The 57671-nt window shown below is 62.5% G+C and carries 47 protein-coding genes and 1 tRNA gene (1 of these 48 only partly in view); 19 read left to right on the plus strand and 29 right to left on the minus strand.

Annotated elements, in window-relative coordinates; all coding sequences use genetic code 11:
* Positions 1 to 357 precede the first annotated feature (357 nt).
* A complete protein-coding gene (locus tag Q1V51_RS12575; RefSeq protein ID WP_300556883.1) occupies positions 358 to 744 on the plus strand; it encodes a DUF805 domain-containing protein in 387 nt (128 codons plus the stop codon).
* A 70-nt stretch (positions 745 to 814) separates the two neighbouring features.
* Here the strand turns inward: Q1V51_RS12575 and Q1V51_RS12580 are convergent, their stop codons facing one another.
* The 11 genes from Q1V51_RS12580 to Q1V51_RS12630 all read right to left on the minus strand — a co-directional run bounded on the left by Q1V51_RS12580 (position 815) and on the right by Q1V51_RS12630 (position 12393).
* Positions 815 to 1789, minus strand: coding sequence for an NADPH:quinone oxidoreductase family protein (locus Q1V51_RS12580; protein WP_300556884.1), 975 nt, complete (start codon positions 1787 to 1789; stop codon positions 815 to 817).
* A 14-nt stretch (positions 1790 to 1803) separates the two neighbouring features.
* Positions 1804 to 3006, minus strand: a complete 1203-nt coding sequence (locus Q1V51_RS12585) for an acetyl-CoA C-acyltransferase (RefSeq protein ID WP_300556886.1) — start codon at positions 3004 to 3006, stop codon at positions 1804 to 1806.
* A 26-nt stretch (positions 3007 to 3032) separates the two neighbouring features.
* Complete coding sequence (locus Q1V51_RS12590) at positions 3033 to 3836, minus strand: thioesterase family protein (protein WP_300556888.1); 804 nt, start codon at positions 3834 to 3836, stop codon at positions 3033 to 3035.
* Entirely contained in the window at positions 3836 to 4756 is a 921-nt protein-coding gene (locus Q1V51_RS12595) for an SDR family NAD(P)-dependent oxidoreductase (protein WP_300556890.1), read from the minus strand. Before Q1V51_RS12595 ends, Q1V51_RS12590 begins: the two co-directional genes overlap by 1 nt.
* An 18-nt stretch (positions 4757 to 4774) precedes the next feature.
* Complete coding sequence (locus Q1V51_RS12600) at positions 4775 to 5239, minus strand: MaoC family dehydratase (RefSeq protein ID WP_300556892.1); 465 nt, start codon at positions 5237 to 5239, stop codon at positions 4775 to 4777.
* A complete protein-coding gene (locus Q1V51_RS12605) occupies positions 5239 to 6951 on the minus strand; it encodes a class I adenylate-forming enzyme family protein (protein WP_300556894.1) in 1713 nt (570 codons plus the stop codon). Before Q1V51_RS12605 ends, Q1V51_RS12600 begins: the two co-directional genes overlap by 1 nt.
* Complete coding sequence (locus tag Q1V51_RS12610; RefSeq protein ID WP_300556896.1) at positions 6952 to 8199, minus strand: acyl-CoA dehydrogenase family protein; 1248 nt, start codon at positions 8197 to 8199, stop codon at positions 6952 to 6954.
* 40 nt (positions 8200 to 8239) lie between these two features.
* The gene (locus Q1V51_RS12615) at positions 8240 to 9031 is read right to left on the minus strand and encodes an SDR family NAD(P)-dependent oxidoreductase (protein WP_300556897.1); all 792 of its coding nucleotides are present in this window, start codon (positions 9029 to 9031) and stop codon (positions 8240 to 8242) included.
* A gap of 25 nt (positions 9032 to 9056) precedes the next feature.
* The gene (locus Q1V51_RS12620) at positions 9057 to 10196 is read right to left on the minus strand and encodes an acyl-CoA dehydrogenase family protein (protein WP_300556899.1); all 1140 of its coding nucleotides are present in this window, start codon (positions 10194 to 10196) and stop codon (positions 9057 to 9059) included.
* Between the two features lie 21 nt (positions 10197 to 10217).
* Positions 10218 to 11387: an acyl-CoA dehydrogenase family protein gene (locus Q1V51_RS12625; RefSeq protein WP_300556901.1), complete on the minus strand. Its 1170-nt coding sequence runs from the start codon at positions 11385 to 11387 to the stop codon at positions 10218 to 10220.
* A gap of 97 nt (positions 11388 to 11484) precedes the next feature.
* On the minus strand, positions 11485 to 12393 hold the full coding sequence (locus Q1V51_RS12630) for an acyl-CoA desaturase (protein ID WP_300556903.1): 909 nt from the start codon (positions 12391 to 12393) through the stop codon (positions 11485 to 11487).
* A 295-nt stretch (positions 12394 to 12688) separates the two neighbouring features.
* On the opposite strand from Q1V51_RS12630, the gene Q1V51_RS12635 reads away from it, so the two are divergent.
* A complete protein-coding gene (locus Q1V51_RS12635) occupies positions 12689 to 12934 on the plus strand; it encodes a hypothetical protein (protein ID WP_300556905.1) in 246 nt (81 codons plus the stop codon).
* A 51-nt stretch (positions 12935 to 12985) separates the two neighbouring features.
* Here Q1V51_RS12635 and ccmI read toward each other — a convergent pair whose 3' ends face one another.
* The 5 genes from ccmI to Q1V51_RS12660 are packed head-to-tail and all read right to left on the minus strand — an operon-like array spanning position 12986 to position 18319.
* Positions 12986 to 13798: a c-type cytochrome biogenesis protein CcmI gene (gene ccmI, locus Q1V51_RS12640; RefSeq protein WP_300556907.1), complete on the minus strand. Its 813-nt coding sequence runs from the start codon at positions 13796 to 13798 to the stop codon at positions 12986 to 12988.
* Entirely contained in the window at positions 13795 to 14262 is a 468-nt protein-coding gene (locus Q1V51_RS12645; protein WP_366522749.1) for a cytochrome c-type biogenesis protein, read from the minus strand. Before Q1V51_RS12645 ends, ccmI begins: the two co-directional genes overlap by 4 nt.
* Positions 14259 to 14792, minus strand: coding sequence for a DsbE family thiol:disulfide interchange protein (locus Q1V51_RS12650; protein WP_300556911.1), 534 nt, complete (start codon positions 14790 to 14792; stop codon positions 14259 to 14261). The genes Q1V51_RS12645 and Q1V51_RS12650 overlap by 4 nt, the downstream gene beginning before the upstream one ends.
* Positions 14789 to 16777, minus strand: coding sequence for a heme lyase CcmF/NrfE family subunit (locus Q1V51_RS12655; protein ID WP_300556913.1), 1989 nt, complete (start codon positions 16775 to 16777; stop codon positions 14789 to 14791). Before Q1V51_RS12655 ends, Q1V51_RS12650 begins: the two co-directional genes overlap by 4 nt.
* Before the next feature lie 60 nt (positions 16778 to 16837).
* Complete coding sequence (locus Q1V51_RS12660) at positions 16838 to 18319, minus strand: sodium/proline symporter (protein WP_300556915.1); 1482 nt, start codon at positions 18317 to 18319, stop codon at positions 16838 to 16840.
* Between the two features lie 214 nt (positions 18320 to 18533).
* On the opposite strand from Q1V51_RS12660, the gene Q1V51_RS12665 reads away from it, so the two are divergent.
* The 3 genes from Q1V51_RS12665 (at position 18534) to Q1V51_RS12675 (ending at position 20458) form a co-directional block, all read left to right on the plus strand.
* Positions 18534 to 19754: an acyl-CoA dehydrogenase gene (locus tag Q1V51_RS12665; protein ID WP_300556917.1), complete on the plus strand. Its 1221-nt coding sequence runs from the start codon at positions 18534 to 18536 to the stop codon at positions 19752 to 19754.
* Positions 19755 to 20031: 277 nt separating this feature from the next.
* A complete protein-coding gene (locus Q1V51_RS12670; protein ID WP_300556919.1) occupies positions 20032 to 20226 on the plus strand; it encodes a hypothetical protein in 195 nt (64 codons plus the stop codon).
* A gap of 141 nt (positions 20227 to 20367) precedes the next feature.
* Positions 20368 to 20458 (plus strand) — tRNA-Ser (locus Q1V51_RS12675).
* A 68-nt stretch (positions 20459 to 20526) separates the two neighbouring features.
* On the opposite strand, the gene Q1V51_RS12680 is transcribed toward Q1V51_RS12675, so the two are convergent.
* Complete coding sequence (locus Q1V51_RS12680; RefSeq protein ID WP_300556921.1) at positions 20527 to 21054, minus strand: TetR/AcrR family transcriptional regulator; 528 nt, start codon at positions 21052 to 21054, stop codon at positions 20527 to 20529.
* A gap of 146 nt (positions 21055 to 21200) precedes the next feature.
* Between Q1V51_RS12680 and Q1V51_RS12685 the strand changes: the two genes are divergently transcribed.
* The 4 genes from Q1V51_RS12685 to Q1V51_RS12700 all read left to right on the plus strand — a co-directional run bounded on the left by Q1V51_RS12685 (position 21201) and on the right by Q1V51_RS12700 (position 25884).
* Positions 21201 to 22604, plus strand: a complete 1404-nt coding sequence (locus Q1V51_RS12685) for an aromatic ring-hydroxylating dioxygenase subunit alpha (RefSeq protein WP_300556923.1) — start codon at positions 21201 to 21203, stop codon at positions 22602 to 22604.
* 42 nt (positions 22605 to 22646) lie between these two features.
* Positions 22647 to 23084 (plus strand): DUF3237 domain-containing protein, encoded by a 438-nt coding sequence (locus tag Q1V51_RS12690; protein ID WP_300557014.1) that lies wholly within the window; start codon positions 22647 to 22649, stop codon positions 23082 to 23084.
* A 465-nt stretch (positions 23085 to 23549) separates the two neighbouring features.
* Positions 23550 to 24893 (plus strand): serine hydrolase domain-containing protein, encoded by a 1344-nt coding sequence (locus Q1V51_RS12695; RefSeq protein WP_300556925.1) that lies wholly within the window; start codon positions 23550 to 23552, stop codon positions 24891 to 24893.
* Positions 24894 to 25002: 109 nt separating this feature from the next.
* Positions 25003 to 25884 carry a DUF1295 domain-containing protein gene (locus Q1V51_RS12700; RefSeq protein WP_300556927.1) on the plus strand — a complete coding sequence of 294 codons (882 nt, stop codon included), beginning with the start codon at positions 25003 to 25005 and terminating at the stop codon, positions 25882 to 25884.
* Between the two features lie 60 nt (positions 25885 to 25944).
* Here Q1V51_RS12700 and Q1V51_RS12705 read toward each other — a convergent pair whose 3' ends face one another.
* Positions 25945 to 27873, minus strand: a complete 1929-nt coding sequence (locus tag Q1V51_RS12705; RefSeq protein ID WP_300556929.1) for a prolyl oligopeptidase family serine peptidase — start codon at positions 27871 to 27873, stop codon at positions 25945 to 25947.
* Between the two features lie 213 nt (positions 27874 to 28086).
* On the opposite strand from Q1V51_RS12705, the gene Q1V51_RS12710 reads away from it, so the two are divergent.
* The 5 genes from Q1V51_RS12710 to Q1V51_RS12730 all read left to right on the plus strand — a co-directional run bounded on the left by Q1V51_RS12710 (position 28087) and on the right by Q1V51_RS12730 (position 33164).
* Positions 28087 to 29199 carry a DUF2891 domain-containing protein gene (locus tag Q1V51_RS12710; RefSeq protein WP_300556931.1) on the plus strand — a complete coding sequence of 371 codons (1113 nt, stop codon included), beginning with the start codon at positions 28087 to 28089 and terminating at the stop codon, positions 29197 to 29199.
* A 230-nt stretch (positions 29200 to 29429) separates the two neighbouring features.
* Positions 29430 to 30041: a thymidine kinase gene (locus Q1V51_RS12715; protein WP_300556933.1), complete on the plus strand. Its 612-nt coding sequence runs from the start codon at positions 29430 to 29432 to the stop codon at positions 30039 to 30041.
* 87 nt (positions 30042 to 30128) lie between these two features.
* Complete coding sequence (locus tag Q1V51_RS12720; RefSeq protein ID WP_300556935.1) at positions 30129 to 31355, plus strand: nucleoside transporter C-terminal domain-containing protein; 1227 nt, start codon at positions 30129 to 30131, stop codon at positions 31353 to 31355.
* A 4-nt stretch (positions 31356 to 31359) separates the two neighbouring features.
* Positions 31360 to 32298: a nucleoside hydrolase gene (locus tag Q1V51_RS12725; protein ID WP_300556937.1), complete on the plus strand. Its 939-nt coding sequence runs from the start codon at positions 31360 to 31362 to the stop codon at positions 32296 to 32298.
* Positions 32298 to 33164, plus strand: coding sequence for a PfkB family carbohydrate kinase (locus Q1V51_RS12730; protein WP_300556939.1), 867 nt, complete (start codon positions 32298 to 32300; stop codon positions 33162 to 33164). Before Q1V51_RS12725 ends, Q1V51_RS12730 begins: the two co-directional genes overlap by 1 nt.
* Here Q1V51_RS12730 and Q1V51_RS12735 read toward each other — a convergent pair whose 3' ends face one another.
* The 4 genes from Q1V51_RS12735 to Q1V51_RS12750 all read right to left on the minus strand — a co-directional run bounded on the left by Q1V51_RS12735 (position 33165) and on the right by Q1V51_RS12750 (position 39747).
* Complete coding sequence (locus Q1V51_RS12735; RefSeq protein WP_300556941.1) at positions 33165 to 33608, minus strand: hypothetical protein; 444 nt, start codon at positions 33606 to 33608, stop codon at positions 33165 to 33167.
* 4 nt (positions 33609 to 33612) lie between these two features.
* Complete coding sequence (locus tag Q1V51_RS12740; protein WP_300556943.1) at positions 33613 to 35976, minus strand: hypothetical protein; 2364 nt, start codon at positions 35974 to 35976, stop codon at positions 33613 to 33615.
* Positions 35977 to 36159: 183 nt separating this feature from the next.
* The gene (locus tag Q1V51_RS12745; RefSeq protein WP_300556945.1) at positions 36160 to 38487 is read right to left on the minus strand and encodes a penicillin acylase family protein; all 2328 of its coding nucleotides are present in this window, start codon (positions 38485 to 38487) and stop codon (positions 36160 to 36162) included.
* A gap of 102 nt (positions 38488 to 38589) precedes the next feature.
* Positions 38590 to 39747 carry a hypothetical protein gene (locus Q1V51_RS12750; protein WP_300556947.1) on the minus strand — a complete coding sequence of 386 codons (1158 nt, stop codon included), beginning with the start codon at positions 39745 to 39747 and terminating at the stop codon, positions 38590 to 38592.
* Positions 39748 to 39965: 218 nt separating this feature from the next.
* Here Q1V51_RS12750 and ggt point away from each other — a divergent pair, with 218 nt between their 5' ends.
* Complete coding sequence (gene ggt / locus Q1V51_RS12755) at positions 39966 to 41750, plus strand: gamma-glutamyltransferase (protein WP_300556949.1); 1785 nt, start codon at positions 39966 to 39968, stop codon at positions 41748 to 41750.
* Positions 41751 to 41810: 60 nt separating this feature from the next.
* On the opposite strand, the gene Q1V51_RS12760 is transcribed toward ggt, so the two are convergent.
* On the minus strand, positions 41811 to 43478 hold the full coding sequence (locus tag Q1V51_RS12760; RefSeq protein ID WP_366522750.1) for an aconitase X: 1668 nt from the start codon (positions 43476 to 43478) through the stop codon (positions 41811 to 41813).
* Positions 43479 to 43722: 244 nt separating this feature from the next.
* On the opposite strand from Q1V51_RS12760, the gene Q1V51_RS12765 reads away from it, so the two are divergent.
* Positions 43723 to 46023, plus strand: coding sequence for a DVUA0089 family protein (locus Q1V51_RS12765; protein WP_300556953.1), 2301 nt, complete (start codon positions 43723 to 43725; stop codon positions 46021 to 46023).
* A gap of 103 nt (positions 46024 to 46126) precedes the next feature.
* On the opposite strand, the gene Q1V51_RS12770 is transcribed toward Q1V51_RS12765, so the two are convergent.
* The 5 genes from Q1V51_RS12770 to Q1V51_RS12790 all read right to left on the minus strand — a co-directional run bounded on the left by Q1V51_RS12770 (position 46127) and on the right by Q1V51_RS12790 (position 52432).
* Positions 46127 to 48310, minus strand: a complete 2184-nt coding sequence (locus tag Q1V51_RS12770; RefSeq protein ID WP_300556955.1) for a M3 family metallopeptidase — start codon at positions 48308 to 48310, stop codon at positions 46127 to 46129.
* A 117-nt stretch (positions 48311 to 48427) separates the two neighbouring features.
* Positions 48428 to 49528 (minus strand): serine hydrolase domain-containing protein, encoded by a 1101-nt coding sequence (locus Q1V51_RS12775; RefSeq protein WP_300556957.1) that lies wholly within the window; start codon positions 49526 to 49528, stop codon positions 48428 to 48430.
* A 62-nt stretch (positions 49529 to 49590) separates the two neighbouring features.
* Entirely contained in the window at positions 49591 to 50403 is an 813-nt protein-coding gene (gene murI / locus Q1V51_RS12780) for a glutamate racemase (RefSeq protein ID WP_300556959.1), read from the minus strand.
* Between the two features lie 269 nt (positions 50404 to 50672).
* Positions 50673 to 51752, minus strand: coding sequence for an NAD(P)/FAD-dependent oxidoreductase (locus Q1V51_RS12785; RefSeq protein WP_300556961.1), 1080 nt, complete (start codon positions 51750 to 51752; stop codon positions 50673 to 50675).
* Positions 51752 to 52432, minus strand: coding sequence for a cupin domain-containing protein (locus Q1V51_RS12790; protein WP_300556963.1), 681 nt, complete (start codon positions 52430 to 52432; stop codon positions 51752 to 51754). Before Q1V51_RS12790 ends, Q1V51_RS12785 begins: the two co-directional genes overlap by 1 nt.
* Before the next feature lie 129 nt (positions 52433 to 52561).
* Between Q1V51_RS12790 and Q1V51_RS12795 the strand changes: the two genes are divergently transcribed.
* From Q1V51_RS12795 to Q1V51_RS12805, 3 genes are all read left to right on the plus strand, one after another.
* Entirely contained in the window at positions 52562 to 53518 is a 957-nt protein-coding gene (locus Q1V51_RS12795; protein WP_300556966.1) for a rhodanese-related sulfurtransferase, read from the plus strand.
* Entirely contained in the window at positions 53508 to 54131 is a 624-nt protein-coding gene (locus Q1V51_RS12800; protein WP_300556968.1) for a glutathione S-transferase, read from the plus strand. Before Q1V51_RS12795 ends, Q1V51_RS12800 begins: the two co-directional genes overlap by 11 nt.
* 228 nt (positions 54132 to 54359) lie before the next feature.
* Positions 54360 to 56576, plus strand: a complete 2217-nt coding sequence (locus Q1V51_RS12805) for a TonB-dependent receptor (protein ID WP_300556970.1) — start codon at positions 54360 to 54362, stop codon at positions 56574 to 56576.
* A gap of 66 nt (positions 56577 to 56642) precedes the next feature.
* On the opposite strand, the gene Q1V51_RS12810 is transcribed toward Q1V51_RS12805, so the two are convergent.
* Positions 56643 to 57671 carry the final stretch of an acylase gene (locus tag Q1V51_RS12810; protein ID WP_300556971.1) on the minus strand. 1098 nt of this gene lie beyond the right edge of the window, so only the last 1029 of its 2127 coding nucleotides appear in the window; its start codon lies off the right edge, out of view; the stop codon is at positions 56643 to 56645.

The following is a 57671-nucleotide window of genomic DNA, read 5'->3' on the forward strand; positions in this document are numbered from 1 at the left end:
AACCGGCCTGTTGAAGACAGGCGGTCAAACCCTCACCCATCAACGTTAATCGGTGTTTTCCCCAGACAAAATTCCCCCCACAGTTGAATTCTGCCACAAACGCAGGGATAAGGGTTTCAGGGATTCGTTCCGTTCACGGACTTCTCCCTCACCCTGCACCGCGCTGCACCATCCCACACCCTCGCAACGCGGAAGCCTAAAGGGCTGGAGCACCCCCTCCAGCCCTTTTCTTCTTCCGACAAGTTACAAACCTCTCCGGCTCGGGAGGGTTTTCCACACCCTGTTTGGTTTCTCGCTTGTCGTTTGCTCCCCTCGGGTGCAACCGTCAGCCGACTTAAACCTCGGGGAGGAAATCTGATGGGATTTATCGACGCGATCAAAAGCGGCTTTAGCAATTATGTGAATTTCCAGGGACGCGCTCGGCGTAGCGAGTACTGGTTCTGGGTGTTGTTTACGATAATCGCTTCCATCGCTCTTACCTTCGTAGATGTGGCAATGATGGGCGCCGAAAGCTTCGGGTTACTTAGCCCGCTATTCTCGCTGGCCATTATTCTGCCGAGCATTGCGGTTGCAGTTCGGCGCTTGCATGACAGCGGCAAGAGCGGCTGGTGGATCCTAATTAGCCTTATACCGCTGGTCGGTGCCATCGTGCTGATCATTTTCTACGTCAGCGACAGTGCACCGGGCAGCAATCAATATGGCCCCAATCCGAAGGGCGTGGATCAAGCGCCGCTCGAGGGCTAGCAGCTCCAATCGGGACGAAAAAGGGCGGCCCGGCGGGTCGCCCTTTCTTTTGTGCCACGCCTCGAAAACGCTAGGGCGTCAGAACAACCTTGCCCATGGCCTTGCGGCCTGAGAGCTGACCGAAGGCCTCGAGGAATTCCTCCAGCTTGTAGGCTCCCGCAACGCGCGGCTTGATCTTGCCGGCCTCGTAGAAATCGAACAGCTCTTTCATATTGCCGAAATGCCCCTTGGGGTCGCGCATGGCCCAGGCCCCCCAGAACACACCGACAGCCGATGCGCCTTTGAGCAGCGGCAGGTTGAGCGGCAGTTTCGGGATCGGGCCCGAAGCAAAGCCGATCACCAGGTGGCGGCCTTCCCAGCCAATAGCCCGGAATGCGGCTTCCGCCAACTCACCCCCAACCGGGTCATAGATAACATCCACGCCCTGGCCGCCGGTCAGTTCCTTGGTCCGTGCCTTGAGGTCTTCGCTGGAATAGTTGATGCCTTCGTCCGCACCGTGCTCACGGGCCACGGCGAGCTTCTCATCGCTCGAAGCGGCGGCGATGACCTTGGCGCCCATGGCCTTGGCCAGTTCGACCGTGGCCAGGCCGACACCGCCGGCCGCACCAAGAACGAGAACGCTCTCACCCGGCTGCAGCTTGGCCCGCTGTTTCAGGGCGTAATAGGAGGTCGCATAGACGACCGTCAGACCGGCGGCTTCCTCGAACGACATCGCGTCGGGGATTTTGATCGCCGCCATGGCAGGCGTGGCGACTTTCTCGGCAAAGGCGCCGGTCAAGCCATTGAAGCAGACACGGTCACCAACCTTGAGATTCTCAACCCCGTCCGCCACCTCGGTGACGACACCGGCGCCCTCGCCGCCCGGCACGAAAGGCGTCGGCGGCTTGAACTGGTATTCGCCCCGCACACAGAGCAGATCAGGGAAGTTGAGCCCGGCCGCCTTGACGTCGACCAGGACATGACCGTCCGGCAGGACCGGATCCTCAATGTCCTCGACCTTCATCTGGTCTTCCGGACCGAACTCGCGGCAATAAAGCGCTTTCATGGAACTCCCCCGCCCTATGCGACTTCGAACAGGCCGGCGGCGCCCATACCGCCACCGACACACATGGTGGCAACGACGTATTTGGCGCCGCGACGCTTGCCCTCGATCAGGGCATGGCCAACCATGCGCGCCCCCGACATGCCATAGGGGTGGCCGATGGAAATGGCACCGCCATTGACGTTGAGGCGCTCATTCGGGATGCCCAGCTTGTCGCGGCAGTAGAGCACCTGGACGGCGAAGGCTTCGTTGAGCTCCCACAGGTCGATGTCATCCATGGTCAGACCGTTGGCCTTCAACAGCTTCGGCACAGCATGGATCGGTCCGATACCCATTTCATCCGGGTCGAGACCGGCCACGGCGATGCCGCGGTAAATGCCGAGCGGGTTGAGCCCGCGACGTTCGGCTTCCTTGGCTTCCATCAGCACGGAGGCAGAGGCGCCGTCCGACAACTGGGAGGCATTACCCGCGGTGATGAATTTGCCTTCCTTGATGACCTGGCCATTGGCGAAAACAGGCTTGAGGCCGGACAGGGACTCGACCGAGGTGCCCGGGCGGTTGCCCTCATCTTTCTCCAACGTCACGGCGATGTCGGAGACTTCCTTCGTCTCCTTGTTCATGAACTTCATGGTCGAGGGCAGCGGCACAATCTCATCGTCGAACTTGCCGGCCTGCTGGGCCTCATGCGTGCGCGCCTGGGACTGTGCTGCATACTCGTCCTGGGCTTCGCGGCTGACCCCGTAGCGATCGGCCACGATCTCGGCGGTCTCCAGCATGGTCATGTAAAGCGCCGGCTGGTTCTCAACGATCCACGGGTCCGTGTCGCGATACGTGCGGGTCTTCTCCGTCTGCACCAGGGAGATGCTCTCCAGACCGCCGCCAACCGTCACCGTCATACCGTCGGCGATGATCTGCTTGGCCGCCGTAGCGATGGCCATCATGCCGGACGCGCACTGGCGGTCCATCGACATGCCGGACACGGAGGTCGGCAGGCCGGCGCGGATGGCACAATTGCGACCCGGATTGCGGCCGGTCGTGCCCATCTGCATGGCACAGCCCATGACAACATCATCAATCTCGGCCGGATCAACACCGGAGCGCTCGACCGCATTGCGGATCGCATGGCCGCCCATTTCCGGACCGGACGTGTCGTTGAATGCGCCGCGATAGGCTTTGCCGATCGGCGTGCGCGCCGTGGATACGATGACTGCTTCACGCATGGTCTTCCTCCCTTTGACCGAAGGCCTCAAGCCTTGGTTCGATAACTGACCATCTGCTGGGTCGTGGCCATGAGCCGGCCATCCCGGCTCCAGATTGTTGCATGTTGATCATTGAATCCGCGGCCGCCGCGGGCGCCGGTGGCTTCAACGAGAAGATAATCCGTACCCACCGCCTCATAATCCTCGGGCGTGGCATGGAGATAGACCGTCATGGAAACGGTCGCGATCAGATCCGGCTTGCCGGTCTTGAAGAACAGCCGTGGCGTCGGTGTGTCGGCGAGCGCGACCAGACTGACCGGGTCGAGCGGACGATCCGGATCCAGCCGCACCCAGGCCATTGACCGGGTCGTTCCATCGCCCCCCGCAAACGGGTTGTTTGACGCGCCGCGCATTTCCACCGCCTTGGTCCAGGCCATGGGCAGGAGAAAACGCTCACACGCTTCCGGCTCCGGGGCCAGCGGGCGATTGCCCTCGACCCAGGACAGGGTGTCACGCCGGCGGGAGAGAATACCCAGGGCGCAATTGGCCGGGGTCTCACTGCCGCCGGGAACAAGATCGGCGGTCCAGAACTGGGTATTGCGGCCCTCGCGCTTGCACTCCAGATCGATCGTGACCGGCCCCTCGCTGGCACCGGCCAGGAAATCCGTGGTGATCGTGGTCAACTCCATGTCGGGTCCTGCCGCCTCGATCATGGACTTGGCCAGAATGGCGGCACTCCACCCGCCATAAGGGCCGATCATATTCTTGAAGCCGGCATGGGCTGCCCCGCCGAAACGCAGACCGTCCTCACCTAAGGGCTCAAGCGCCGTGGCTTCGTCAAACAGATGCATCAGCCCAGGCTAACACCGAGATGGGCGGCCGCCTTGGACAGGAATTTGATCGACTGCTCACCACCTTGGGCGAACTCCTTCTGTCCGTCCGTCGCGGTGATCGCATCGATATTCGCCGCCACGCCTTCCGGCGTCTGCTCTTCCGGCGGCAGATAAATGCCGTCGGTCTCGTAGATCTTGGTCGCGGCGAACCCGCCTGCCCCGGCACACAGGACCAGGCGCGACGGCGCGTCCTCGCTGACCAGATAGGCCAGGCCCGCAGACACGGCTTCCGGCTTGAGCAGTTCCAGGGCCGGCGGCGGCAGCAGATCCTCGGTCATGCGCGTTGCCGCAACCGGTGCCAGCGCATTGACGCGGATATTGTACTTGGCACCTTCCAGGTGCAGCACATTCATGAACCCCACCAGGCCCATCTTCGCGGCGCCGTAATTGGACTGGCCGAAATTGCCGTAAATGCCCGAGGACGACGCCGTCATGGCGATACGGCCATAGCCGGCCTCGCGCATCGGTTCCCAGACGGCCTTGGTGCACACAGCCGAGCCCATGACATGGACATCAAGCACGGCCTGGAAGTCCTCGACCGTCATCTTGGCAAAGCTCTTGTCGCGCAGGATGCCGGCATTGTTGACCAGAATGTCGACCTTGCCCCATTTCGCCATGGCCTGATCGACCATGTCCTGGACCTCGTCGGCCTTGGTAACATTGGCGCGATGCGAAATCGCCTCGCCGCCCGCATCGCGGATCTCCTGCGCCACATCTTCCGCCGCCGAACCGCTGCCAGAGCCATCCATAGACCCGCCGAGGTCATTGACCACGAGTTTGGCCCCACGCGCGGCAAGAAGGTGGGCGTGGGCTCGGCCCAGGCCATGTCCCGCGCCGGTGACGATGGCCACGCGGCCGTCAAAACGAATTTCGGTCATCTTGGTCTCTTGTCTGTCTTACTTGCCGAGGATCTGCAGGGTCAGCCAGTGGCCGATCAGGGCCGGCTTGTCCTCGCCCTCGATTTCTACGGTGACGCCATAGCGCAGCATCCACTGGCCAGGCTGACGCTCGGTTGCGTCGTCCAGCACGAAACGGCCCCGGACCTTCTTGCCGGCCCGGACGGGCTGCAGGAAACGGATCTTGTCGAAGCCGTAATTGATGCCCATCGCAATGCCCTGGAGCGAGAAGCCCAGATCCATCGCCATCGGCGACAGCAGCGACAGGGAGAGGAAGCCATGGGCGATGGTACCGCCGAACGGCGTTTCCTTCGCCGCCCGCTCTGGATCGATATGGATGAATTGCGGGTCCTCGGTGACATCGGCAAAAACATCGATGCGCTTCTGATCGACTTCGATCCAGCGCGATACACCGATTTCCTTGCCGACCAGGTCGGGCAGATTTGCAGGATTGACGCTCGGCATCAGGCTTCAGCCTCCTCAGTCAAAAGCATTTTGCGCAGGCCCGGCTTGTCGACCTTGCCGGTACCACCACGCGGGAGCGGTTCATCGAAACGCCAATAGCGCTCCGGACGCTTGAATTTGGCCAGGTGCGGCTCAAGGAATTCCAGGATTTCCTCGTCGCTCATATCGACACCCTCGCGCAGCAGGATAGCGGCACCGACGCGTTCACCGAGGCGCTCGTCCGGAATACCGATCACGCCGGCTTCCAGGATATCGGGGTGCTTGGCCAGGGCATGCTCGACCTCGAGGCAGGAGACATTCTCGCCGCCGCGCAGGATCATGTCCTTGATCCGGTCCACGATGAAGAGGAAGCCGTCCTCGTCGAGATAGCCGATATCGCCGGTCTTGAACCAGCCATCCTCGGTCAGCACCGCTGCCGTCGCCTCCGGCTGGTTGAGATAGCCGCGGAACAGGACGGGGCCCTTGATCCAGACCTCACCCGGCTCGCCCACAGCCGTCGCCGTGCCGTCTTCCTTGACGGTCTTGATATCCGTCACCGCCGGAGTCGCGCGGCCGCAGGAGCCCGGACGCGCCTGGTAGTCATGCATGGAGACATAGGCGCCGATGGCGTTGGTCTCCGTCAGGCCGTAGCCGGACGAGGCCCAGGCCTGCGGGAAGTTCTCGTTGAGCTTGTCGACATGGGCCGGCGGACGCTTGGCACCACCCGCCGAGATATCCTTCATGGTCTCCAGCGAAGTGCCGCGGCGTTCCGCCTCCAGCGTGATTTCGTGCGACATGGTCGGCACGCCCACCACATTGGTGATCTCTTCGGCCTGGATGAGATCAACCGCATCGCCGGCATCCCATTTGCGCATCATCACCATTTTGCGGCCGGTCACGAAGGACATCATCATGACCGCGTGCGAACCGGTGCAGTGGAAGAGCGGCACAGCCACCAGGACGGCCGGGTTTTCCCCGAACAGGTCCTCGTCATTATTGGCCGCTTTTACAGCCGCACCGACCAGCGCATAGGACAGGACCGTCGAGACGGCACCGCGATGGGTCAGCACCGCACCCTTCGGCTTACCCGTCGAACCGGACGTGTAGAAAATGCCGAAATCGCTATCGGTATCGATCTGCAGCTCGGGCGGCGCCTTTCCGGCTCCGGCCTCGAGGATCTGCTCGAGATGGTCATCGACATCGGTGACATCACCGCGTCCGGCGATCAGCGTGAGGCCGAGCTTGTCTTTGTAGGGGCGGATGCGATCGGCCTGGCGGAAACCGGCAATGACGAGCTTGGCGCCGCAATCGTCCAGCGCGTATTCCATCTCCTCGCCCGTCCACCAGCCATTCATCGGCACGACGACACCGCCGGCGCACAGAATGCCGAAGAAGCTGGCAATCCACTCCGGTGAATTCCGCATCGCCAGGGCGATGCGGGTGCCCGGCGTCACACCATGACGCTCGATCAGGCCATTGGCGATCGCGACCGCCTTGCCGATCAGCTCGCCATAGGTCCAGCGCTGATCTTCAAACACGATCGCGGTCTTTTCCGCATGCTCCATGGCCGCGACCAGCAGGAAGCGCAGGTCGGCCGGAGCACCGGAATAGACGCGGTGCGTGACGCCACGGATCTCCGCCGCGCCGAGTTTGAACATCTCCTCATTCTCGAGGATATGCATGACATAGGGTTCGACCTGGGCCCGTGTCGGGCCTTTCCGCTCGGCGCTCACCTAGCCCTCCAACGCTTCGTTGACATAACGCTTGAGCTCCTTGCGGCCGATGACCATGCGGTGCACGGCATCCGGGCCATCGGCGAAGCGCAGCGTGCGCAGACCGGCCCACATGCTGGCCAGCGGCGTATCCTGCGACACGCCGGTACCGCCATGCATCTGCATCGCCTCGTCAACAGTATCGAGGGCCACGCGCGGGGCGATGACCTTGATCTGCGAGATCCACGGCGCTGCGGCACGGGCATCGCCCTGGTCCATCATCCAGGCCGCCTTCAGGCAAAGCAGGCGCGCCTGTTCAATCGCCATGCGGCGCTCGGCGATGATATCGACATTGGCGCCCAGCTTGGCCAGCGGTCGGCCAAAGGCCTCACGCGTCACCGAGCGGCGACAGAGCAGCTCGAGGGCCCGCTCGGCCTGGCCGATAGCCCGCATGCAGTGGTGGATACGGCCCGGCCCAAGACGGCCCTGGGAAATCTCGAAACCGCGCCCGCGGCCGAGGATGATGCTGTCAGCCGGGATGCGCGCATTGGTGAAGCGGATGTGCATGTGACCGTGCGGCGCATCGTCATGGCCGAACACCGTCATCGGACGCAGGATCTCGATGCCGTCGGTATTCTTCGCATCGACGAGGAATTGCGAGTGACGCCCGTGGCGGCCGGCATCTTCACCCTCGGTCTTGGCCATCAGGACGTAGACTTCACAGCGCGGGTCACCGGCGCCGGAGGCCCAGTATTTCTCGCCATTGAGCACCCACTCATCCCCCTCGAGCACAGCCGAGAACGAGATATTGGTCGCATCGGACGAGGCGACATCGGGTTCCGTCATCAAATAGGCCGAGCGGATCTTGCCCTCGAGCAGACCACCGAGCCATCTCTCTTTCTGGGCCGGCGTGCCATAGCGCTCGATGACTTCCATATTGCCGGTATCCGGCGCGGAACAGTTGAACACTTCCGGCGCCAGGAAGGACCAGCCCATCTCCTCGGCCAGATGGGCATATTCCACCGTCGACAGGCCGTAGCCACGATCGCTGTCAGTGAGCCAGAAATTCCACAGACCGCGCTCGCGTGCCTTGGCCTTGAGGCCCTCACGGATCTCGTTTTGCCGGTCGGTGAAGGCGAAACGGTCGCCACCCGGGGCCTTGCCGACCTCGTGATGGTATTCGTCTTCCAGCGGCATGATCTCGTCACGCACCATGGTGCGAACCTGATCGATGAGCGGCTTGACGCGCTCCGAAACTCCAAGATCCATGATATCTCCCTCGCGCTTATCGTTTTGTCGTTAATTCACGTTAGACGGGACGCCCGCGCGCGCCCACCATCATACGTCGAAATTTCCGCATACCGCCGATCCACCGGTCACGCTCCGTTGCCCGCAGGGCTTCGTATTGAGCGACCTGGGGATGCGGCAAGGCCAGAAAATGCTTGTTCTCGATCGAGGCCAGCAGGGCATCGGCGACGTCGGACGGCTCAACAATGCCGTCGGCGCCGGCAATGCCGCCATCCTCGCTATCGCCGATCATGTCGGTGCGCACGGCTTGCGGGCACACGCACACGACCTGCAGCCCCTCATCACCATGCGTGATGGCGAGACTCTCCGCGAAGGATACCGCCGCGTGCTTGGTGGCCGTGTAGGACGAGGCGCCGATCTGTCCCAGCAGGCCGGCAGCGGAGGCCACGATGGCGAAAACACCGCCGCCGCGCGGCTTCATGCGCGGCCAGACCGCGCGGGCCGAGCGCACAGCGCCCATCACATTCACCTCGAAACTGTCTTGCCATTCCTTGTCGGTGGCACCAGCGGCATCCCAGCTCGGGTCGTCGGTACGCAGAATTCCGGCATTGGACACAAAGACGCTGACCGGGCCGAGCTGAGCCTCGGCCTGGTCGAGGAATTTTCCGATCTGGGCTTCATCGGTGACGTCGAGCGTCATGCCCAGCGCGCCGATCTCGGCGGCCGTCTCTTCCGCCCCGTTGAGATCGCCGATCGCCACTTTCGCGCCCTTGGCCTTGAAGCCCTCGGCAATGGCACGCCCGATACCGCGCGCGCCCCCTGTGACGGCTACCACATGGTCTGAATAGTCCATCGCAAGCCCTCCCCGGCTTTGTGGATCAGTATTTACGCAGGCGGGCGAACTTGTCGGTATGGTAGTTGGTGTCGCCAAACAACGCAGCGGCCACGCGGACGCGCTTGATGAAGAAGCCGATATCGTACTCGTCTGTCATGCCGATACCGCCATGCATCTGGATCGCTTCCTGCGCCGCGAGCTGAGCCACAGAGCCCATTTTCGACTTCGCAGCGGAGACCATCATCGCCGCATGATCCGGTGCCAGGTCCAGGGTCTGAAGCGTTTTCAGAACGATGGACTTGCCCAACTCGATCTCGGAATAAAGGTGCGCGGCGCGGTGCTGCAGACCCTGATAAGTCCCGATCACCTCACCGAACTGCTTGCGTTCCTTGAGATATTCGACGGTCTGCTCGAGGCATTCCTGGGCCGAACCCGACATTTCTGCCGACAGGCCGGCACGGCCCGCATCCAGCACCGCCTCAAGCGGCTTGTAGCCATTGTCGACATCACCCAGGACCGCATCGGCGTTGAGCTCGACATTCTCCAGCGTAACCCGCGCTGAATTACGGCTGTCGACCATGGACGCGCGCTCGATAGTAACGCCGGCCGCGTCCTGCGGCACCAGGAAGAGGCTGACGCCATCTTCTTCCGCATCGCCGCCCGCGGTACGGGCCGAAACGATCAGCATGTCAGCGATGTGACCGTCGGCGACAAAGCTCTTCTTGCCGTTCAGCTTGAAGCCATTGCCGGAGCGCTCGGCGCGGGTCTCGACATGAGCCGGGGCGTGCTTGCGGCCTTCATCGACAGCCAGAGCGGTAATCGCCTCACCGCCTGCGATACGCGGCAACCATTCGCCCTTCTGAGCCTCGCAGCCGAAACGGGTGAGCGCCGTGGCGCCCATCACAGCGGTCGACAGGAAGGGTGACGCGGTCAGCGTTCGGCCCATTTCCTCGGCGATAACGCCGGCGGCGACATGGCCCATTTCCACACCGCCATGGGCTTCGGGAACCAGCACGCTGGTCCAGCCCATCTCGGCCATTGCCTTCCAGGTGTCACGGTCGAACCCATCGGCGCTCTCTGTATCGCGCAGCTTGCGCAACTGACTGACCGGTGCGCTGTCGGCCAAAAATCCCTTGGCCGCGTCTTTCAGCATGCCGGCTTCTTCGCTCAATACCATTGCCATGGTGAAACTCTCCCCGGATGCCTATGCAGTCGGCAAATTCAGAATGCGCTTGGAAATGATGTTGAGCTGAACCTCGGAGGTTCCGCCCTCGATGGAATTTGCCTTGGTCCGCAGCCAATGACGGGCAACGTCATTGTCCTGGTCCCACTCCAGCCCATCATGGCCGGAACTATCCATCATCAGTTCGAAGCGACGCTTGTTCAGCTCGGTGCCGTAGTATTTCAGCATCGAGGAATTGGCCCCGACGCCCTGACCGGACTTGGCCTCATCGGTCACGCGCTCCATGGTCGCCATGAAGGCGAGCCCGTCGATTTCGGCACGCGCCACATCGGTGCGCAGGACCGGGTCGACCAGCTGACCCGCATCATTGAGACCAAGCTGCTGAACCGCAATATCGCCCATCGGGCGCATGGCGCCCGTGCCGGTTCCGCCAATCATCTCACGCTCATGGGTGAGCAGGTATTTGGCGATGGTCCAGCCTTTGTTCTTCTCGCCGACGAGATTGTATTTCTCGCAGCGGGCATCATCGAAAAAGGTCTCGCAGAAGGGAGACTTGCCGGAGATCAGCTTGATCGGCTTGGTGGTGACGCCCTCCTGATCCATGTCGACGAGGACAAAGCTGATGCCTTCATGCTTGGGGGCATCGAAATCGGTCCGCACCAGTACGAAAATCCAGTCCGCCTCATCGGCGTAGGACGTCCAGACTTTCTGGCCGTTGATCAGATAATGATCGCCCTGGTCCTCGCACTTGGTCATCAGCGAGGCGAGGTCGGAACCGGCATTGGGTTCGGAATAGCCCTGCGCCCAGCGGATTTCACCGCGGGCGATCTTGGGCAGGTGTTCCTTCTTCTGCTCTTCATTGCCGAATTTGAGCAGGGCTGGCCCAAGCATCCAGATGCCGAAGGACATCAGCGGCGAGCGCGCCTTGATGGCCTTCATCTCGTCGCGAAGGACCTTGGCTTCCTCCTTGGACAAACCGCCGCCGCCATACTCGACCGGCCATTCCGGTACGGTCCAGCCTTTTTCGGCCATGCGCTCGAGCCAGACTTTCTGGGCGTCGCTCTGGAAGGTCCACTTCCGGCCGCCCCAGCAAGCATCGCCCTCACCCGTCATGGGCTTGCGCATCTCCGGCGGGCAATTCTCTTCCAGCCAGGCGCGCGTTTCCGCGCGGAAGGTCCCAAGGTCCGACATCAATCTCCCCTTTATCGGCTCAGATGACGTTTACGCATACGTCAACTTAGCGCCCATAGCTCTTCCGGCCAGTGGGACGCTGCAGGCAAAACGCGCCTCAGGCGAATTGAGGCGCGATTTCTAGGTTTTTGGCAAGCCCCAGACGCCGCAGAACGAGCAAAAACGTCCCGTTGTAATCGACGACGCGGTTCCAGAAGCCCTTCTTGGGCAAATGCAGCGCGCTGCGCGGATGATCATGATGGTGATCATGCAGCGCTTCACCACCGGTCAGCAGCGCTAGGAAATAATCAAACCAGAGCGGCGTCTTCATGTGACCGAACACGTTCACGCCCAGTGTGGTGGCGTGGAACTGAATGGCACGCCCGATAATGACGCTGGCATGCAAGAGAGCGGTCAGGATCAGCGAGCCACCAGACAGGGCAACGATCGCATAGATCAGACCTGGCACGGCAAAGTGCAGGATCAGCGACAAGGTGATGTGGAACCGGTCGCCGAAGAGGACGACCTTGTTTTCCTTGAGCCACATCGGCATCGGGCGATCGAGGTCCTTCTCGTCACGCCAGAGGATCCAGCCGACCCAGGCCCAGCGCTTGCTTTCGAACGGGTTATGCGGATCGCCCGGCTTGTCGGCGAAGCGATGGTGCTGGGAATGATAATTCACCCAGTCACGCAGCGAGCCCTGCATGGCCAGGATGCAGTTGAACATCGCAAAAACCTGGGCCGGCCATTTGATCTCGCCCGCACGGTGCTGCCAGATCCGGTGCAGCGGACCGATACCCATATTGCACATGAAAATGGTGAAGGCCGTCACAGCCAGAGCCAGCGGCGCATACCACCAGTGCAGCGTGAGACCTTCCAGCGCCAGCCCCAGCACGATCATCGTCACCAGCAGGGCCAAGCCCAGCGCCGGATAGATGAAGGCGGAAAAGGCACTCGCCCAGTTCAGCGTTTTCCAGGATTTCAAAATAGCCTCTGACCGGGCCAGCATACGGGGAGACGTAGTCATGAACGCATTCTCTTATGATCTGACGCCCTCGACCTGGGCGTTTCGTTGAACGGAACATTCGGGCGGAAGGGGGATGAGGTCAAATCCGATTTCACCTCTTCGCCACTGCCGCGAATCAAATCGCGCCTCCGATTTCACGCATCAAAGCCACGCAATTTCTTACCAAAACTGGCGAAGAAAGCTGAAAAACCGGCATGTTTTATTCCGATTTATCGATAGTCAGGATGGACCTCCGCCACGGATTACGGTTTCGTAATGGTGAATGATCCTTTGATTCACGGCTGGGGAGGCGATGATGAAGAGTGGACTGATGGCGGCAGGTGCCGCTGCTTTGGCTGCAGCTGCAGTAGTTATGTGTCCCGCATCCATACGCACGGAGATTGCCGAGCGCACGAATGTCCCCGAAGGTTACGCAGCTGAAGCCGAGCGCCAGATCGACATGTTCGTGGCCTGGCTTCGCGATGATGCATCCAAGCCCGAACTTGAGGCACGCTCCGCCACGACCAGCGAGCGCTCAGCCATGGCAGACCTGACGCCCTGATCTGCGTCACATGTCGAGATTTGACGCCCGCCGGTTTCCGGCGGGCGTTTTTTATGGCGCTTCAGGCAATGAAGCGAGGCGCGCATCGATGAACTGGCGCGCAGGATCATCCTCCGCCAATTCATCGCGGACCGCGCGCAGCAATTGGGCGCCGCGCTCAAGATCCCCGTCCTGAAGCACGGCCTCGGCCAGGTAGACCCGGGCAATGATATTTTCCGGCTCCAGTTCAAGCGCCCTGGAAAACGCCTCGCGCGCTGCCGGCGTCAGGGCGCCGTTTTCCGAGAAGACGTAAGCCTGACCAAGAAGCGCGAAGAGTTCCGCCGAATCCGGCCGGCTATTGATTGCATTGTTGAAAGCAATGGCGGCCTCGCCGAAACGCCCAAGCGCCAGATAGGCCTGCCCCAGACCGGCCCAGCCATCGGGGTCGTCCGGGTTCTGCATCAGACGCTCCGCCAGGGCGTTGACCTCGGTGACGAGCTCACGCACCTGCTCGGGCATTTCGACCTGCTGCACGGGGGCCTGACCGATCAGCTGCGGGCTCCCGGTATTCATGTAGATCGCAACAGCCGCCATCGTCGCGACGGCAGACAGGACGATACCGGCCTGGCGCAGACGGGCACTGGGCGAACCGTCGAGCTCGGCATATTGCTGTGCCGCCAAAAGCCGGCGATTGATATCCAGCTCGACCTGGCGCGCCTCGGCCTCGTCGATCAGACCCAGCTCGCGGTCCCGCGCGAGCTCTGCCAACTGCCCCGAGAACACACCCAGCCCGTCGGCCGCTGCGGTGTCATTGCGGCGCAGGAAGGGAAACACCAGGGCGAGAATGACCAGCGCGCTGACAAGAGCGATGAAGAACCAGATCATTCCAGCCCCTCCTCGCGCTTCAGCGCGGCCAGCTGCGCCTCCTCCTCGGCACTCAGCTCGGTCTCTTCACGCACCGCCTGCCGGCGAACAAAGAAGAAGGCTATACCCCCACCGAGCAGGAGAAGAACAATCGGGAAACCCCAGAGCGCGAGCGTGTTGGCCTGGACCGGCGGCAACATCAGAACATAGTCGCCATAGCGCTGCTGCAGATACGCCCTCACCTCGGCATCACTATCGCCGGCGAGGAGGCGTTCGCGGACCACAACCCGCATGTCCGCGGCGAGATCGGCATTACTGTCGCCGATGCTCTGACTTTGACAAACAACGCAGCGAAGCTGGCGGTAAAGCACCATGGCCCGCGCCTCAAGCGCCGGGTCTTCCATGATCTCGTCCGGGCCCGGGCGCGCCAAGGCGGGCGCGGTCAGGAGCAGAACGGCAAGCGGGAGCAGAAGGAAACGCATCATTCTTCTCGCAAGGCCTCGATCATGGGACGCAGCGTCTCGCGCCAGACATCCTGGGTGATGACACCGACATGGCGGTAACGGACCCGCCCTTGCCGGTCGATCACAAACGTCTCCGGCGCACCGGTGATGCCAAATTCAATCGCCAGGCGGCCGGAGGCATCATCACCGATGCGGGTATAGGGATTGCCGTGGCGTTGCAGCCAAGCCGTTCCGGCACCGGGCGGATCGCGCCAGTCGATGCCATAAATCGGCACTTCCCCGGAGCGCGCAATCTGCATCAGCATCGGATGCTCCACGAGGCAGGGCGGGCACCAGGAGCCGAAGTAATTGAGCAGCACCACCTCGCCGGCCAGATCGGCGGAACTCAGCCCCTCGTCAAACCCCTGGATCGGCGGAAGATCAAACTCCGGCAGCGGCGCATCAATCAGCTGCGAGGGAATATCGGTCGGATCCTCGCGCAGTCCGACGGCAAAATAGCCTGCCAGGGCCAGGAAAAGCGCCAGCGGGGCGAAGACGAGAAACCGGCTCATTCCGCCGCCTCCGGCGCGGTCGTGACCGGTGTCTTGGCCGGATTGCGACCCAGCGAACGGCGGCCCCGGTCGAGAATGGACAGGAGCCCCCCCAGAGCCAGGATCACACTGCCAATCCAGAGCCAGATCGCCAGCGGGTAGATATAGATATGAACCGGCCAGCCTCGCCCCTCGACGCGCTCACCGATGGTGACGTAAAGATCACCCTGGATGCGCCCGACGATCCCGGCTTCCGTCGTGCCCATGCCGCGGACCGGATAGAAGCGGCTCTCGGACATGATATCCGTCACCACTTCGCCATTGCGGCTGGCTTCGAACCGTCCGATCTCAGCGATATAATTGGCTTCACGGGCCTGGTTCACTTCGGTCAGGGTGATCACATAACCGCCGAGCGCGACACTGTCCCCTTCCGCCATGAAGGCGCGGGTTTCATGCTTCCACGCACTCACACCGGTAATGGCGATAATCGCGACGGCGAGGCCCAGGTGCGCGACGATCATGCCCCAGATCCCCAGGGGAAGATTGCGGGCGCGCGCCATGGAGGCGGAAAAGTCGATCTCGAACAGTTTGATGCGTGATTTGAGGTCGAGCAGCACACCGACACCGACCCAGACAGCCAGGCCGGTGCCCAGCGCACCGGCGAGCTTTTCCCGGTCCGCCAGCCAGAAGGCGATCACCAGCGCCGCGGCGCTCGCGGCCAGTGCCGGCCACAAGGTCTGCCAGATACGATCCAGCTTGCCCCGCTTCCAGGCAATCAGCCCGCTGATCGGAACCAGTACGAAAAGCGCGCCCATCAGCGGGTTGAACACGGCGTTGTAGAAAGGCGCACCGATGGTCAGCGTCTCATCGCTCACCGTGGTGACGAAGAGCGGATAGAAAGTGCCGAACAGAACCACGGCGCAGGCCACCGAGAAGACGATATTATTGATCAGGAGGGAGCTCTCCCGGCTCACCGGGGAGAACACGCCGGTCGGCTTCAAGGTCGCCGCACGCAGACCGAACAGGAAGAGTGCGCCGCCGATCAGAACCAGCAGGATGAGCAGGATGAAGACCCCGCGCTCCGGGTCGACGGCAAAGGCGTGGACCGAGGTGATAATGCCCGAGCGCACCAGGAAGGTGCCGACCAGGCTCAGAGAGAAGCTCATCAAGGCCAGGAGCACCGTCCAAGCCTTCAGCGTATCGCGCTTTTCCATGACCCGCAGGGAATGGATAAAGGCGGTACCGGCGAGCCAGGGCATGAGCGAGGCGTTTTCAACCGGGTCCCAGGCCCACCAGCCACCCCAGCCGAGCTCGTAGTAGGCCCAGCTGGCGCCCAGCGCGATACCGATGGTGAGGAAGGTCCAGGCCGCCAGCGCCCAGGGCCGCACGATCCGCGCCCAGCGCGCATCCACCCGCCCCTCGATCAAAGCCGCAACGGCGAAGGAGAAGGTGATCGAGAAGCCGACATAGCCCGCATAAAGCATGGGCGGATGCGAGGCGAGACCGGGGTCCTGCAGCAATGGATTGAGGTCATTGCCATTCAGCGGCGCCGGCCACAGGCGTGCAAACGGGTTTGAGGTAAACAGCAAAAAGGCCGTGAAAGCGGCCGTGATCGCACTTTGCACAGCGAAGGTCAGGGTGATCAGCTTGGGTGCGACGGCCTTGCCGGCATAGGCCAGCACCGCCGTGTAGGCCGTCAGGATCAGACACCAGAGCAGCATCGAGCCTTCATGATTCCCCCACACGCCGGTCAGCTTGTAGAGGAAGGGCTTGTCGGTGTGGGAGTTGTCGGCGACAACCAGAACAGAAAAATCCGACACCGCAAACAGCCAGGTCAAACACCCGAAGGACACCAGGATGAGACCGAACTGGGCCAGCGCGCCCGCGCGTGCAAACCCGAAAATCGCCGGATCATTGGCCCGAAGTCCGGCGATCGTCAGCCCGGATTGAAGCACGGCAACGCAGAAGGCGAGGATAAGGAGGAAGTGACCCAGTTCAGCAATCATGGCTGGGACTTCTTATGTTCTACCCGTCACGTCAAGCGGTCGGGGTGTCGCAGGCTGGGCTCACCCGCCGGTCGAAGGACGTGCACCGCGGCCGACCCAGAGGACGGCCAGCGCCGGCAGCCAGGGCACAAGCCGCTCGAACGGGTCACCGGGCAGAACCGCCCAGCCATGCAGGACCTGCATCAAGCTGCCGGACACGGCGTCGGCCGGGAGCTGGCCAATGGCATTGAATATCACCGTCAGAACGAAGCCGGTCACCATGGCTGCAAGAATGGCCCAGCCCGCCGGTTCATAGCCCAGTACGCGCATCACCACGATTGGCCCGAAAGCCGCCCCGAGCGCGGCCCAGGCGAACAGGACCCGGGCAAAGATCGAACTTTCCACGCTCAGAGTGAGCACAACCGCGAGCCCGGCGATCACGGCCATGACGAGACGCGAAATCGTCACTTCACGGCCCGGAAACAATTTGACCAGGCGCATATCGTGGGCGACGGCGGCAGAGGCCGAGAGCAGGATACTGTCGACCGTCGACATGATCGCCGACAGAATCGCCGCGATAACGATACCCGCCAGGATCGGTGGCAGGAGGTCATTGGCGACCCGGTAGAACAGGGTTTCTCCGTCCATGCCTCCGCCCATCAGGGCGCGCCCGGACAGGGCCAGAATGCTCATGCCGACATAGACGAGAACCGCCCAGGCGATAGCGATCTGGAAGCCGCGCCTGCGCGCCGGCTCATCCTTGATCGCCATCAGCCGGGCCAGCAGGTGAGGCTGGCCCATCGCCCCGACACCAACGCCCCAGACACCGAGAATAAAACCGATCAGGATCCAGCCAGCAAACCCGCCGGTTATGTCGAGATAGTCCGGCGGCGCCGTGCTCGCCAAGCCTTCAGCAATACCCCCGAATCCGCCTGCCGCCATGAAGGCCGCCAAAGGCAGCAGCAAAGCCACCAGCGCCATCATCGCACCCTGCAGCATGTCGGTGACGCTGACAGCCCAGAAACCGCCCAGCAAGGCGTAGATCAGGACCACACCAGCACCCAGCAACACAGCTTCTGTGGTGTTCATCCCGAACTGGGTCTCGAACGCGCTCGCCGCCGCGCCGAACTGGGCCGCGATGTAAAAGATGAAACAAAAAACGATCATCAGCGCCGCCGTTGCCGCGATGGCATGCCGCATCGGGCCCGAGATCGCCGAGGTCAGGAAATCGGTCAGCGTGACATGGCCCTTCTCCTGGGTCTCATCACGCAGGCGGCGACCGAAGAACAGCCAGACAGCCGCATAGCCCCCCCAAATGCCTGGCACCATCCAAAGAGCTGACAGTCCGTTGAGATAGACAAAGCCGGAAAACCCCAGCAGCACCCAGGCAGACGAGGTCGACGCGGCATAGGACAGGCCTGACACCCAGGCGCCAACCCCCTGCCCTGCCAGGAAGAAATCGCTCTCGGTGCGCGTACGCTTGGCGGCCCAAAGGCCGACCAGGATCAGCACCAGCTTGTAGCCGATCAGTGTGATCAGCACGAGAAGTCCGTCGGTCGTCATCTGCCCCCCTTTGGCGCGGCAACCTTGTCGCTTCCTGTTCTCGCTTAGCCTGCTTTGCCGCTCAGGACAAAACCGGCGCTTTTTTGCCCCGGCGCGAATGACCGGAAGGACAGAATGAAATACACTGGCGGGGTTGTCTTGGCGCAGCAAGAGATCGATACCAGAGCCAAGACATGCCCGCCCGGCGGGCCCCGGCATACGAGGAGAAGCCCCGATGAACGAGATGACCCCGCTGAAACAGAAAGACGCCCCGGATCTCGGCAAGTTCGACTGGGCCGACCCGTTCCAGCTGGACAGCCAATTGACCGAGGAAGAACGCCTGGTTCGCGATGCGGCCCACGCCTATGCGCAGGACAAGCTGCAGCCTCGCGTCATCGAAGCCTATCGCGAGGAAAAGACCGACCCGGCCATTTTCCGCGAAATGGGTGAGCTGGGCCTGCTCGGCGCGACCATCCCGGAAGAGTATGGCGGTGCCGGTCTGGGCTATGTCGCCTACGGTCTCGTCGCCCGCGAAGTCGAGCGCGTCGATTCGGGTTATCGCTCGATGATGTCGGTCCAGTCTTCCCTGGTGATGTACCCGATCTACGCCTATGGCTCGGAAGAGCAGCGGCGCAAATACCTGCCGAAGCTGGCTTCGGGCGAATGGATTGGCTGTTTCGGCCTGACCGAGCCGGATGCCGGTTCCGACCCGGCCGGCATGAAGACCCGGGCGGAAAAGACTGCGAACGGTTACAAGCTGACCGGCTCGAAAATGTGGATCTCCAACTCCCCGATCGCCGACGTCTTCGTCGTCTGGGCCAAGTCCGACGCCCATGACGGCAAGATCCGCGGCTTCGTCCTCGACAAGGACACGCCCGGCCTGACTGCGCCGAAAATCGGCGGCAAGCTGTCGCTGCGCGCCTCGATCACCGGCGAGATCGTCATGGATGGTGTTGAGGTTGGCGAGGACGCTCTGCTGCCCAACGTTTCCGGCCTGAAAGGACCGTTCGGCTGCCTCAATCGCGCCCGCTACGGCATTTCCTGGGGCGTCATGGGCGCGGCGGAATTCTGCTGGCACGCGGCGCGCCAATACGGTCTTGACCGCGTTCAGTTCAACCGCCCCCTGGCCCAGACCCAGCTCTACCAGAAGAAACTGGCCGACATGCAGACCGAGATCACCCTGGGCCTGCAAGGCTCGCTGCGCGTTGGCCGTCTGATGGACGAGGCCAAGGCGGCACCGGAGATGATCTCCATCATGAAGCGCAATAATTGTGGCAAGGCGCTCGATATCGCCCGCCTCTCCCGCGACATGCATGGCGGCAACGGGATCTCCGAGGAGTATCAGGTGATGCGCCATATGGCGAACTTGGAAACGGTCAACACCTATGAAGGCGCGCATGACGTCCACGCCCTCATCCTGGGGCGGGCCCAGACCGGTCTGCAGGCCTTTTTCTAGGCCTCGCCCGAGCGCCCGCCCGGATTGCTCCGGGAAAGCGCCAGATTGCGTTATGAGACAAGCCGGGACAGCATCACACCCCGGCTTTTTTCTCAAGCGAAATACTACTCTAATTATTCTTTTTGCCTCGATACCATTTCATGTTGCACCCCCTCACGCGATCGCTAGCGTCGTCATGCAATCTCAAAGGGAGCGTTTTGAATGTTCAAGAAAACTGCGGGCGTTATGGCGGCTAGGGCCGCTGCACTGGCACTGACGGCGACGGCCTTCGCCTTCGTTGACACCACACTGGACGCCGCACCGGCCGAGGGCCCCGCGCCTGAGCTCGGCCGAGATCAGCGCCTATCTCAATGCCCAGGGCGGCGATGTGACCTGTGAGGAAATCATCGGGCCATTCGGTCAGTGCATCGCCCTCATTTGCACCGACAGTTTCGGCAATCGCGAACTGCGCGATTGTGATGGAGACCTCTAGGTCACGCCACACCTGACGAAGCATGACACGGCCCCGGCACGCTCAGCCGGGGCCGTTTTTTGCGGTCTCATCTGTAGCTTATGCAGCATCTGCCGCGACACCCCCTTGCGAGCATCGTCAGAGATCATTAGACCGGTGAGTGGACAGGTGGCCGAGTGGTCGAAGGCGCTCCCCTGCTAAGGGAGTAGGCGGTGTCCCCGTCTCGTGGGTTCGAATCCCATCCTGTCCGCCACTTTCTTCACTGATAATCCGAATGCGTTACTGCCGCACCAGAAGCGCTGCGCCCTGCCCGGCGATGGATTAACAGGCGATCTTTTTCCAGACCTCAAACAGTTTTCGGCGGTTCTCATCATCCAGATGTACGCCGGCCTGAACCACCATTCCGCGAAGAAGATAGACCGTGAGTTCAACGAGGTCTGCAGCGCCAGGGCCGTATGGGTCACCAAGAGCCCGCATGGCCGTCACAGCAGTCTGATCGGTTTCCCGCACGGCCGGGCGAAGGACCGCGTCCGTGCGCGACGCGACCATGACCTCCATCCAGGAGTTCAAGAGATTGCCTTCAAAGCAGGCCCCCCAGAGGAAGTCGAAAACGTCTTCCAAGTGTTGGTCTGGACCGTCAGGCCTGCTCGTCGCTGTATCAATATCCCTTTGATAGCGCGCAACAATCTCTTGAACGGCAGCGATCAGCAAGCTGTCCTTGGTGGGAAAGTGATGCGTCTGTGCGCCACGGGACACTCCGGCCCGTTTACAGATCTTCTGGGTGCTCGCATTGGCCCACCCTTCCTCAGCAATAATTTCAAGAGTCGCTTCGAGGAGGCGCGCGCGCATGGCGTCCGTGCGTTGCCCCTGTGTCGGGCGTATCCGCTCAGTGGCAGGTGTCATTGGTCTTATCCTGATTGACTCCATTCAACATACAAACCATCCTGTATGTAAGTTGGATTGGCAACCGCCTATTTGCGCGAGGTGTACACGTCATGACGGACAGAGATATCGACAGGCCGGCCGGGCACCTGACGATAGGGCCGGACGGTCGCCCAACCCCGTCACTTCAGGATATCTACGCACAAGACAAGATCGCTCCGCCGGACCATATGCGCCAGGAATCCCGGGTCGAAATGGGCAATGACGACATTCCCGTCGAGCGATATTTCTCCAAGGCGTTTCACGACCTCGAGATCGAGAAAGTCTGGCGCAAGACCTGGCAATGGGCGTGCCGTCTGGAAGACATCCCGAACGTTGGCGACCACATTGTCTACAATATCGCCCATGATTCACTGATTGTCGTTCGAACCGGTGCCGGAAAGGCTGACATCCGTGCCTTTGTGAATTCCTGCCTGCACCGTGGGACCATGCTCCGCAAAGAAGGCGGCTGTGTGAAGCAGTTCCGCTGCCCGTTCCATGGCTTCACCTGGAACCTTGACGGCACGTTGAAAGAGGTTCCCGGTGCCTGGGACTTCAAGCATATCGACTGGAAGGATTTCAACCTCCCTGAAGCGCGGGTCGACATCTGGGGTGGGTTTGTATTCATCAATTTCGATCACGAGGGAGAGGACTTGCTCTCCTACCTCGAAATCCTGCCGGAACATTTCGAGAGCTTCGATCTGGAGAACCGCTACAAGGCCATCCATGTCGCCAAGGTCATGCCGTGTAACTGGAAGCTTTGTGCTGAGGCTTTCGTCGAGGCCTACCACGTGCCCTTCGCCCACCCTCAGTCATTGCCCTATTATGGTGACAGCAACACCCAGTACGATACCTGGCCCGGGGTACGTCACATCAATCGGATGATCAGTGCGCAGGGCGTGCCGAGCCCTTCGCTCGGCGCCGATTTCGACCCGGAGAAAACGCGCACGCTGATGGAGCGCGATACGCCGTTCTATAAATCTGCGGAGCCCGTCGTGAACGGTCAAACGCCGCGTGAACGGTTTGCCGAAATCGCGCGCAAGAAGATCTCGAAATCATCCGGTCGCGATGTGTCCGGGATTTCCGATGCGGTGGCGCTGGATCTTATCCAATACACGGTGTTCCCGAACTTTGTTCAGTTTGGCGGCGTCGGCCTCGCTGCCGGATATCGATTCCGCCCTTACGGCGACGATCCGGAACGCTCGATCATGGAAATGTTTTTCCTGTTCCCCAAGGCCGAGGATGGGTCGCACCCGACACCGCCGGGCATTGTATGGCTCACCGAGGAGCAACCCTGGTCGACCGTCGAGGCGATGGGATCGGCCGCTATGGTTGTCGATCAGGATACCGATAATCTGATGCGCATTCAGAAGGGCTTACGCACCAGTCGAAAGCCCGGCGCGACGCTGGCGACATATCAGGAAAGCCGTATCCGGCACTTCCACAGGACCCTGGACGCCTATATTGCGGCGGAGTGAATGATGAGCGCTACTGAACCAAACCTTCCCCACAAACACCTGATGACGCTTCGGCTGGATGTTGATTCTTCCGGCGCTGCGAGGATCGGCATGACCCCATCCGGTCAACGTACGATCGCACCGGTAACCGGTGGCGCTTTTGAGGGTGACCGATTGAATGGCGTGGTACTTCCCGGCGGAGCGGACTGGGTTTGCGTCCGCGCTGACGGAACCATGATGATTGACGTTCGACTGACCCTGCAGACCGATGACGACGTGTTGATCTATCTTACCTATCAGGGCCGCTTCATTGGCGCAGAGGGAGCGATGAGCCAGCTTGCCCAGGGCAAGGCGCTGGAACCGGGCAGCTATTCACTCGTGACAGTCGCAAAATTTGAATGCGGCGAACCTCGTTATGCTTGGCTCAACGACGTTGTTGCAGTCGGGGTCGGTGAGCCCTCCGGATTTAATCCTGTCTACTCCATCTATTCGATCGGCTGACAGGGAGGTCGCTCAAATATCGGGCTCAAAGCACGCATCAGTCATTACAGCGGCGAGTGCAAGTCAAGAACCGGTTCAGGCCGATGCGAAGTCATTAGACGTTCGTTACGGTCCAGCCTCGTGTGGACCATCGCTTCCACCTCGAACGCCACATTCATCGCCGCGAGGATGTTCAGCAAAACCGCGCCACGGCCTCGGCCGAATGGCCCCAGCTCGCGACCTGAGTTGGGGCGAAAAATGCGACTTTGGAGCCCCATCCGCTCTCGTCTGACGCCACCGCCACTATTCCCCTCCGCTGTTTTCTTTCAGCCGCACCACGGACGTTGCGGTTCCCCATGCAACAGGTGCAAGCTCTATACGCGGAAACGGGGGCACCAAGAAATGATCGCGATTGTGCGCTGGGTTTGGGCTGCAATGCTTCTGACCGTGTCGGGGGTGGCGTGGGCGACCCCGTCGACAGACGCGATGGCGCAATCTCTATGGCAGCGCTCGAGCGCCCCTGGGGTCGCCTATGCCTATATTGAAAACAATGAGATCGGCGCGGGAGCCCACGGAGAGGTACTGATCGGCAGTGGCGAACAGGTCACAGCCGACACGCCCTTCCCGTTGGGCTCGATCAGCAAAAGCTTCACGGCGCTGGCGATCATGCAGCAGGTTGAAGCCGGGCAGCTGCGTCTGGATGACGCCATCAGCACCTATCTGCCGGCTTTCGCCACTGGACCGGGCGAGACGATTACGCTGCGCCAGCTGCTGAGCCATACCAGCGGGTACTCTACGCTACAGGGCAATGAGAACCGGTTGAGCCGGGACATGGGCGATGATGTGCTGCAAAGACAGGTCGAGCAGATTGCCAGCTGGCAGCCCGCCAACCCACCCGGTCAGTCCTGGGCCTATTCCAATGCCAACTACCTGATCCTCGGCGCGGTGATCGAAACAGTCACCGGCCGCAGCTATGCCGAATATATCGAGACTGAGATCCTCGACCCGCTCGGGATGAGCCGGAGCTTCGTCGCGGACGGATCGACGCGCCCGGAAATGGTCGCGGCCCATCTGCCCTGGTTCGGCGGCCGCTGGGCTTTGAGCGGTCGCGAGACCGATCGCCTCAACGCGCCCGCAGGCGGTGTGATTGCCAGCGCCCGGGACGTTGCCCGCTATCTCGACATGATGATGAACCAGCAAGACGATCTGATCAGTGCCGAGCACAAGGCCCTGATGATGCGCCCGGCCAGCGAGGTCGCGCTCTTCTATGGCCTGGGCTGGTATGTCGACACCACGAACCAGATGGTCTCCCACACCGGATTGATCCCGGGCATCGAAACACTGGCGATCATGCAGCCGGCAGAGCGCCGGGCGGCCGTCGTCCTGGTCAATGCCAGCGGCGGGCTCGGCTTTGGCGAGACGGTTGATCTGCGATACGCCGTCGCGCTTCGTGGCGTGGGCATGGATTACTCTCCCGGCGGGGGCGTCTGGGGTCGCAAGATCCTGACGCTGACCTTCTGGCTGTTGCCCTTTCTGTTTGTAAGCGGGGTTGTGATTGCCTGGTTGAAGCGCAGCGGACTGCGAGCGAAAACCGGCCTGTCCGGGCTGTTCAGCCTCTGGTTCCCGTTCGCAATCAGCCTGGCCCTGGCGTGGGTTTGCCTGGCCCTCCTCCCCAGCCTGTTTGGTGTCTCCATCGCCACCCTGGCCCGCTACCAGCCGGACTGGACCATCGGATTGTGGGCCAGTGCCGCCAGCGGACTTCTATGGGCTGTACTCCGGCTCGGGGTTTATCACACCGCCGGACAGGCAGCGGAGGAAAGATCTCGCTAGCAAGGCCTGGCTTGCAACGCGGCAGGGTCCGTGCTGGTCTCCTTGTCCTCGTCGATCCGCTCACCTGGATTTGCACTGTCCCGGGCCTAGTTCTGACCAAGAGGTGACCATGAAATCGATCCGCACGCTTATCGTCATACTGATTGTTGCCCTTGTCGGGCTGGGCCTTTCCTATCTCGCCGGCATGGGCGACGAACGGGTAGCCGGATATTCGGTCATCTTTGTCTGCGCGGCTGTCGCCTTCGGGGTGAACTGGCTGGTCTTCATCCCCTCCGCTCTCGCCCGGACCGAGAAATTTTACGACCTGACCGGCGCGATCACCTATCTCAGCGTCATCGGCGTTGCCGCCACCTTGTCCAAGCCCCTCGATCTGCGCGCGCTTGTCGTCGCCGCTCTGGTTGCGGTCTGGGCCATTCGCCTTGGCGGTTTTCTTTTCCTACGCATCCAGAAGGATGGCTTCGACCGGCGCTTTGACGAGATCAAGACCAATCCGCTGCGCTTCCTCGTCACCTGGAGCCTTCAGGGTCTGTGGGTCACGCTCACCGCTGCCTGCGCGGTGATGATCATCTCCAACGAAACGCGGCTGGAACCGGGCCTGTTTTTCTATGCCGGCCTGGCTTTGTGGCTGGTCGGCTTTGGCATCGAAGTCATCGCCGATGCGCAGAAGAGCGCTTTCCGCAAGGACGCGGCCAATGCCGGCCGCTTCATTTCCAGCGGTCTCTGGTCCTGGTCCAGGCACCCGAACTATGTCGGCGAAATCGTTTTGTGGCTGGGTATCGCCGTCATGGCGATCCCGGTGCTGAACGGCTGGCAATGGGTGGCGATGATCTCCCCGGTCTTCGTCTATCTGCTCCTGACCCGCGTCAGCGGCGTCCCGCTGCTGGAAAGACGCGCCGAGCAGAAATGGGGCGAAGACCCCGAATATCGCGCCTATTGCGAGGCGACGCCGGTTCTGTTTCCGCTTGGCGGTGGCGACAAGCGCGACGGGTAAGCCCCCCGGTCCCTAACTCGTTTCAAACCGGCAGCTGCTCAAGGCTCATTTTGGACCAGGTCAGTCCTGAAGTGGCAGGTACTGCTCAAGCATACTTGATGTTTCTTCCAGAACCGTGCGCCGCGCCTGATGAGTACGAAGGTAGTGATCTTCACCTTCCATCACGACAAACCGGAAACTCTCCCGTGACCCCATTGCGCGCCTGAACAATCGCGATTGCCCGATCGGAACGTTTATGTCCTCATCGCCATGGATAAGCAGCACCGGCGCCCGATAATCAGACGTGCGGCGGGCCGGCGTAATTCGGTCTCGCTCATCATCCCCGCGAAACCGGTCACCCCAATATCGCTCCCAATACCCGGTGAAGCGGTCATTGTACCGCCCCGCAGAAATGAACGCATACGGGTTGGTTACGCCATTGATAGCAGCGATACACCGTGTCTCTTCCGGGGCATGTAGACCAAGCATGAGCGCGGAATACCCGCCATAACTCGCCCCGATCGCGCAGTAGCCGTCGGGAGCAGCGACATTTCTAGCGACCAAGGCACGCCATCCATCGAGAACATCGAGAACATCGAGAACCATCGCATCGCCATACTCCCCGTATCCAGCCTGTTCGAACTCAAGACCGTATCCAGTAGAGCCCCGATAATTCGCTTGAAGGACGGCATAGCCAAGCGATGCGTAATGCGCGGCCCACCAATCGAAGTGAGCCGTATCCTGTGATCTTGGCCCCCCGTGCGGCATGAGGATCGTCCGAAACGGGCCCTCATCGAGCGTCCTGCCCGGCGGCAGCGTGACATAGCTGTGAATTTCGAGACCATCGCGAGCCGTGTAAGTGAATTCGATACGCTCTGGAACGTCAGGACTGGCGAGACTGTCCCGCTCAGTCGCGATCATCGTGACCTCGCCATTCTCGCGGTCGAACAAATAGTAGGCGCTAGGCTCGCCAGAATTGGTCGCCTCGACGGTGAACACGCGCCGGTCCGCACTCCAGGATGTTAGATTCAACGCCTCGCGTCCGAGGGCATTTCGCAAGCTACCTGCAATACCATCAAGTTCCTCGTCGAGATACGTATCGGTTCGCAAGCCCTCAATTTCCATGAAGCCGATCAGTTCCTGACTGTGAGGATCCATCAAGGGCGTTGGGTTTATGAGCGCGCTGGCTGCAGGATGCAGATCGGAAACGACCCCGGTCTCAAGGTCTACACGCTTGAGCCCCTGATTTTCGCCGGACGGGAAGCTGACTGCAACCGCCTGATAATCATCGACAAGCCCCCAAATCTGCGGGCGATCAACTTCGTAGACACCCTCAAACACCAAGCGGCGCTCGCCCACTCTTGACCAGATCTCCCAATCATCGGTGCCGCATTCATTGCGGTACTCCGCGACGACGTTGCCAAGAGTATCCAGGAACAGCGAGTCAACATTGCTGGTGGAGCGCTCGCGCAGCTCCATCTCGCCTGTCTGCAGGTCTACATTGTAGATGGAGGTGCGGTAACAACGATCGCTGACCGAGAAAGTCGGCAGGTCCATTGCGATCTCATCCGGTGAGCCCTCGAGTACGGAAACAATGTAAGTCAGATCGAAATACTGCCGCTCGTCACCCATCAGAATGGCACTCTGACCAGTACTGGTATCATAGGCGACAGTCCGCGAGATGCCGTAATCATGGTTCCCCGACGACATGGAGAGATTGATCACCGTGTAGACGAAAAAGACCAGATATCGATCCGAAACCCAACGGAACTCGGTTATGAAGAAGCCATCTGGCTGTGGAATCAGCTTGGTCCCTTCCACGCCCGACAGATCGTACAGACAGATTTCTCTCACGCCTCTCGGCGTGCAACCAACAGCGAGTGTCGTTCCTCCGGGGGAAACTTCGACTTGCCATGCAGACGGGAGCTCTGAGAAGCGGTCGACGCTGACTTGAGCCATTACGCTCGGCACCACAAGAAACCAGACCAGAACGATTGAAATGATACGCATATTTGCTCCCCCAAGAGCGCGATCAAAACACTCGTCATAAGAGAGGTCAATCCATCTTGCCCCCTCTAATTGCGTTCGGTTTCCCGACAAAACTCCACAACGGTGCGAAACGCCCATCACGCCCCGCGGTCCGCCGACAATATTTACCTCCCCGGTTCGACCGCTATGCTCGGGCGCATTCAACCTATGAATCACTTCGAGGGGAGCAGGATCATGCGGGCAGGAGTTTTGATTGCGGCGGCCGCGGCTTTGACAGCCTGCGGGCAAGCCATGGAGACCGATGCGCCCGAGCCGCTGAGCTGGCCCGAAGCGCGGCCCGGTATCGTGGAAGATCGCTTCGCCAACCTGGCCCTGAGTTGTGTGCACCAGGAATACCCCAACAAGATCAGCCACGTGCTTCAGGGTGATGGCGATGCCCGCCCGCCACGCGAGCTCTATCCCGCCTTCTATGGCTGTTTCGACTGGCATTCTTCCGTGCATGGTCACTGGCTGCTGACCCGGATTCTGGCGTCAGACCCGCAAACCCCGATGCGCCCGGCCATCGAGGCGGCGCTTGGGCGGAGTTTCACCGAGAGCAATATCGCCGGCGAGGTGGCCTATTATGTTCAGGACGGCCGGGCCTCTTTTGAACGCCCCTATGGCCTCGCCTGGTTCCTGCAGCTGGTCGCGGAACTGGAGGAAAGCGGGGAACCGTTGCCGGCGCAATGGCGCGAGACCTTGCGGCCGCTGGAAGTGGCCATCGTGGACCAGATCGAGGCCTGGCTGCCCAATCTCGTCTATCCGATCCGGCTGGGCACGCACGCCCAGACCGCCTTCGCCTTCGGCCTGATGATCGACTATGCCCGCACCGTCGAGAACGCCTCTCTGGAGACGCTGCTGGTCGGCAAGGTGCGCGACTTCTACCAGGACGATGTCGATTGCCCGCTCGCCTATGAACCCTCTGGCGAAGATTTCCTTTCGCCCTGCCTGATTCAGGCGGACCTGATGCGCCGCATCATAGGGCCGGACGAGTTCTCCGTCTGGCTGAACGCCTTCCTGCCGCAAATCCCGCTCGATGGGACGGCCGACTGGCTGGAGATCGCCGTTGTCCTCGACGCCACCGATGGCAAGCTCGTGCATCTGGATGGTCTGAACCTGTCCCGGGCCTGGGCGCTCGAAGGTATTGCCGCGGGGTTGCCGGCGGATGACCCGCGACGAACCGCCCTTCTGGCCAGTGCAGCGCTGCATGCGGAGTCAGGCATCGCCTCGGTCTCAGACGAACATTATTCCGGCAGCCACTGGCTCGGCAGTTTCGCAACCTATCTGACGACGCAGCGCGGCATCTGATCCGCGACTATTGCTGCGCGGCGCAGGCCCGCAAGCGCTGCGCATTTCCGCCGCGCACTGGATGTGATGGCCCTGCTACAGAAGGGTGCGATCAGGAAGCGCCAGCATAGCGGTATAGCCCGCATGCGGCCAAACCGCCCCCGGCGATTGATCTCGCACGCGGGCTGGGATTATCTGGCGCCCACAGGACGCCGGCATCCGGCACAGGCTGGAGGCTAGGGAACCGGGTCATGGGCAAGCTCTACTTCACTTACAGCGCGATGAATGCGGGCAAGTCGGCGATCTTGCTGCAGGCCGCCCATAACTATGGCGAAAACGGCATGAAGGTCATGCTGTGGACGTCAGAGCACCATGCCAAGGACCCCGCTGCCACGTTCGGAGAAATCGAAAGCCGTATCGGTCTGCGCGCGCCGGCTCATATCTACCGGGCCCAGATGGATCTGTATGACGAGATCCGCGCGCACCGGCAAAACAATGGCGTCGATGCGGTCTTCGTTGACGAGGCCCAATTCCTTTCCAGCGACCAGGTCTGGCAGCTCGCCCGTATCGGCGACGAACTGGGCATTCCTGTCCTGTGCTACGGCCTGCGCACGGACTTCCAGGGCAAGCTGTTTGAAGGCGCGGCCACCTTGCTCGCCATTGCCGATGATTTGCGCGAGGCGCGCACGATCTGCCATTGCGGTCGCAAGGCGACGATGACCTTGCGCTTCGACGCGTCCGGCGGTGCGGTCACGCGAGGCCAGCAGGTCGGGGTGTCCAAGGACGCCTATGTATCGCTTTGTCGCAAGCATTGGCTGGAACGCGTACAGGAAGGCCTCGTATCGGCCGCCGAGGTCGACTGAAGCACGAAAACGGCCCGGTTGGGCCAAGTAGACTAAACACCTGTCCCGACGGGACAGCCGGCATGACCGGCATGGGGGAAACGACACATGAGTGCAAATCTGATCGCCGGCCTCGGGGCCCTGTTACTTCTGCTGATCGCATTCGTGTTCTCGACCAACCGGCGCAAGATCCGTCTGCGCACCGTTCTGAGCGCGCTTTTGCTGCAAGTGGGTATTGGTGGTCTGGTCCTGTTCCTGCCGATCGGACGCGATATCCTCGCGGCGCTGTCAGAAGGCATTACCCAGCTCCTCGCCTTTTCCCAGGCCGGTATCGAAATGGTGTTCGGGCCGCTGGTCTCTGAATCGGTGGGCTTCAGCTTTGCCCTCAATGTCCTGCCCGTCGTGATCTTCTTCTCGGCGCTGATGTCCGTGCTCTATCATATCGGCGTGATGCAATGGATCGTCCGCATTGTCGGTGTGGGTCTACACACGCTGCTGTCCGCCGGACGCGTTGTTTCGCTCAATGCCGCCGCCAACATCTTTGTTGGCCAGACCGAAGCGCCCCTGGTTATCCGCCCCTATCTGGACGGCATTACCAAGCCGCAGCTCTTCGCCATTATGACCTCCGGCCTCGCCTCCGTGGCCGGCACGGTCCTCGCCGCCTATGCCCAGATCGGTATCAGCGTGGAATACCTCCTCGCGGCCAGCTTCATGGCGGCGCCGGGGGGCCTGTTGATGGCCAGCATCATCATGCCGGCCGATGACGAGACCGACAAAGCCCAGGACATTCTCAAATCGCGGCCGGACCAGGAGCGTCATGCCAATGTGGTCATGGCCGCCGCGGTCGGGGCCAAGGATGGTCTGCACCTGGCCCTGAACATCGGTGCCATGCTGATCGCCTTTGTCTCCCTGATCGCACTGCTGAACGGGTTGATTGCCATTATCGCAGGCCTGCTCGGCGCTGAAGGCGTGACCATCCAGAGTATTCTCGGCATGATCCTGGCGCCGTTGATGATCGCCCTGAGCATTCCCGTGGCCGAGGCCCAGGCCGCCGGCGCGATTGTCGGCGAGAAGCTGGTGATCAATGAGTTCGTCGCCTATCTGACGCTGTCGGGCACGCTCGAGGACTTCTCGCCGCGCAGCCAGGCCATTCTCACCATCGCGCTGTGCGGTTTCGCCAATCTCAGCTCTGTCGGCATCCTGCTCGGCGGACTGGGCAGCCTGGTGCCGGACCGGATTTCCGAGATTGCCCGTTTCGGCCTGCGCGCCGTCCTCGCCGGTTCGCTCTCCAACCTGATGAGCGCGGCGATTGCCGGCATGTTGTTCACCGGGTGATCGGATGACGCATCAGGTCATCCTCGATTGCGATCCGGGGGTCGATGACTGCATCGCCCTGCTCGTCGCCCTGGGGGCATCGGACCGGATCGACCTGCAATCGATCTGCGTGGTCGCCGGCAATGTTCCCGTCGATGTCTGCGCGCGCAATGCGTTGGGCATTCTGGCGCTGGCCAAGCGCGACGGCCTGCCGGTCTATTCCGGCTGCGACCGTCCGCTGCGCGTCGCGCCGAGCTTTGCCGAGCATATCCATGGCCGCAGCGGCCTCGGCGATGCCACCCTGCCCGAGGCGATCGACAGCCTGCAGAGCGGGCACGCGGTCGATCATCTCTGTCAGGCGCTTTCGTCGGCCCAGCCCGGATCGATCACGCTGGTCATCACCGGGCCAATGACCAATTTCGCCGCCGCGCTGCAGCGGGACCCGTCGATCACACAGGCCGTACGCGAGCTGATCATCATGGGCGGCGCTGACCAGGCCGGCGGCAATATCACCGACTTTGCCGAGTTCAACATCTTTGCCGACCCGGATGCCGCCCGGATCGTGCTGGAAAGCGGTTGCCGCACCACGCTGATCGGGCTGGACGCAACGCTGCAGATCCGCTGCACCCCCGCGCGCATGCAGCGTCTGACGGGAACAGACCACCCCGCCAGCCAGACCTCGGCGGCCATGGTCGCGCATGTGAACCGGATCTATGGCGAGGTCTACGGGGCCGAGGGCGCGGCGCTGCATGACCCGTGCACCGTGGGTTATCTGCTCGAACCGGAGCTGTTCACCGGTCACGAGGTAGCCGTTGAGGTCGATTGCAGTGATGGCGAGACGCGTGGCCAGACACGTATCCATCCGCTCGACAATGCGGCGGGTTGGCCGCGGATCAACTGGGTGACCGGCCTGGATGACACCGCCCTGTTCGAGCTCATCGTCACCGAGATGGAGCGCTTGTGATGACCCAGACCATCACCGTCGTCGGATCGGTCAATCTGGACCTTGTCGTGCGCTGCGGCCAGCTACCCAAAGCCGGCGAGACGGTTCTGGGTGACGGTTTTGCCAAACACCCGGGCGGAAAAGGCGCCAATCAGGCCCTTGCGGCCCGGCGCCTCGGTGCCGCGGTCAATCTGATTGGCTGTGTCGGTGATGATGATGAAGCCGGGGCCGCCCTGTCGCTGCTACAGGCTGAAGGCGTGGATCTGTCCCGCTGCCGCAGCCTGGCCGGCACACCCACCGGTGTGGCGATCATCGCCGTCGAGCCGGAGGGCGACAATCAGATCGTCGTCGCCAGCGGCGCCAATGCACGCCTGACTGTCGCCGATCTGCCCGAACGCATCGAGGGCGCCCTGATCGGACAGCTGGAAACACCCGTAGACGTGCTTGCCGAAGCGCTGAACCGCTGCTCCGGCCTGACCAGTCTGAACCTCGCACCGGCCATGGAACTGGACGACAGCGTGCTCGCCCGGGCGGACCTTTGCGTCGTCAATGAAGCCGAGTGCGAATTCTATGGCCGGGAACGGCTGATTGCGGCCGGCGGCCTGACCGCCCTGACCCTCGGGGCCCGTGGTGCGATCCTGTTCAAGGATGGCGTGGAAATCGCCCGCGCCCGTCCGCCAAAGATTGTCCCGCATGATGCGACCGGGGCCGGCGACACCTTCGTCGCCGCCCTCACGCTCGCCCTGCTCGAGGGCCAGGCGCACCAGACCGCCCTGGAATTTGCCTGCGCTGCCGGTGCAGCCACCACGCTGACAGCCGGCGCACAACCGGCCCTGCCGGTGCGGTCAGCTGTCGAGGCACTGATGGCTGCCAACGCGGCGGGCTGATCACCGCGGCAAAGCCATGCCGGGGCGGGGCGCCAGTGTCCGCCCGCTTTCCAGTCGCGCCGCGATATCGCTTTCGACTTCGCGCATGCGCTCGACGTGCCCTTGGACGTCCCAAAGAACTTCCACGCCAGCGGGACCCAGGGCGACGAGACGATATCCTAGCAGGCTCCGCGCCTCAGCATAGGAAATAAGCAGATTGTCTATACCGTCCCCGGTCAGGTCTCCTTGCGCCATGACCGAGGCCATCCAGGCTTCGAAACGCCAGATCTCATGACCGGCCTGACTGACCTGCACCGTTTCACCGGGCACGCTGCCAAGCACGGCGATCTGATACATTGAAGGCTCAACAGTTTCACTGAAGCCGCCCGGTTGGTTCGGCAACAGGGCGCAGCCCGCCAGCACCGCAGCCGCAATCAAAAGCCCTGCTTCGCGAATGCCAGCCACCTGTCTAATCCTCATCAACATGACGCAATGCCCTCTGCACGCCATCGTAGAGATCAGGCGGGGAGTGCGGGCCACCACCGCCATGTCCGATAAAGGCCCTGCCATCATCGCTCATATCACTGATCACCTCGAATTCCGGACGCACTTCTAGACCGGCCCTGGCAGACCAACGGAATCCAAGGCCGCGAAACCCATAATTCGGCACATCCCCGAAGTGGCCGGCAATCCATTCGCCATCATCACTGATCGCGGTGATGGTCAAAGCCGCGGTTTCGGCGAACTCCGTCACCGGACGCGCCACACCGCCGACCTCCCAAATCATGCCATCGTTATGATGATAGGTACCACTCTCAGAGGTGATAGGGCGTACTGCGACACCCGCCATGAAACGCCCATTGGCGCTGACTGCGGTAATCTGGGCACCAACATAGCCGCTCGGCAAGGCGGCGCCAATAAAGGCCCCGTCCCGCCAGACGAGCGCACGTTGCCGGGCATCATGGGCGCCCTCACCCGCCGCGGTTCCATGCCCAACTATGACACGGCCATCGCCCGACATGGCGCGGATACCGTCGATGCCGGCCAGCGCGCCAAAGGCATTGATTTCGATGCCGGCGGGTAAAGGCAGATCGACCACGCCTTCATTTGCGCGCCAGAGGAAGGGTCGGACACGTCCATCGCCGGCAAGGCGTGTTCCGGCGATTAATTCACCATCGGCGCTGACCGCGGCAGCCGCATCCTGCTCGATCGCGGAACGAGCCGGCAGCAGGGCTTGCGGCTCACCCTGAAGCGTCCACCTCACCGGAAACCCGACAAGATTGCCGTCCGGTGTCAGCGCGTAAACATTCCCGACAGCGTAGTCCCCGGCCGGCGTGGCGTCGCGTATATGCGAATAGTTATAACCGTCGGGCATTTCGAGCGCCTGATGCCCGACCCCTTCACGCCAGACATAGGGCGCGGTCTCCTCATTCGGCCCGGAGCTCAAGGAACCGAAGATAATCTGTCCATCGGCAGCCAGCGCATCAGCACTCATGCCCGCCACACCGGTCGGCATCGGCAAGATCAGAAAGCCCGGCTGGCGCGGGCCCAGAGCATGGGTCAGCGTCGGCACCTCCGCTTCGTGATGCATGGGATAGTCCAGCACGCTGAGGACCTGCCCGGCCCCGCTCAGATAGAGCATCACGCCATCAAGCGCGCCATCGCCGAGAAAGCTCAGCTCTATTGTCTCGCCCGGCTCCAGCGTACGAAGCCCGCTGCTTCCGGACAAGACGATGCCGGCATCGGCGGACGGTGTCCGCATACGCGCATCGGCCCTGAAGCCGGTAATCGGTGTTGCACTCGTATTGCGGACCTGGAGCCGGTAGAGCGTAGTCTGGCTCTCAGTCGTGACCTCCAGCACATTGATACCCAGCGCCGTGTCAGCGATGACCGGCGGCTGCAGGGCGCGCTCGGCATACATGTCCTGCAAGCGTTCGCGCGCGGCTTCAGCCCGGGCCAGTGCCGCGGCGGCCTCGGCGGCAGCGCGCTCGGCCTCCGCTTCGCGCTGACGCTGCTGATACTCGGCCAGGTCGGCGGCCTGCTGGCGCAGGTATTCCGCCCGCTCCGCAGCGCGCTGAGCCTCTCGCGCCTCCAGTGCCTCGCGCGCTAGCTGATTTTGGTAGAGATCCACCTCCCGCTTGATCGCCAGGTCCCGCATCAGGCGCTCGACATGATCAGCTTCCGCTTGTGCCAGACGCTCCGCCGTGCGTTCCGCCCCGGTCAAGCCATAGCGATCACATCCCAGTTCGAAATCCCGTCGTGCCCGCATCATGTCATAAGCCATGGCGGCGAACTCCTGGTCCGTGCCTGTCTGGCCAGAGGTCTGACGCAGCCAGTTCACTACCGGCAGGATGCGGGCATTGAAACGGGGGCCGAGGAAATCATCAGCCATGGCGGCCGCGTAATCATCCGGCCACGCTGCAGCATTGGTATCGCGAGACAAGTTGGCGTAGAGCGCATTGAGACGGCCGCCGCCATAATGCTCCGCCGCCCGGATCCCCAGGGCTTCTCCCGTCGAGACCGCAGCGACGAAACCCGACGCCGCACTGCCGAGCACGACTGAGACACCCTTACCGATGACAAAATTCTGCGCGTGCCCATAAGCCGCGGCATAGTCGTCCTGGGCGATGGCCGCTCCGATCGCGGCCACGGTGAGCCCGTCAATGGCCGGCAGGCCCTGCGCGCCACCGGTGATGCTCGTGATCAGACCGTCGGCCAGTTGCGCGTCTGCATAAGCCAGTTCAATTGCGCTCGGCGCTGGAGCGGGCGCTTCGACCGCTCCCGTTTGCTCGACCCGCGGCTGAGCGCTGGCGGAGCTTATTGGCGCAACCATCAGAGCGCTGATAACAGCGACAACGCCCAGAAGCCCACGGCCAGCATCTAATTGGTTCGCGTTACCCATACTATTAGTATGGGCGCCGCCGAAGGCCCGAACAATTGCCGATCATGTGGCCTGATGCCGCAGAGTCCTGCTCCCCAGACCCCAGTCCTACAACGCGCAGTGTTTGAGCGCGCTCTAGCGCTCGAACACCGTCGATGACACCGCCGCGGCCCGAGCCTCATCCAGATCGAAGTACAGCGCTTCCCAGCCCTTGTTGGAGTAGAGCTCGGTCTGGTCGCCATAATGAGCCGAGGTCGGATCGGTTGACTGGGAATAGGTCAGCACGCCTTCACTGCGCACACCCTCGTCAGAGAACTCGACCGTCATGATCCAGCTGGACCCATGGCGCACGCTGGTCCATCCGGTACCGGGCACGGGGCTGCCGGGGATGATCATGTTGAACACGCCGGTTCCGGCCGGGCCGCCATGGATCGGGATGCGGGTATCGCCGCGCATCTCGCCCATCACCTCTCCCAGGGGCGCGTCCGCGGCCAGTTGCAGCTGGGACAGCTGATTGGCGGCCGCGCGCAAGGCCTCAAGAACGGCCGGGTCATCACTAGCCAGCCCGACCGGGGTGGTCGCCCCGTTCTCCGCATCAAAGGCCCCTTCAAAGACGGCGCCGCCCGACAGCAGATAGAGCGCCATGACATGGGCCCCGCGGCTGTCCAGATTGACTTTCAGATCCCAACCGGCGAGCGCATCGCACAAGGGCTGCAGATCCGCCTCGCCGCTTTCCAGACACACCTCGACGACGCTGTCGCGGAGCAGTTCGCCGCCATGGTGGCGGTTGGAATACATCACGGCCTGTACGGTCTCGAGATCAAAGCCCGCCTCACCGAAACCATCACTGCCCGCCAGGCGCTGGGCCATCTGATCCAGGGCCAGGCGGGTTCGCATGGAGCGCGGCGTGGCCTCGTCGCCCCAGATCGGGCTGTAGCCGGTCAGCGGCTGAGCCGGATTGGTCAGCCAGGGCGAGTCGTTCGACTGGGCGACAAAATCGGAGCGGAACAGATGCGGCGCATCGGCCGGTCCGAACACGCCCGGCGCGGTCGCGCCCTCCCCGTCAGCCCAGCGGCAGGTCGGGTCGGCGGCATTGAGGACCGGAATGCGCGCCTGCATCCAATAACCCTGGGCGAGCTCGGACGCGGCACACCGCATGACCATGGCCGTGTCGACATTCGGCACGAGCCCCATATCGCCGTAGAAGGCACCGCCGTCCTGATCAACGGCCATCGTGTTGAAAGCCGTCGCCTGATAGCGCGACAGTGCACCATGCAGTGTCTCGACATCATCGGCGGCATACATGGCCAGGTATTGATCGATAATGCGCAATCCGCCACTCGGGGCGGCAAAGGCGAAAGCCCGCTCCTGTGACCAGGGCATGCGCTGGGACACGGCGACGGGACCGAACTCGGTTTCCCAGATCGTGCGCGTGACCGAGGTCGTTGCACCCTCCTCGCCGAGGACCTCGACGGTAATGTCATTGGCCATCATGGCGTGGCTATGGCCATCGACAAGATAACGGGTCGGATCTTCCGGATCGAGCGTCAGCTCGTAATAGCCAAAGCGGCGCGCCGTCGAGACGGTATGGGTCCAGGCGATATTCTCTGTGTGACCAATGCCGACAAAAGGCGTGGTGATGAGCCCGGCGCCGACAACATTGAACTCGCCGGGAATGGTAAGCCCGACGCGATAGAAGCGCAGCGCCCCGTCCCAGGGATAGTGCGGATTGCCGAGCAGAACCGCGTCGACGCCCTCGCGGGTACCGTCTGATCCCACAGCATAGGCATTGGACCCCATGCCGCGGCGTTGCACCAGGAGGTCCTCGATGCGTGCTTCGCTATGGGTCGCCTCCTCACCGGCCGGAGGCTGGGCCGAGGTGACGGCCTCGATGGGTTGGCCAAAGGGCAGCGTCAGGGCGCCATACCAGATGTCATGCGCTGTGACGTCGCGAACCCAGGCCTCGCCGGCGCAGTTGGGGTCGGTGACCTCACCGGTGGCCAGAACATGGTTCACACCGTCAGCAAAGCCCTCGATGAAAGCGCGTGCATCCGCGCTCGGCGTGTCGACGGCACCGGGCTCGCCGGCCAGCAAGGCCTCGACGGCGCCGGAGTTACGGATGCGGCGATGATAAAGATCGCTGGCAATATTGGCGTTGTTGTCGCCTGCACCCAGAAAGGCCGCACGCTCGCCGCGCACCGTCATGGCGCGTTCCATCACCAGGCAGAGATTATCCTGTGCGGCGACAATCCCGGCTCCGTAACCGAGACCGTCATGATCAGACGCCACAATGCGCGGCACACCATAGGGCAGACGCAGGATCTCAACCGAAGCGGCACTCTCATCGCTCATGTTCGGTTGGGTGAAGCCGGCAACCGCCTGGCTGATCCCGGCACATCCGGCCAGAGCTCCCGACATGACGACACCGGCAAGAGCGGTGGTAAGCAAACTCCGCGACTTCATGGACGGATCTCCCCTGTAATCATTGGGGGACCCTAGCTTGGATCGCGCAGCACTGACCAGTGCCGGGATCACGATGCAGCCAATCAGTCTTTCGCCGCAGGCTCAGCGCGCCGCTTGCCGTTCAAGGGCCGCGGTCAGATCGGGCACCTCAACCTGGTTTGCGCAGCCGGCTCCTGCATCGATGACACAGGCGAAATACTCCACCAGCGCGGCTTCCATGGTCGCCGGCGTCCAGTGTTCGATCCCGGGCAGGATCATCGAGTTGAAATCGCTCATGCCGAAGTCGCGATAGATATCAGCCACGAGCGGGACCCGCTGCACGGTCGAGGCTCCAAGCGTCTCATTGACCCAATGCGCCTGCTCGCATGAATAGGAATCCGAGCCGAAATCCTCGCAGCTGAACGGCGGTTCGGTGACGGAATCATTTTCGTCGACACCGCCCTGGAACAGCAAAACCGGGGTCGCGCGCAAGGCGTCGGCATTCAGGCTTCCACCGGCAATCCGGTCGAGGTTACCGACCCCGACCGGATAGGTCAGAGTTTCACCCGCATAACGTTCCAGCGGCAGGATCGGCAGGCCGCCGACACCGCCTGCCGCCACTCCGCGAACGCGCTCAGGGTGCAGGACGGTCATGCGGGTGACGAAATCCGCCGCGGCTGAAAAGCCCCAGAACAGAGCATCTTCGCTGGTGGCATAACCGCTGGCCGCCAGCTTGGGGCGGGCATCATCGAGCATGGCGATCAATTGCAGATCGGGCCGCGCATGACGCGGGTCGTCTGCGGTCATCGCCGCCTCGGTGAGCGCGTGGATGTAGAGATTGCCATCACCGTTCTCGAGCAGCGGACGCGGAAAGGCCGGGGTCAGCATTGGCGTGTTCAGATGGCGCCCGAAATCGACGTAGAGCTGCTCATTGCGAATGAGCGCCCAGTATTCATGGGTCTCCTGCGGGGCGCCCCAGAGTGCGTCATTATTGGGTTGGATGAGAAGCGGATGCCCAGCCGGGACCTGTTCCGGCATGTGCAGGAAATAAGGCCAGTAGAACCCGGCGTCCGGGTTGGCTTCGATCCGGTAGATACGACGCGTTTCCAGCGCGCCCTCATAGGTGTGGGTGTCGGCCGCCGGGCCAACCGGCTGGCCGATATGATCGGGGACCCGGCTCGCGGGGTCGAATGCCGCCACGCGGGCACGCGGATCAATCTCCTGGGCCCAGCCCGGACCCGAAGCCAACAAGACCAGACCGGCCACCAACGCATGCTTCATTTCAACTGCCCCCTGACGGCATCTATCGGGCAAGCCATCGCCCGGCTCATAATCGTGAAGGCGTGAGTATACAGCTCGGCCGACGACAACAATCGGGACGCTTGGCGCCGCAGTCCCGCGTCGGACCGCGACCCATTCGGCATGGACCCTGATCCCCCTCGCGCTATGTTCGCCGGGAGTTGCCGGCCAGCGCAACGCGTAATGCAAAGGGGAGAAGCATGAAAAATTCCGTCACCGCACTGGGCGCCGCCGCCCTCATGGCGGCTCTGGATTCCGGCGTCGCCGCCAACGCACAGTCCTATCCGGGCGACCGCGTCAGCGGCGAGCATTTTGCCACGCGTTCGGTCACCACGGCGACCCAGGGCATGGCTGCTACCGCGCATCCCCTGGCCAGCCAGGTCGCGATCAATGTGCTGCAGTCGGGCGGCAATGCCGTCGATGCGGCGATTGCTGCCAACGCCGCCATTGGCCTCATGGAGCCGACCGGGAATGGCATTGGCGGTGATATCTTCGTGATCATCTGGGATCCGGAAACCCGCCAGGTCTACGGCATCAATGGTGCTGGCCGCTCGCCCATGGGACTGAGCTATGACGACGTCGTCGAGACACTGGGTGAAGGCAATGCCATCCCGCCTCTCGGCGCCATGCCGGTCTCTGTGCCCGGAACGGTCGATGGCTGGTTCGCCATGCATGAGCGTTTCGGCTCCATGCCGATGGATGAGATCCTCGCGCCGGCGATCCGCTATGCCGAGAACGGTTTCCCGCTCACCGAGACGATCGCCTACTACTGGGAGCGCAATATGCGCATCCTTGATGGCCGCTTTGCCAATGGCGAGTTCGAGGAATTCGCCAATGCCCAGGCGACCTATCTGACCGAAGACGGCGATGCGCCACGCGAGGGCGAAATTTTCCGCAATCCCGACCTCGCCAATACCTATCGCCTGATCGCCGAGGGCGGCCGGGACGCTTTCTATGACGGTCCGATCGCCCAGACCATCCATGACTATATGGAGCGGATCGGCGGCTGGATTGCCTATGAGGATCTCGCCGCCCATCGTACCGAATGGGTCGAACCGCTGAGCGTCAATTATCGCGGCTATGACGTCTGGGAATTGCCGCCGCAGGGCCAGGGCATCGCCGCCCTGCAAATGCTGCAGACGCTGGAAGCCTATGACCTCTCCTCCATGGGGTTCATGAGCGCGGAGGCCATCCACCTGATGGTCGAAGCCAAGCGTCTCGCCTTCGAGGACCGGGCCCGCTTCTATTCCGACCCGGCCTTCTATGACGAAGCCGATCCGCACGCGCTTTATGCGGAGCTGATCAGCGACGACTATGCCGACACCCGGCGCGCCCTGATTTCGACCGAAGCGGCGATGCAAAGCGTCACCCATGGTGATCCGCGTATCATCGAGGATGGCGACACCACCTATCTCACCGTGGCCGATGGCAATGGCATGATGGTCTCGCTGATCCAATCCAACTTCCGCGGCATGGGTTCGGGCCTGGTGCCGGACGGCCTCGGCTTCATGCTGCAGAACCGCGGCGAGCTGTTCAGCCTCGATCCGAACCACCCCAATGTCTACGAGCCGGGCAAGCGCCCCTTCCACACCATCATCCCGGCCATGATCACGCGCGGCGGCGAGGCCTTCATGAGCTTCGGCCTGATGGGCGGCGCCATGCAGCCCCAGGGTCATGTCCAGATCATCACCTCGGTGATCGATTTTGGGCTCAACATCCAGCAAGCCGGGGATGCGGCGCGCTGGCGTCATGACGGCTCCACCTCGGAAACCGGACAAGCGGACGAAACCGCCGGCGTCGGCGTCCTGTCAGTGGAAAGCGGCATGCCGCAAGACGTCCGCGATGCCCTCACCGCACTCGGCCACGAGGTCGTCGATGGCGATGGCGGTTTCGGCGGCTACCAGGCCATCCTGCGCGACCCGGAAACCGGTGTGCTCTACGGCGCCAGTGAAATGCGCAAGGACGGCGCGGCGCAGGGCTACTGATCCCGGCCATCAACACCTGACATCAAACGCCCGGTCCCGTTTGCGCGGGGCCGGGCTTTTTTAGGCCAACCAGTGCGGCGCCTGGACCGCTGCCGTCCCGCTTTTCGCCGCCACAGCGCACTCGGCAAGGCTCCCCAGACGCAGGGTGCATCCCGTCAGGCTCGGGCCGTAATGGGCGTATTTGCCGGAATTGGTCAGGATGTTGCGCGCATTGGCCGGAAACAGCGGCTTGGAAATCGAGCACCAGCATACATCCGACACAAGGGTGACCCCGAGGCGTTCGAGCCGCTCGAGCGTGCCATCCTCGGCGATCTCGCGCTTTTCCGACCGCCCGATAGTGACGATCACACTGACGCCGCTGGCGACCGGCTCCTCGCCCATCAATTCAGCGAAGGCCCGGCATTCCGGGGCCGACATGTGCGGGCTGCCCAGGGCCACAAGATCAATCGCGTCCGGCCCCTGATTGAGCGCGCGCCAGGCCCGTTCGAGCTCGGTCTTGCCAATCGACACGCGCTCCAGCGTACCGTCTACACCATCCCGCGCTTCCGGGGTGACGCCCTCAATATGCAGCATGGGCGCGCCCGAGGTGGTTCCAAACGCCGCACACAGCGCCTTGAGCTCATCCGGCCCGGGCTGGAGTGCAGCGAGACCGGTGAGAAGCGGGATGCGGTCCGGGGCGAGCCGGCCAGCCAGCCAGCCCAGAAGCGGCCACACCGTGTCGTCAGCTGCGTCCGGAACCTCAATATCGATCGCCAGCGCCGGGGCGCGATTGGCGTCAAGATAAACACCGGACATCGGCGCCCGCCCGGTCATGGCGATCATCAGGTCGAGGAAATCGGGATGCTTGTTGGTACGCGCCCCTAGGGCACTATTGGCATAGATCACGGCATTGGATTCGGACCAGCCAATGCGCTCGCCGGCCGTTGGCTTGTTTTCGAGCAGATAGGGCGCACACGTGAAGCTCGGCTGCGCGCCCATGGCCAGATAGGCCTCGGCGAGCCGGCTGGCTGGCCCGCCGAAATCAGCGGGGACGCCCTGCGCGCGCCAATTGGGAAGGTCGACCGAGATCGCATTCATCGTCGTCGGGACCCGCACCGAAGCGCCCTTCTCTTGCATGGCTTCGGCGAAGACAAGATTGGCCGGACTGGCATAGATACAGCCATCGATATGCACGCGGGACACGTCGATCAGCCGGTTTGCGCCTTGGAGAAGGGCGACCGTGCAGATCGTTTCCATGGCCAGCTGGACAGCCGCCCCCTCACCGCCCGCCAGCATGGCCTCGTCCTGCGCGGACAGGCTCAGCCCGGACCGGTCGAGCGGGCTCAAAGCCAGTGAGAGATCGCCGGCGCGGAGCTGGCCCTGCCGCAACTCGGCCTGGGCGCTGCGGGACAGAGCCTCATAGCTTGCCGCCCCGAGCCGGATGACCGCAATGCTCGCTCCGAACATGACATTGGCCAGAATGGCGCCGAGGGTGAGCACATCCTCTGCCTCGCGGAAGACCAGAGCCGCCGGGGCATGACCGGCCAGGGCGAGGCCGAGCAGGACGGAACTGCCGGTGCAGGAGCCCCGTGAGGTCGGCATCATCAAGACCTTGCCGGCGACCGACTGACCGTATTGGGGATGATGCGCATCGACGATCACGCCGGTCTGCGGATCAACCCCGCCCCAGAAACTCAGCCCTTCTTCGCAATACAGTACAGGCGCGACCAGTTCTCCGGGCTGGATCAGAGTATCCGCGGGATGAGGCGGCCCGGGATTGGTGGCATCATGGCTCAAGGGGTGACCTGTTTATTCCGTTACACGCGTCTTCCCCCATAACCGGAGAATTCGAGCCCGCTGTAAACACCAATCTTGACCGCAAAGCCCGGCGCCCGGTGCCGGAGTGTCTTGCCTCTCCCGCTTGTTGCATCGCGCATATAAGGCTATGCCCGGGAATAGCGCGTCAGTGCGGACAGGACGCAAGGGGAACATTATGCGTAATCAGCTTTTGGTATCGGCAGCCATGGGTCTGGCGGTTTACGGGTTTGCCGGCGTGGCATACGCCGCACCACATCATGAGCATGGCCACAAACAGGACGACGGCACCGGCATCGCCGGGACCGTGACCGAGGCCGAACCGGAATTCCGGCACCAGTTCGAACTGGAGGCCGGCCAGATTGTCACGCTGACGACGCAGTCGGAGGAGAATTTCGACACCGTCCTGACCCTGCTCGGCGCAGGCGGCAAACCGATCACGCAGAATGATGATGCCGACCCGACCACGCTGCAGTCGCTGATCCTGTTTGTTGCTCCGGAAAGCGGCACCTATAGCGCGTCTGTCACCGGCTATGGCGGCACCACGGGCAGTTTTGAACTCCACATCGAAGAGGGTATTGATTTCGGCCTCTCCGATGCAGCGGTGATTTATACCGAAGGCGCTGTCAGCCTCACGAACCGCCAACGCACTCACGATTATCAGCTGACGCTGGCTGAGGGCGACATCCTGGTCGCCTCGACCGAGGCGCTGACCGAGGGGCTCGACACCACTCTCGTCCTGCTTGACGGATCCGGCGACATCATCGCCCTGAATGATGATCGCGGCGATGGCAGCCTGAATTCCCAGATCACTCACCTGATCGAGGCCAGTGGCGACTATACGGTGCGCGCGGGCAGTTTCAGCGGCTCCGATACCGGAGAACTTTTCTTCTCGGTCGCGACGGATCCCAATGCGGAACTCCCCTTCGACTTCACCTCTATCGAGGGCGAAAGCATTGCTGTTGATGAAGACCGGATCGATGACAGCCATCCGGTCTATCGCCGCCCGATCACGATCGCGGAAGGCCAGACGCTTTATGCCTATGTTGACCGCGTCGACGGCGATCTCGACCCCGTTTTGCGGCTGCTCGGCCCGGACGGCATGCCGGTTGCGATGAATGATGACCGCGGCGATGGCTCGCTCAACTCCGCCTTTGCCTATACCGCCCCGGCCAGCGGCGAATATATCGTCGAAGTGGACCGTTATGGCGGTGGCCCCACCTCCGGCGGCTTCAGCCTCAACCTGTCCTGGGTCCCCGCCTCGGTCCTGGAAGTCCTCCAGGCCCTGCGCGAATCCATCGTGACGCTGAGCGGTGACCCTCAGAGCTTCCGCACCGAGGATTTCGTCGTCAATTATACGCTCGATGGCGAGGACAGCACCTCCCTGGCCTATGCCCAAAGCGTCGGTGACGCGCTGCAGCATGCGCTGGAAGAACAGCTAGGTCGCATGGGCTGGCGCGAGCCGGTGCGCGATGCCGACGGCCTCTACCGCGCCTTTGTCGCCGATGCCGGCGGCTCGATGGGCGTGACCTATCCGGTCGAAACCGTATTCGACAATCCGCACACCGCCGACATCCGCGAACCGCTGGCTTCTCGGACCGTTTTCGTGGTGGAGAATGATTTCGAGGGCTTCGACGAGAAAGAAGCGCCGGTCGACAGCCTGATGCGGGCGACGGCGACGCATGAGTTCGCTCACGTCGTCCAGTTCGGTTACGATTCCGAGGAAGGTCTTGACTGGCTCTACGAGTCCACCGCGTCCTGGATCGAGACCGTCACCGTCGGGCACCATCAGGACGCGACCGATTACGTCGAAACCGATTATCAGCGTCCCGAACTGTGCTGGACGACCAGTGAAGGCGGGTTCGATTATTCCCAGTGGACGCTTTTACAGTCCCTGGCCGACGTCCATGGCGAACGCGTTGTGGTACGGATCTGGGAAAACGCCGTCGAGCATGATGGCTTCGACACCATGTCAGTGACCCTCGACGAGGTTGGCACCGACATTCCGGCAGCGCTGCGACGCTGGCGGGCCCAGAACTTCGCCATGGCCTATGAGCTGGCGCCGTTGTTTGACCGCCCGGTAGCGCTGCACCGCAGCCTCAACAGCGCGGAAAGCTGGACTTCGAAATTCGGCCCGCAGCAATTAGGTGCCAATTATATCGAGCTCGACCTGGATGGCCGCCACGAGATTTCCCTGAGCGGGAATGACACGCTTGAGCTTGTCGCCCTGGGCCATCGCGATGGCCGTGTGGATGTCATCGAGCTCGGACAAGGGGGTGTCGTTGACCCGCAGGCCTATGACTATCTCGGCCTGATGGTGTTCAACCCGGTGGTGCCGGACGCTCCGGGCGAATGCTCGGCGGGCATGTACACGCTGGATATCAACGAGACCCGCCAAGCCGCCTCGCAGAGCGTGTCCTACAGCTTCGACGCGCCGCATTTTACGGCGCCGACGCCGGTGTCACAGGCCGCGCAATAGGTATCATCGTCTGAACGGGAGGCCACCTCCCGGCGACACAAAAAAGGCGCAGGCCGGTCTCACCGGTCTGCGCCTTTTTCTTGGGGCCGGTCAGGCCTGGGCTCTAGCCACCGGCATCGGTGTCAAAACCGCGATTGCGCAACAGCGGCTCGACACTCGGCTCACGGCCGCGGAAGCCGACATAGGCATCCATGGCTGGCAGGGTGTCGCCAGCAGAGAAGACACTGTCGAGCAGCTTCTGAGCCAGTTCCGGATCGAAGATGTCGCCCGCTTCCTCGAAGGCGGCAAAGCCGTCATTGTCCAGCACGCCAGCCCAGAGATAGCTGTAATAGCCGGCCGAATAGCCCTCACCTGCGAACGTGTGCAGGAAGTGTGGGGAACGGTGGCGCATCGGAATGGCGTCCAGATTCTCGCGGCTGGCCAGCACCTCGTCCTCGAAGGCGTGGATATCGATATCGCCTGGCTCGGTGTTGAGGTGGTAGGCCATGTCGACAAAGCCGGAGTTGAGGAACTCAACCGTGGCGAAGCCCTGGTTGAAGGTCTGTGCCTCCAGCACCCGCTCGAGCAGTTCCGGAGGCATCGGCTCTCCGGTCTCGTAATGCAAGGCAAAGCGCTCGAGAACTTCCGGTTGCTCCAACCAGTGTTCATAGATCTGCGCCGGGAATTCCACGAAATCGCGGTCCACCGCCGTGCCGGCGAGGCTGGGATAATCGGTGTTGGACAACAACCCGTGCAGACCATGGCCGAACTCGTGGAACAGCGTGCTCGCATCGATGAAGGACAGGAGCGCCGGCTCCCCATCGGCGGGCTTGTTGTAGTTACAGTTGTTTATGATGATCGGGATATCACCGCTAATGCCGTTCTGCGCCCGGAAGCTGGACATCCAGGCGCCGCCCCGCTTGCCCGGGCGAGCGAAATAGTCGCCGTAGAACAGGCCGACGACGTCGCCATCGCTATTGGTCATCTCCCAGACACGGACGTCGGGATGATAAACCTCCATATCGGTGCGCTCGGTGAAGGAGATCCCGAACAGGCGCTCGGCGACGTAGAACTGGGCCTCGATCATATTGTCGAGCTGGAGGTAGGATTTCACCTCGCTCGGGTCGAGGTCATAGCGCTCGGCGCGAACCTGTTCGGTGTAATAGCGCCAGTCCCACGGCATGACGTCGTGGTCGAGACCGGCCGCAGCGATGCGGGCTTCAATATCGGCCTGTTCTTCAAGCGCGCGTTCGCGGGCCGGCCACCAGACCTGCTCCATCAGCGAGGTCGCCGCCAGCGGCGTGCCGGCCATGGTGCCACCGGTGCGGTAATGCGCGAAAGTCTCATAGCCCAGCAGGTTGGCCATCTCGAGACGCAGGCGAAGGATGTCGCGGATCGTGTCGTGATTATTGTTGGCGTTTTCATTGTCGCCACGGCTGGTCCAGGCGCGCCAGGCCTGTTCGCGCAGTTCGCGGTTCGGCGAGGTCTGCAGGAAGGGCTCGACGCTGGACCGCGCCAGGGTGATCACATGGCCATCCAGGCCGCGATCAGCCGCCGCGCCAGCGGCCGCGGACACGACGAAGTCCGGCAAGCCTTCAAGATCCTCGGCGTCGAGCGCCATGGTCCAGCTTTCCCGGTCCGCCTGCTCATTCTGGGCGAACTGGGTGTACAGACCGGCCAGGCCCGAGCGGACGTCAGCAAAGCGCTGGCGGTCATCGCCTTCGAGCTGGGCGCCAGCACGGACGAAATCATGGTGCGTGACTTCCAGAAGGCGCAGCTGCTGCGGCTCCAGGTCGAGGCTCTCGCGCTGCTGATACAGGCTGTCGATGCGGGCAAACAGATCGGCATTGAGCGTGATCGAGGCGGAGTGCGCCGCCATGCGCGGGCTCATCTCGCGCTGGATGGCGCGGATCTCTTCATTGCTGGCCGAGCTGGCCAGATTGAAGAAGACGCTGCTCATACGGCCCAGCAGGGCGCCGGACTGTTCCATCGCCAGGAGCGTATTGTCGAAGGTCGGGGCTTCCGGATTATTGGCGATCGCCTCGATCTCTGCCGAATGGGCGGCCATGGCTACGTCAAAAGCCGGCAGAAAATGTTCTTCCTCGATGGCATCGAAGGGCGGTGCCTCATGCGGCGTATTCCATGCGCCCAGCAACGGATTCTCCGATGCCGGCACAGCCGCCTCGGCGACTTCCGTCGTGTCGGCAACAGGCGTGCCGGCGGTTTCACTCGGGTCCGCGGCTTGCGGCGAACAGGCGGCGAGCAGCAGCACGGAACTGGCTGCGCTCAGGAGCATTGCGGCTTTCATGACAAATCCCTTGGCAAACTAAGGATGTTATAATGTAACAATAACCTAGCGGAGCGGTCGGCAAAGCTCAACATTACCAGTGCGTCATGTGCAGGCCGGGAACCGTTGTCGTCGCAATTACTGGCTCGGGTATTCGCCAACGAGATCGTGCACCAGCGTGCGCATGGTACCGAAATCGCTTTGATCCAGCGTCACGGCAGCAATTGCGATATCGAGCTCCGGAACGTAGACCGAATAAGTGCCCCAGAACCCGCTGTGGGAGTAAGCGGTTACGCCGCCAATTTCCTCGACGAAAACCCCCAGGCGATAGCGTTCGGGGGCAACCTGGCCTGGCGCGTCCAGCATCACGCTCAAAGTCGCGGGATCGTCAAACACCTCGCCGCGGAACAGCCCCCGCCAGAAACGGGCCATATCACGAGGACTGGCAATCAGTCCGCCACCACCATACAGGTCCATCGACCCATTAAAGCCGGTCGCGTCGATCTCGCCGAGATATTGGTGCGCCCTGGGCGCTATTGCCGCGCCGGGCTGCTCCACCTGCTCCCACCAGGTCTGGTCCAGACCGACCGTGTCGAAACGCAGGAGGCGGCGGACAGCCGCGGCAAGCGTTTCTCCGGTGATCCGTTCAATGATGTGGCCAAGCAGGACATAGCCGGTGTCGGAATACACGAAGGCCTCGCCCGGCGGCCCGAGCGGATCATGGTTCACGGTCAGGAGCTCGACCTGGTGCGCCCGCGTCCACTGCCGCTGCGTGTCTTCGAACACTGCAGCCACATAGGCTTCATCAGCATGATCCGGCATGCCGGAATTGTGCATCAGCAGGTGGCGCGGTGTGATCAGGTCGGTGCGATAACCGTCCTCTGCAAGGATTGCGTTGAACGCCGGGTCAATCAGTCCCTCGATCGGGTCATCGAGAGGCGCCAGCCCGCTTTCCCAGAGCCTCAGATAGGCTGCCGCAACATAGGTTTTGGTGTTACTGGCGATGCGGACCGGCGTCTGCGCATCCAGCGCCCGACCATCGGGCGCAGCATTGCCGAAAGCTGCGCCGGCACTTGCGCCCGCCTCTGCGCCTTCAATCCAGACGGCCAGACCCGCCATATCGGGATGAGCCGCATCGACCTCGGCGAGCCGACTCTCGAGCTGGCCCGCATTCTCGGCGTGAGGTGAACAGGCCAGCAGGGTACCGGCGGCGATGATGATCAGGAATTGGCGCAGCATGTTGTTCCCGGCTCCAGCGTTTATTGCGCCCGGATCACAGGCGCCCCGGCGAAGACTAGCCATCAGGCCAGCCGGTGCAATGGCTCAGCCAGCGCAAAGCCGAAACGGGCCAGCGCCCGCGCATACCCCGCCTCCGCCTCGACCCCGGCCGTCAGCAAGGCGCTGTCGCCGGCGGCGGCTTGGCCCCTCTCCGGCAGCAAGTCATCCACCCGGCGCGCAATCGCCGAACCGGTGTCGAGATAGCTCCAGGCATGCGGGGCCGTCGCTTCCAGCTCGGCCTGCAGCAAGGGATAGTGCGTGCAACCGAGGACCAGCGTGTCCACCTCTTCCCCCCGCGGTGCCTGGCGGATGGCGTGCTGCAGCCCGCGCAGAAGGTCCAGATCTGGCGCCGCGCCGGCAAGAACCGCTTCGGCCTCGCGGGCCAGACCTTCAGCCGGCTGGACGATGAAATGGCGGCCCGCGCCATGATCGCGTACCAGCGCATCGATATAGCCGGACTGGGCCGTGCGCGGCGTCGCCAGCACGCCGATGACACCGGAGCGGGACTGCTCGGCAGCCGGCTTGATGCCGGGCACCGTCCCGACGACCGGCAATTCCAGCGCCTCGCGCAACTCGTTCAGGGCGATCGTCGATGCGGTATTGCAGGCCAGAACCACCAGGCGCGGCCGCTCCCGGTCGACCGCAGCGCTGATGACGTCGATCACGCGCTGTTTGAGGAAGGCGTCGGCTTTGAGCCCGTAGGGAAAGGCGGCGTTATCGGCCAGATAGCGCAGCGGCAGATCCGGGCGGCGCTGGCGAATCTCCGCCGCGACGGAAAGACCGCCAAGGCCTGAGTCGAACACCAAGACCGGGCTGGAAACGGGGCTGTCGGTCAAACGCCTACTCCGCCAAGTGCACCCGCCTGCGGGCAACACGCTGAAATCATGTCCCGGTTTCTACCCCTGCTCGGCATTGCGGTACAGGGGGAGATTACCCGCAGGATTTCTGTGCCTTTTGAGAGCAAGTGGAGTATACTTATTCTTGAAAGGGATTTTCATGGACCCGATTCAAATCGCCTGCTGGGATGTGTTCGGCAATGTCATTCGCCGCACCTGCCCGGATTGCACCACCGGTCAATCGCGCCTGTCCTGGTATCAGGACTGGTTCAAGCTGATGCGCGCACCGGCTGTTCAGCCAGCTGTTGCAGCGCCCGCTGCCCGGAAAGCAGCGCTCCCTCGATAAGCCCGCCGCTTTCGCTGATCGTCTCGGCACCGGCAAAGGCGATACGCCCGTCAAACCAGGTCTGCTCGAACACGGCTCCGCCATAATGCGGGTGACCGCCGCGATAGCGGCGATCGGCTTCGGTGGCGGTAAACCTTTCCTGCGACCAATCCAGCAGATGCGTTTCCAGAGGTGAGCGCGCCGCTTCGCCAAAAAGACGGGTAAATTGGTCCAGCACCTTGCCGGTGAGCCCCTCACCTTCGCGAGTCCGCTGCTCAGCCGGCCAGCCAATAAAGGCAAACAAAACGCCCAGCGACCCGTCGGCCGGGCTTTGATCGGCGATTTCCATGACCGGGCCCTCGCGGCTGGCGCCACCGCCCGACAGGCCCTGCTCGCGCCAGAAGGGACGCTCATAGACTGCGATCAGCTTGGCATGCGCCCCCATCCAGGTCGGCAGCCCCTGCAGCGCCCGCGACAAGTCGGGGGACAGCCCCGGCTCCCACACAAGCAGGTCGGCCAGGCGCGGCGGCAAGGCGATAATCGCCTGGTCGGCGGTATGGCTTGCCCCGCCTACTGTCTCGATTTCAACGCCCTTGCCGCTTCGCACCGTGGCCGCAATTTCACCGGTCCGGATCGTACCCGCCGGCAATTGAGCCGCGAGCCCCTCGACCAAACCGGACGCCCCGCCGGGAAAGCGGATGGCGTCGCCATACCGGCACGGCGCGGCAAAACGCTGGACCTGGCCGCCTTCTTCATAGCTGAAGGCGCCGGTTTCGTATTGTGGGGCCGCGTCAACGCCGAGAGCGCGTCGCAGGGTTTCAAGCCGGGTCTGATAGGCCGGCCACATCCAGGCCGGGCCGAGATCCGCATGCCCTCCCCCGCCGGCCAGGGGCTGGCTGAGAATGCGCCCGCCGATACGGTCCCGCGCTTCCAGCACGGTTACGTCAAAACCGGCTTCGCGGCCGGCCACGGCAGCAGAAAGGCCGCTCATGCCCGCACCCAGAACCAGCAAGCTGCGCGCCATCAGGACGCCTCCGGCACGCGGATATCACGCAAATGCCCGGTCTTTCGCCAGACCTTCACCGGTGCAGACCCGGTCTTGATCACGGCCTCATAGCCATCGGGAAGGCGAAGCCAGCTCCCGGCCGTAAACGTCTCGCCCGCTTCGGCAAACTCACCTTCGACGACATAGATCTCTGCGCCGCCATCCGTGCTCAGGGTGAGCTCGGTGTCAGCTGTCCAGCGCTCGTGGGCCACGTCCTCCAGCTCGGAGCTGAACAGGGTTTGCACGCTGACACCCGGCCTTTCGGGATCAGCGATGAAATCAGGAAACTCGGTCTGATAGCGAATTTGCGTCAGATCGTCCGGGTCAAACTGCCAGAGCTTGACCAGGATCGTACATCCCGGCGCCGACCCGGGCGTATGCGACGTTCCCGGCGGATTGCGCACATAGCTGCCGGCGGGATAATCGCCATGCTCATCCTGGAACACCCCGTCGAGCACGAGAAACTCCTCGCCGCCACCATGGATGTGCGGGGAGAAGGAATTGCCCGGCGCATAGCGCACAATCGATGTCGCCCGCGCCACTTCGTCGCCGATCCGGTCCAGCATCTTGCGCTCGACCCCGGCCATCGGTGAAGCGCGCCAGGGATTGTCGGCATCATGCACCGCGGCCCGGACCGCAAAATCCGCATTGAGTTCCATCTTCAGCCTCCAGCCTATCTAGTGATAGGTATATGGGTGTCGCGTGGTCGTATTCAAGGCCTGCAACCGGGCTTTGGGCTTGGTCACCGGGCTTGCTATATAGCCCGCAAAATAAACAAGGCCGTTGCCATGTCGCGCTATCTCGTCGCTGCACTCTACAAATTCGCCCCGCTTAACGCCGATGCCCCCCTGCAGGCGCGGATCAAATCCGTGTGCGAGGCTGAGGATGTTTACGGCACGCTATTGCTGGCCGATGAAGGCATCAACGGCACGATTGCCGGTCCGCAGGCCGGGATCGAGGCCGTGCTGGCCGATTTGCGCACCCTGCCCGGTTTCGCGGACCTGGAGCACAAGGAAAGCTGGGCCGACGAGCAACCCTTCCTGCGCATGAAAGTGCGATTGAAGAAAGAGATCGTCACCATGGGTGTGCCGGGCACCGACCCCACCCAGATCGTCGGGACCTATGTCGAGCCGGAAGACTGGAATGACCTGATCACCGCCGAGGACGTCGTCACCATTGATACGCGCAATGATTACGAGGTCCGCATCGGCCAGTTCGACGGCGCCATTGACCCGCAGACAGTAAACTTCCGCGAATTCCCGGACTGGTTCCGCCAATTCCGCCAAGGCCGCCCGAATGCTCGCATTGCCATGTACTGCACCGGCGGCATTCGCTGCGAGAAGGCAACCGCCTTCGTCAAATCCGAGGGCATTGACGATGTCTATCATCTCAAGGGCGGGATCTTGAAATACCTGGAGACCGTGCCCGAGGAAGACAGCCTGTGGCGCGGCGAGTGTTTCGTCTTTGATCGCCGGGTTGCCGTCAAGCACGGTCTGGAATTGGGCAGCTACACGCTGTGCCATGCCTGCCGCGAACCGCTGGGCCCGGAAGACCTCAAGTCCGATCTCTTCATCGCCGGCCAGCAGTGCCCGCATTGTGCCGATCGCTATAGCGCAGCCGACCGCGCCCGTTTCGCCGAACGCGAACGCCAGGAGCAACTCGCGGTTCAACGCGGTGTGCGCCATATCGGGGCCCGCCCGGAAGACCTGGCGGATCTGCAGCAGGTCGAGGGCGATGAGCGCTAGCCGGCCCATCCTCTATTCCTTCCGGCGCTGCCCCTACGCCATGCGGGCACGCCTGGCGCTGGATGTCAGCGGCGTCGCCGTGGAGCACCGGGAAATCCTGCTCAAGGACAAGCCCCAGGCCATGCTGGAGGCCTCACCGAAGGGAACGGTTCCGGTTCTGGTTCTTGCCGACGGACGCGTGCTCGAGGAAAGCCTGGACGTGATGAACTGGGCGCTGCAGCAGAACGATCCGGAAGGCTGGCTTGACCAGGATCCGCGCACAGCCTCATGGATCGCGGCCAATGACGGCCCATTCAAGCGCGCTCTGGACCGCTATAAATACGCCGGCCGATTTGACGATGCCGACGAAACCGTGGAGCGGGAAAAGGCCGCTGAATGCCTGCGCGCGCTGGATCGCGTGCTGTGCGACCAGACCTGGCTGGCGGGAGACAAACCCGGTTTGGCCGACAATGCGATTTTTCCTTTTGTGCGCCAGTTCGCGATGACTGACCGCGTCTGGTTCGATGCCCAGACCTGGCCCGCTCTGATCCTCTGGCTCGATCAGCTGCTGAACAGCGAGCGCTTTACCAACATTATGGAAAAACACGAAATATGGACACCCGGCGCAAAGTGATCGCGTTAACCTGCTGACTTGTTTGTGCAACGCAGCATCGAGCCGTTTTTGTGCATTTCATAGAACTGATGCAATTAGATCGCACTCAGATCCTAAGTGACACCTCGCACTCAGTGAGGCCTGTCACTGAAATGAAATATCCGCTAACGGATCGCCCGTCGCTCACCAGCCCCGGAGATTCCAATCATCCGGGGCGTGTATCAAACGGTTGATCAGGATCCACTACACATGACGACCATCTCTACTGCCCGCGCCGCGCTGCTCGCCGGTACCGCTCTCGCCGCTGCTATCAGCACCGGCTTTTCTGCTCCGGCCATCGCGCAGGACGCTCAACTGGAAACCATCACCGTGACGACCAATCGTCGCGAGGAAAGCATCCAGGACGTTGCCGCGTCGGTGACCGCCGCATCCGGCGAAGCCATCGCACCGCTGTCTGAAGGCGGCGCTGATATCCGAGCCCTCGCCGCCCGCGTCCCGAGCCTCTACGCCGAAAGCTCCAACGGCCGTGTTGCGCCGCGCTTCTACATCCGCGGCCTCGGCAATACCGATTTCGATCTGGCCGCTTCCCAGCCGGTCTCCGTGATCATGGACGACATCGTCCAGGAAAACGTGATCCTGAAAAGCTTCCCGCTGTTCGATATCGAGCAGGTTGAAATCGCACGCGGCCCGCAGGGCACGCTATTCGGTCGCAACACCACCGCCGGTACGATCAAGTTCGACAGCGTTCGTCCGAGCGAAGAAACCGACGCCTATATCGCCGCAACGGCGGGTACGCTGGGCACGCTCAACGCTGAAGCAGCCCTCGGCGGCACGATTGTCGACGACCTGCTCACCGGCCGCGTCTCGATCATGACGCAGAACCGTGGCGACTGGATCGACAATGCCTTCACCGGTGAAGACGACGCCCTGGGCGGTCACCGCGAATGGGCCGGCCGTGCGCAGTTCATGTACACGCCGAGCGAAGATTTCGACGTCCTGTTCAATGTCCATGGCCGTTCCCTGGTCGGCACGTCGGCTGTCTTCCGCGCCAACATCCTGACCGCAGGCTCGAATGATCTGAACTCGAACTTCGTTCGTGACGAAGTCTATTTCGATGGCGGCTACAACAACCCGCAGAGCTATGACAGCTGGGGTACGAGCGCGACGGCCAATGTCTATTTCGACGACGGCATCACCCTCACCTCCATCACCGGTTATGAAACCGCTGAAGGCCGCTCCCTCGGCGATATCGATGGCGGCAACATGGTCTCCGGCCCGGGCTTCATCCCCTTCCCGTCCCAGACCCAGGACGGTCTCGATGATCTCGACCAATTCACCCAGGAATTCCGTCTGGCGTCTTCTGACGACCTGACCACGACCTGGCAGGTGGGTGCGTATTTCTTCGACAGCGAGTTTGACATCACCACGACGGATCCGGACGGCATCTTCCCGCCGACCACCACCGTGCGTCACTCCAACGAGCTGTGGGCCCTGTTCGGCCAGGTCAGCCACCAGGCCACTGAGCGCCTGCAGCTGTCCGGCGGCGTGCGCTATACCAGCGACGAAAAAGGCCTCGAGGTTGTCCAGGCTGTCTGGCCTGCCGGCGGTCCGGTTGAAGTGTCGGATGAAGAGTTCAGCTGGGACCTGTCCGCATATTACGACCTCGACGACAGCACGGCCCTGTTCGGCCGTGTCGCCCGCGGCTTCCGTGGCCCGTCGATCCAGGCGCGTGATGTCGCCTTCTTCAACCCGCCGTCCGTTGCCGACAGCGAAACCTCGATCTCCTACGAAGCCGGTATCAAGTCCGAGCCCTTCGGTGGTCGCGCCCGCATCAATGCAACGGCCTTCTACTACACCGTCTCCGATCTGCAGCTGTCCGCTGTCGGCGGCGCCGGCAATCTGGTCCAGCTGGTCAATGCCGACGAAGGCGAAGGCTATGGCTTCGAGATCGACAGTGAGTTCCTGGTCTCCGACAACCTGCTGATCACCGCAGGTGCAAGCTGGAACAAAACCGAGCTGAATGATGACGACCTGCTGGTCGGCATCTGTGCCCAGTGCACCGTCACCGATCCGCTCGTCAATGTCGGCGGTACCGATCGCGCCGCTGTGGACGGCAACCCCTTCCCGCAGGCTCCGGAATGGATCGTCTCCTTCACGGCCCGCTATTCCATCCCGGCCGCTGATGGCGGTGAGTGGTTTGCCTACACCGACTGGTTCTACCAGGGCGAGACCAACCTCTTCCTGTACGAGTCCCAGGAATTCAACTCCGACGGCAATTTCGAAGGCGGTCTGCGCCTCGGTTATGCCGGCGAGAATTCCGGCGGTTACCCGTTCGAAGCCGCCATCTTCGTGCGTAACATCACCGACGAGGAAAACCTCGTTGGCGGCATCGACTTCAACAACAATACCGGCTTCGTCAACGAGCCGCGCGTGTGGGGCCTGTCCTACCGCATGAGCCTGAACTAGTTCGGGTTCGACCACGAAGCGAAAGCCCCGGGCCAACAGGTCCGGGGCTTTTCTTTTGCCTGCAGTTCACTGCGCCGGCGCGGCCAGCTCCCAATCGATTTCCCGCCATTCTTCGCGCGCGAACAAAACCGCCTGATCGTCAAAGTGGGGTGAGCTTTCATCGATCGTGGCGGAGCCATATTGATGGATCGCCTGCGAGCGCATCTCGCCCTCCGCGCTCCATTCCACCGCCATGATGTAGGTGTCACCGGCGACACCGCGGATGCGACCGTCCGCGTCGAGCCCGTCATTCGCGCCATAGACCGCGCGCAACACGTCCGGCCCGCCGCCCAGCGGCATGTCGACATCACCGCGCACCATGCGATTGATCTCGCCCCACTCCGGATCGAGGCGGCCATGATGCTGCATCAGCTCGGCCGCCGCCGCCAAGAGCGCCTCGCGCGGGTCCATCAGCCAGGGGTCCTCGTGATGCCGGTTGCCTATGCAGCGCACCGCCGTGAGCACGCCGATGGCGGCGTGACGATTGGGGATGTCGGTCGAGAGATCCCAGTCACCGATCAGGCCCTGGGCCTCGGCCAGCAGCGGATCATCCGAGACATCCAGGGCCAGAACCTCGCGCATCAGCCGTCCGACGGCCGAGTTCTCCGAATAGGTCTTGTCGAACTTGATCTCCAGCAGCCGCTCGCGCGACAGCGAGGTTTCGGCCCGCAGTAATTCCAGCCCGCGATGACCACGATTGGTCATGCGCGGCTCGATGCCGAAGGTCGGCGAGAAATCGGCGGGGTCGATATTCTCCTCAACCACCGTCGCGTCAAAAACGGTCTGATTGGCCGACAACAGCCAACCGGCTTGTGGATTGATATAGGCCGGCAGCGTGCCGAACGGGTGATAGCCCTGCCAGATCAGCTCGGAGCGGTCGCCGGGCAGATACTGGCGCCAGTCATAACCCTCGACCCGGTCCGGCATCACCGCATTGTAGAGATAGGCGATATTGCCCTCGCGGTCGGCATAGATGGTGTTGAGCGAGGAGATCGCATCCATCTCCATGGCGCCAAGCCAGTCGGAGAGGTTTTGCGCCCGGTTCATGCGATACCA

Origin of the sequence: Maricaulis sp., assembly GCF_030149235.1 — a bacterium.
Classification (GTDB): Bacteria; Pseudomonadota; Alphaproteobacteria; order Caulobacterales; family Maricaulaceae; genus Maricaulis.

Coding starts and splice junctions, on each gene's coding strand:
- Q1V51_RS12785 (WP_300556961.1), bottom strand. CDS start 51,752: ATGGCGCGCAGCTTGCTGGTTCTGGGTGCGGGCATGAGCGGCCTTTCT.
- Q1V51_RS12775 (WP_300556957.1), bottom strand. CDS start 49,528: ATGCTGCGCCAATTCCTGATCATCATCGCCGCCGGTACCCTGCTGGCC.
- ccmI (WP_300556907.1), bottom strand. CDS start 13,798: ATGATCTGGTTCTTCATCGCTCTTGTCAGCGCGCTGGTCATTCTCGCC.
- Q1V51_RS12800 (WP_300556968.1), top strand. CDS start 53,508: ATGAGCGCTAGCCGGCCCATCCTCTATTCCTTCCGGCGCTGCCCCTAC.
- Q1V51_RS12720 (WP_300556935.1), top strand. CDS start 30,129: ATGAGTGCAAATCTGATCGCCGGCCTCGGGGCCCTGTTACTTCTGCTG.
- Q1V51_RS12790 (WP_300556963.1), bottom strand. CDS start 52,432: ATGGAACTCAATGCGGATTTTGCGGTCCGGGCCGCGGTGCATGATGCC.
- Q1V51_RS12585 (WP_300556886.1), bottom strand. CDS start 3,006: ATGCGTGAAGCAGTCATCGTATCCACGGCGCGCACGCCGATCGGCAAA.
- Q1V51_RS12715 (WP_300556933.1), top strand. CDS start 29,430: ATGGGCAAGCTCTACTTCACTTACAGCGCGATGAATGCGGGCAAGTCG.
- Q1V51_RS12635 (WP_300556905.1), top strand. CDS start 12,689: ATGAAGAGTGGACTGATGGCGGCAGGTGCCGCTGCTTTGGCTGCAGCT.
- Q1V51_RS12655 (WP_300556913.1), bottom strand. CDS start 16,777: ATGATTGCTGAACTGGGTCACTTCCTCCTTATCCTCGCCTTCTGCGTT.
- Q1V51_RS12685 (WP_300556923.1), top strand. CDS start 21,201: ATGACGGACAGAGATATCGACAGGCCGGCCGGGCACCTGACGATAGGG.
- Q1V51_RS12660 (WP_300556915.1), bottom strand. CDS start 18,319: ATGACGACCGACGGACTTCTCGTGCTGATCACACTGATCGGCTACAAG.
- Q1V51_RS12700 (WP_300556927.1), top strand. CDS start 25,003: ATGAAATCGATCCGCACGCTTATCGTCATACTGATTGTTGCCCTTGTC.
- Q1V51_RS12770 (WP_300556955.1), bottom strand. CDS start 48,310: ATGAAAGCCGCAATGCTCCTGAGCGCAGCCAGTTCCGTGCTGCTGCTC.
- Q1V51_RS12575 (WP_300556883.1), top strand. CDS start 358: ATGGGATTTATCGACGCGATCAAAAGCGGCTTTAGCAATTATGTGAAT.
- Q1V51_RS12610 (WP_300556896.1), bottom strand. CDS start 8,199: ATGGATCTTGGAGTTTCGGAGCGCGTCAAGCCGCTCATCGATCAGGTT.
- Q1V51_RS12650 (WP_300556911.1), bottom strand. CDS start 14,792: ATGAGCCGGTTTCTCGTCTTCGCCCCGCTGGCGCTTTTCCTGGCCCTG.
- Q1V51_RS12745 (WP_300556945.1), bottom strand. CDS start 38,487: ATGAAGTCGCGGAGTTTGCTTACCACCGCTCTTGCCGGTGTCGTCATG.
- Q1V51_RS12595 (WP_300556890.1), bottom strand. CDS start 4,756: ATGACCGAAATTCGTTTTGACGGCCGCGTGGCCATCGTCACCGGCGCG.
- Q1V51_RS12580 (WP_300556884.1), bottom strand. CDS start 1,789: ATGAAAGCGCTTTATTGCCGCGAGTTCGGTCCGGAAGACCAGATGAAG.
- Q1V51_RS12620 (WP_300556899.1), bottom strand. CDS start 10,196: ATGGCAATGGTATTGAGCGAAGAAGCCGGCATGCTGAAAGACGCGGCC.
- Q1V51_RS12600 (WP_300556892.1), bottom strand. CDS start 5,239: ATGCCGAGCGTCAATCCTGCAAATCTGCCCGACCTGGTCGGCAAGGAA.
- Q1V51_RS12645 (WP_366522749.1), bottom strand. CDS start 14,262: ATGATGCGTTTCCTTCTGCTCCCGCTTGCCGTTCTGCTCCTGACCGCG.
- Q1V51_RS12705 (WP_300556929.1), bottom strand. CDS start 27,873: ATGCGTATCATTTCAATCGTTCTGGTCTGGTTTCTTGTGGTGCCGAGC.
- Q1V51_RS12765 (WP_300556953.1), top strand. CDS start 43,723: ATGCGTAATCAGCTTTTGGTATCGGCAGCCATGGGTCTGGCGGTTTAC.
- Q1V51_RS12665 (WP_300556917.1), top strand. CDS start 18,534: ATGAACGAGATGACCCCGCTGAAACAGAAAGACGCCCCGGATCTCGGC.
- Q1V51_RS12630 (WP_300556903.1), bottom strand. CDS start 12,393: ATGACTACGTCTCCCCGTATGCTGGCCCGGTCAGAGGCTATTTTGAAA.
- Q1V51_RS12615 (WP_300556897.1), bottom strand. CDS start 9,031: ATGGACTATTCAGACCATGTGGTAGCCGTCACAGGGGGCGCGCGCGGT.
- Q1V51_RS12710 (WP_300556931.1), top strand. CDS start 28,087: ATGCGGGCAGGAGTTTTGATTGCGGCGGCCGCGGCTTTGACAGCCTGC.
- Q1V51_RS12750 (WP_300556947.1), bottom strand. CDS start 39,747: ATGAAGCATGCGTTGGTGGCCGGTCTGGTCTTGTTGGCTTCGGGTCCG.
- Q1V51_RS12690 (WP_300557014.1), top strand. CDS start 22,647: ATGACGCTTCGGCTGGATGTTGATTCTTCCGGCGCTGCGAGGATCGGC.
- Q1V51_RS12795 (WP_300556966.1), top strand. CDS start 52,562: ATGTCGCGCTATCTCGTCGCTGCACTCTACAAATTCGCCCCGCTTAAC.
- ggt (WP_300556949.1), top strand. CDS start 39,966: ATGAAAAATTCCGTCACCGCACTGGGCGCCGCCGCCCTCATGGCGGCT.
- Q1V51_RS12725 (WP_300556937.1), top strand. CDS start 31,360: ATGACGCATCAGGTCATCCTCGATTGCGATCCGGGGGTCGATGACTGC.
- Q1V51_RS12680 (WP_300556921.1), bottom strand. CDS start 21,054: ATGCGCGCGCGCCTCCTCGAAGCGACTCTTGAAATTATTGCTGAGGAA.
- Q1V51_RS12590 (WP_300556888.1), bottom strand. CDS start 3,836: ATGCATCTGTTTGACGAAGCCACGGCGCTTGAGCCCTTAGGTGAGGAC.
- Q1V51_RS12805 (WP_300556970.1), top strand. CDS start 54,360: ATGACGACCATCTCTACTGCCCGCGCCGCGCTGCTCGCCGGTACCGCT.
- Q1V51_RS12730 (WP_300556939.1), top strand. CDS start 32,298: ATGACCCAGACCATCACCGTCGTCGGATCGGTCAATCTGGACCTTGTC.
- Q1V51_RS12695 (WP_300556925.1), top strand. CDS start 23,550: ATGGCGCAATCTCTATGGCAGCGCTCGAGCGCCCCTGGGGTCGCCTAT.
- Q1V51_RS12740 (WP_300556943.1), bottom strand. CDS start 35,976: ATGGTTGCGCCAATAAGCTCCGCCAGCGCTCAGCCGCGGGTCGAGCAA.
- Q1V51_RS12625 (WP_300556901.1), bottom strand. CDS start 11,387: ATGTCGGACCTTGGGACCTTCCGCGCGGAAACGCGCGCCTGGCTGGAA.